This window comes from Noviherbaspirillum aridicola, assembly GCF_019656455.1.
In the GTDB taxonomy this organism is placed as follows: Bacteria; Pseudomonadota; Gammaproteobacteria; order Burkholderiales; family Burkholderiaceae_D; genus Noviherbaspirillum; species Noviherbaspirillum aridicola.
Genome location: NZ_BPMK01000015.1, coordinates 55,851 through 111,756 on the forward strand (window position 1 = coordinate 55,851; position 55,906 = coordinate 111,756).

At 64.8% G+C, this 55,906-nt stretch carries 57 protein-coding genes (2 of these 57 only partly in view); 32 read left to right on the plus strand and 25 right to left on the minus strand.

Going from position 1 to position 55,906, the window contains the following annotated elements; all coding sequences use genetic code 11:
- The 5 genes from fba to NCCP691_RS16320 all read right to left on the minus strand — a co-directional run.
- Nucleotides 1-885: the 5' portion of a class II fructose-bisphosphate aldolase gene (gene fba / locus NCCP691_RS16300; RefSeq protein ID WP_220809620.1), read on the minus strand. The gene continues 180 nt to the left of window position 1, outside the view; only the first 885 of its 1,065 coding nucleotides appear in the window; its start codon is at nt 883-885; the stop codon falls past the left edge of the window.
- Between the two features lie 22 nt (nt 886-907).
- Nucleotides 908-2,341, minus strand: a complete 1,434-nt coding sequence (gene pyk / locus NCCP691_RS16305; protein WP_220809621.1) for a pyruvate kinase — start codon at nt 2,339-2,341, stop codon at nt 908-910.
- A gap of 56 nt (nt 2,342-2,397) precedes the next feature.
- A complete protein-coding gene (locus NCCP691_RS16310) occupies nt 2,398-3,588 on the minus strand; it encodes a phosphoglycerate kinase (RefSeq protein ID WP_220809622.1) in 1,191 nt (396 codons plus the stop codon).
- Between the two features lie 127 nt (nt 3,589-3,715).
- Nucleotides 3,716-4,039, minus strand: coding sequence for an AzlD domain-containing protein (locus NCCP691_RS16315; RefSeq protein WP_220809623.1), 324 nt, complete (start codon nt 4,037-4,039; stop codon nt 3,716-3,718).
- A complete protein-coding gene (locus NCCP691_RS16320) occupies nt 4,040-4,780 on the minus strand; it encodes an AzlC family ABC transporter permease (RefSeq protein WP_220809624.1) in 741 nt (246 codons plus the stop codon).
- Nucleotides 4,781-4,979: 199 nt separating this feature from the next.
- Here NCCP691_RS16320 and NCCP691_RS16325 point away from each other — a divergent pair, with 199 nt between their 5' ends.
- The 5 genes from NCCP691_RS16325 (at nt 4,980) to NCCP691_RS16345 (ending at nt 8,238) form a co-directional block, all read left to right on the plus strand.
- Complete coding sequence (locus NCCP691_RS16325) at nt 4,980-5,900, plus strand: branched-chain amino acid transaminase (RefSeq protein WP_220809625.1); 921 nt, start codon at nt 4,980-4,982, stop codon at nt 5,898-5,900.
- Nucleotides 5,901-5,917: 17 nt separating this feature from the next.
- Nucleotides 5,918-6,118: a zinc-finger domain-containing protein gene (locus NCCP691_RS16330; protein WP_220809626.1), complete on the plus strand. Its 201-nt coding sequence runs from the start codon at nt 5,918-5,920 to the stop codon at nt 6,116-6,118.
- Between the two features lie 143 nt (nt 6,119-6,261).
- Nucleotides 6,262-6,693 (plus strand): YybH family protein, encoded by a 432-nt coding sequence (locus NCCP691_RS16335; protein ID WP_220809627.1) that lies wholly within the window; start codon nt 6,262-6,264, stop codon nt 6,691-6,693.
- A 5-nt stretch (nt 6,694-6,698) separates the two neighbouring features.
- The gene (locus NCCP691_RS16340) at nt 6,699-7,640 is read left to right on the plus strand and encodes a YheT family hydrolase (protein WP_220809628.1); all 942 of its coding nucleotides are present in this window, start codon (nt 6,699-6,701) and stop codon (nt 7,638-7,640) included.
- 1 nt (nt 7,641) lies between these two features.
- A complete protein-coding gene (locus NCCP691_RS16345) occupies nt 7,642-8,238 on the plus strand; it encodes a DUF2946 family protein (protein WP_220809629.1) in 597 nt (198 codons plus the stop codon).
- Between the two features lie 57 nt (nt 8,239-8,295).
- Here the strand turns inward: NCCP691_RS16345 and NCCP691_RS16350 are convergent, their stop codons facing one another.
- The gene (locus NCCP691_RS16350) at nt 8,296-9,744 is read right to left on the minus strand and encodes a M48 family metalloprotease (RefSeq protein WP_220809686.1); all 1,449 of its coding nucleotides are present in this window, start codon (nt 9,742-9,744) and stop codon (nt 8,296-8,298) included.
- A gap of 135 nt (nt 9,745-9,879) precedes the next feature.
- On the opposite strand from NCCP691_RS16350, the gene moaC reads away from it, so the two are divergent.
- Nucleotides 9,880-10,404 (plus strand): cyclic pyranopterin monophosphate synthase MoaC, encoded by a 525-nt coding sequence (gene moaC, locus NCCP691_RS16355; RefSeq protein WP_220809630.1) that lies wholly within the window; start codon nt 9,880-9,882, stop codon nt 10,402-10,404.
- Here moaC and NCCP691_RS16360 read toward each other — a convergent pair.
- The 9 genes from NCCP691_RS16360 to recA all read right to left on the minus strand — a co-directional run bounded on the left by NCCP691_RS16360 (nt 10,401) and on the right by recA (nt 18,891).
- Nucleotides 10,401-11,744, minus strand: a complete 1,344-nt coding sequence (locus NCCP691_RS16360; protein ID WP_220809631.1) for an O-antigen ligase family protein — start codon at nt 11,742-11,744, stop codon at nt 10,401-10,403. The genes moaC and NCCP691_RS16360 overlap by 4 nt on opposite strands.
- 242 nt (nt 11,745-11,986) lie before the next feature.
- A complete protein-coding gene (locus NCCP691_RS16365; RefSeq protein WP_220809632.1) occupies nt 11,987-12,478 on the minus strand; it encodes a pilin in 492 nt (163 codons plus the stop codon).
- A 192-nt stretch (nt 12,479-12,670) separates the two neighbouring features.
- Nucleotides 12,671-13,246 (minus strand): FHA domain-containing protein, encoded by a 576-nt coding sequence (locus NCCP691_RS16370; protein ID WP_220809633.1) that lies wholly within the window; start codon nt 13,244-13,246, stop codon nt 12,671-12,673.
- Nucleotides 13,247-13,257: 11 nt separating this feature from the next.
- Entirely contained in the window at nt 13,258-14,061 is an 804-nt protein-coding gene (locus NCCP691_RS16375) for a Stp1/IreP family PP2C-type Ser/Thr phosphatase (protein WP_220809634.1), read from the minus strand.
- 209 nt (nt 14,062-14,270) lie between these two features.
- Complete coding sequence (gene sucD, locus NCCP691_RS16380; protein ID WP_220809635.1) at nt 14,271-15,152, minus strand: succinate--CoA ligase subunit alpha; 882 nt, start codon at nt 15,150-15,152, stop codon at nt 14,271-14,273.
- 14 nt (nt 15,153-15,166) lie between these two features.
- Nucleotides 15,167-16,333, minus strand: coding sequence for an ADP-forming succinate--CoA ligase subunit beta (sucC, locus tag NCCP691_RS16385; RefSeq protein ID WP_220809636.1), 1,167 nt, complete (start codon nt 16,331-16,333; stop codon nt 15,167-15,169).
- 46 nt (nt 16,334-16,379) lie between these two features.
- On the minus strand, nt 16,380-16,976 hold the full coding sequence (locus tag NCCP691_RS16390; RefSeq protein WP_220809637.1) for a DUF2889 domain-containing protein: 597 nt from the start codon (nt 16,974-16,976) through the stop codon (nt 16,380-16,382).
- A 353-nt stretch (nt 16,977-17,329) separates the two neighbouring features.
- On the minus strand, nt 17,330-17,785 hold the full coding sequence (gene recX / locus NCCP691_RS16395) for a recombination regulator RecX (RefSeq protein ID WP_220809638.1): 456 nt from the start codon (nt 17,783-17,785) through the stop codon (nt 17,330-17,332).
- A gap of 59 nt (nt 17,786-17,844) precedes the next feature.
- Nucleotides 17,845-18,891 carry a recombinase RecA gene (gene recA / locus NCCP691_RS16400; protein ID WP_220809639.1) on the minus strand — a complete coding sequence of 349 codons (1,047 nt, stop codon included), beginning with the start codon at nt 18,889-18,891 and terminating at the stop codon, nt 17,845-17,847.
- Nucleotides 18,892-19,139: 248 nt separating this feature from the next.
- Here recA and NCCP691_RS16405 point away from each other — a divergent pair, with 248 nt between their 5' ends.
- The 8 genes from NCCP691_RS16405 (at nt 19,140) to NCCP691_RS16440 (ending at nt 27,954) form a co-directional block, all read left to right on the plus strand.
- Nucleotides 19,140-19,829, plus strand: coding sequence for a response regulator transcription factor (locus NCCP691_RS16405; RefSeq protein WP_220809640.1), 690 nt, complete (start codon nt 19,140-19,142; stop codon nt 19,827-19,829).
- 30 nt (nt 19,830-19,859) lie between these two features.
- A complete protein-coding gene (locus NCCP691_RS16410) occupies nt 19,860-21,425 on the plus strand; it encodes a sensor histidine kinase (protein WP_373870367.1) in 1,566 nt (521 codons plus the stop codon).
- Complete coding sequence (locus NCCP691_RS16415) at nt 21,425-21,700, plus strand: DUF4212 domain-containing protein (RefSeq protein ID WP_238482470.1); 276 nt, start codon at nt 21,425-21,427, stop codon at nt 21,698-21,700. Before NCCP691_RS16410 ends, NCCP691_RS16415 begins: the two co-directional genes overlap by 1 nt.
- Nucleotides 21,690-23,726: a sodium:solute symporter family protein gene (locus tag NCCP691_RS16420; protein ID WP_220809642.1), complete on the plus strand. Its 2,037-nt coding sequence runs from the start codon at nt 21,690-21,692 to the stop codon at nt 23,724-23,726. The genes NCCP691_RS16415 and NCCP691_RS16420 overlap by 11 nt, the downstream gene beginning before the upstream one ends.
- A gap of 86 nt (nt 23,727-23,812) precedes the next feature.
- Nucleotides 23,813-25,228 carry a circularly permuted type 2 ATP-grasp protein gene (locus NCCP691_RS16425; protein WP_220809643.1) on the plus strand — a complete coding sequence of 472 codons (1,416 nt, stop codon included), beginning with the start codon at nt 23,813-23,815 and terminating at the stop codon, nt 25,226-25,228.
- A gap of 1 nt (nt 25,229) precedes the next feature.
- The gene (locus tag NCCP691_RS16430; protein ID WP_220809644.1) at nt 25,230-26,192 is read left to right on the plus strand and encodes an alpha-E domain-containing protein; all 963 of its coding nucleotides are present in this window, start codon (nt 25,230-25,232) and stop codon (nt 26,190-26,192) included.
- Nucleotides 26,193-26,194: 2 nt separating this feature from the next.
- Nucleotides 26,195-26,992 carry a transglutaminase family protein gene (locus tag NCCP691_RS16435; protein ID WP_220809688.1) on the plus strand — a complete coding sequence of 266 codons (798 nt, stop codon included), beginning with the start codon at nt 26,195-26,197 and terminating at the stop codon, nt 26,990-26,992.
- An 83-nt stretch (nt 26,993-27,075) separates the two neighbouring features.
- Nucleotides 27,076-27,954, plus strand: a complete 879-nt coding sequence (locus tag NCCP691_RS16440; RefSeq protein ID WP_220809645.1) for a proteasome-type protease — start codon at nt 27,076-27,078, stop codon at nt 27,952-27,954.
- A gap of 48 nt (nt 27,955-28,002) precedes the next feature.
- On the opposite strand, the gene purM is transcribed toward NCCP691_RS16440, so the two are convergent.
- Entirely contained in the window at nt 28,003-29,046 is a 1,044-nt protein-coding gene (gene purM, locus NCCP691_RS16445; RefSeq protein WP_220809646.1) for a phosphoribosylformylglycinamidine cyclo-ligase, read from the minus strand.
- 156 nt (nt 29,047-29,202) lie between these two features.
- On the opposite strand from purM, the gene hda reads away from it, so the two are divergent.
- The 7 genes from hda to panB are packed head-to-tail and all read left to right on the plus strand — an operon-like array spanning nt 29,203 to nt 34,237.
- Nucleotides 29,203-29,886 carry a DnaA regulatory inactivator Hda gene (gene hda / locus NCCP691_RS16450; RefSeq protein WP_220809647.1) on the plus strand — a complete coding sequence of 228 codons (684 nt, stop codon included), beginning with the start codon at nt 29,203-29,205 and terminating at the stop codon, nt 29,884-29,886.
- Nucleotides 29,883-30,551: a histidinol-phosphatase gene (locus NCCP691_RS16455; protein ID WP_220809648.1), complete on the plus strand. Its 669-nt coding sequence runs from the start codon at nt 29,883-29,885 to the stop codon at nt 30,549-30,551. Before hda ends, NCCP691_RS16455 begins: the two co-directional genes overlap by 4 nt.
- On the plus strand, nt 30,548-31,933 hold the full coding sequence (gene pcnB, locus NCCP691_RS16460; protein ID WP_220809649.1) for a polynucleotide adenylyltransferase PcnB: 1,386 nt from the start codon (nt 30,548-30,550) through the stop codon (nt 31,931-31,933). The genes NCCP691_RS16455 and pcnB overlap by 4 nt, the downstream gene beginning before the upstream one ends.
- The gene (gene folK / locus NCCP691_RS16465) at nt 31,930-32,415 is read left to right on the plus strand and encodes a 2-amino-4-hydroxy-6-hydroxymethyldihydropteridine diphosphokinase (protein WP_220809650.1); all 486 of its coding nucleotides are present in this window, start codon (nt 31,930-31,932) and stop codon (nt 32,413-32,415) included. The genes pcnB and folK overlap by 4 nt, the downstream gene beginning before the upstream one ends.
- A 3-nt stretch (nt 32,416-32,418) precedes the next feature.
- A complete protein-coding gene (locus NCCP691_RS16470; RefSeq protein WP_220809651.1) occupies nt 32,419-32,766 on the plus strand; it encodes a DMT family protein in 348 nt (115 codons plus the stop codon).
- Nucleotides 32,763-33,404 (plus strand): deoxynucleoside kinase, encoded by a 642-nt coding sequence (locus tag NCCP691_RS16475; RefSeq protein ID WP_220809652.1) that lies wholly within the window; start codon nt 32,763-32,765, stop codon nt 33,402-33,404. The genes NCCP691_RS16470 and NCCP691_RS16475 overlap by 4 nt, the downstream gene beginning before the upstream one ends.
- Before the next feature lie 2 nt (nt 33,405-33,406).
- Nucleotides 33,407-34,237: a 3-methyl-2-oxobutanoate hydroxymethyltransferase gene (panB, locus tag NCCP691_RS16480; RefSeq protein ID WP_220809653.1), complete on the plus strand. Its 831-nt coding sequence runs from the start codon at nt 33,407-33,409 to the stop codon at nt 34,235-34,237.
- A 42-nt stretch (nt 34,238-34,279) separates the two neighbouring features.
- On the opposite strand, the gene can is transcribed toward panB, so the two are convergent.
- From can to NCCP691_RS16520, 8 genes are all read right to left on the minus strand, one after another.
- Complete coding sequence (gene can / locus NCCP691_RS16485; protein ID WP_220809654.1) at nt 34,280-34,945, minus strand: carbonate dehydratase; 666 nt, start codon at nt 34,943-34,945, stop codon at nt 34,280-34,282.
- A 94-nt stretch (nt 34,946-35,039) separates the two neighbouring features.
- Nucleotides 35,040-35,657, minus strand: a complete 618-nt coding sequence (locus tag NCCP691_RS16490; RefSeq protein ID WP_220809655.1) for a chalcone isomerase family protein — start codon at nt 35,655-35,657, stop codon at nt 35,040-35,042.
- A gap of 533 nt (nt 35,658-36,190) precedes the next feature.
- Nucleotides 36,191-37,321, minus strand: a complete 1,131-nt coding sequence (gene dnaJ / locus NCCP691_RS16495; protein WP_220809656.1) for a molecular chaperone DnaJ — start codon at nt 37,319-37,321, stop codon at nt 36,191-36,193.
- A 102-nt stretch (nt 37,322-37,423) separates the two neighbouring features.
- Complete coding sequence (dnaK, locus tag NCCP691_RS16500; protein WP_220809657.1) at nt 37,424-39,358, minus strand: molecular chaperone DnaK; 1,935 nt, start codon at nt 39,356-39,358, stop codon at nt 37,424-37,426.
- Between the two features lie 89 nt (nt 39,359-39,447).
- Nucleotides 39,448-39,990 (minus strand): nucleotide exchange factor GrpE, encoded by a 543-nt coding sequence (gene grpE, locus NCCP691_RS16505; RefSeq protein ID WP_220809689.1) that lies wholly within the window; start codon nt 39,988-39,990, stop codon nt 39,448-39,450.
- A 336-nt stretch (nt 39,991-40,326) separates the two neighbouring features.
- Entirely contained in the window at nt 40,327-41,433 is a 1,107-nt protein-coding gene (gene hemH / locus NCCP691_RS16510; RefSeq protein WP_220809658.1) for a ferrochelatase, read from the minus strand.
- A gap of 21 nt (nt 41,434-41,454) precedes the next feature.
- Nucleotides 41,455-43,104, minus strand: coding sequence for a DNA repair protein RecN (gene recN / locus NCCP691_RS16515; RefSeq protein WP_220809659.1), 1,650 nt, complete (start codon nt 43,102-43,104; stop codon nt 41,455-41,457).
- Between the two features lie 34 nt (nt 43,105-43,138).
- Nucleotides 43,139-44,056: an NAD kinase gene (locus NCCP691_RS16520; RefSeq protein ID WP_220809660.1), complete on the minus strand. Its 918-nt coding sequence runs from the start codon at nt 44,054-44,056 to the stop codon at nt 43,139-43,141.
- A 70-nt stretch (nt 44,057-44,126) separates the two neighbouring features.
- Here NCCP691_RS16520 and NCCP691_RS16525 point away from each other — a divergent pair, with 70 nt between their 5' ends.
- Entirely contained in the window at nt 44,127-44,831 is a 705-nt protein-coding gene (locus NCCP691_RS16525) for an HAD family hydrolase (protein ID WP_220809661.1), read from the plus strand.
- A 76-nt stretch (nt 44,832-44,907) separates the two neighbouring features.
- On the plus strand, nt 44,908-45,927 hold the full coding sequence (gene hrcA / locus NCCP691_RS16530) for a heat-inducible transcriptional repressor HrcA (RefSeq protein ID WP_220809662.1): 1,020 nt from the start codon (nt 44,908-44,910) through the stop codon (nt 45,925-45,927).
- 36 nt (nt 45,928-45,963) lie between these two features.
- Here hrcA and fur read toward each other — a convergent pair whose 3' ends face one another.
- The gene (fur, locus tag NCCP691_RS16535) at nt 45,964-46,395 is read right to left on the minus strand and encodes a ferric iron uptake transcriptional regulator (protein ID WP_220809663.1); all 432 of its coding nucleotides are present in this window, start codon (nt 46,393-46,395) and stop codon (nt 45,964-45,966) included.
- Nucleotides 46,396-46,472: 77 nt separating this feature from the next.
- Between fur and NCCP691_RS16540 the strand changes: the two genes are divergently transcribed.
- The 9 genes from NCCP691_RS16540 to NCCP691_RS16580 all read left to right on the plus strand — a co-directional run.
- A complete protein-coding gene (locus NCCP691_RS16540; RefSeq protein ID WP_309295124.1) occupies nt 46,473-47,048 on the plus strand; it encodes an outer membrane protein assembly factor BamE in 576 nt (191 codons plus the stop codon).
- 11 nt (nt 47,049-47,059) lie between these two features.
- Complete coding sequence (gene dapB, locus NCCP691_RS16545; RefSeq protein ID WP_220809664.1) at nt 47,060-47,866, plus strand: 4-hydroxy-tetrahydrodipicolinate reductase; 807 nt, start codon at nt 47,060-47,062, stop codon at nt 47,864-47,866.
- Nucleotides 47,867-48,043: 177 nt separating this feature from the next.
- Entirely contained in the window at nt 48,044-50,689 is a 2,646-nt protein-coding gene (leuS, locus tag NCCP691_RS16550) for a leucine--tRNA ligase (protein ID WP_220809665.1), read from the plus strand.
- Between the two features lie 11 nt (nt 50,690-50,700).
- The gene (locus NCCP691_RS16555) at nt 50,701-51,195 is read left to right on the plus strand and encodes an LPS-assembly lipoprotein LptE (RefSeq protein ID WP_238482471.1); all 495 of its coding nucleotides are present in this window, start codon (nt 50,701-50,703) and stop codon (nt 51,193-51,195) included.
- A gap of 7 nt (nt 51,196-51,202) precedes the next feature.
- A complete protein-coding gene (gene holA, locus NCCP691_RS16560; protein WP_220809667.1) occupies nt 51,203-52,219 on the plus strand; it encodes a DNA polymerase III subunit delta in 1,017 nt (338 codons plus the stop codon).
- Nucleotides 52,220-52,248: 29 nt separating this feature from the next.
- Nucleotides 52,249-53,514 carry a glutamate-5-semialdehyde dehydrogenase gene (locus tag NCCP691_RS16565; protein WP_220809668.1) on the plus strand — a complete coding sequence of 422 codons (1,266 nt, stop codon included), beginning with the start codon at nt 52,249-52,251 and terminating at the stop codon, nt 53,512-53,514.
- Nucleotides 53,515-53,516: 2 nt separating this feature from the next.
- Nucleotides 53,517-53,945, plus strand: coding sequence for a CopD family protein (locus NCCP691_RS16570; protein ID WP_220809669.1), 429 nt, complete (start codon nt 53,517-53,519; stop codon nt 53,943-53,945).
- 46 nt (nt 53,946-53,991) lie between these two features.
- On the plus strand, nt 53,992-55,197 hold the full coding sequence (locus NCCP691_RS16575; protein WP_220809670.1) for a THUMP domain-containing class I SAM-dependent RNA methyltransferase: 1,206 nt from the start codon (nt 53,992-53,994) through the stop codon (nt 55,195-55,197).
- An 81-nt stretch (nt 55,198-55,278) separates the two neighbouring features.
- Nucleotides 55,279-55,906, plus strand: partial view of an NAD-dependent succinate-semialdehyde dehydrogenase gene (locus NCCP691_RS16580; RefSeq protein ID WP_220809671.1) — the start only. Its footprint extends 842 nt past the window's final position; the window shows 628 of its 1,470 coding nt (coding positions 1-628); it begins with the start codon at nt 55,279-55,281; its stop codon lies beyond the right edge, outside the window.

Sequence of the window (55,906 nt, forward strand, 5' to 3'; positions counted from 1 at the left end):
ATTCTCGACGAAGAAGCGGCGGATCGCGCCGGTCATCGCCAGGCGGATGTCGGTGTCGATGTTGATCTTGCGCACGCCGTGCTTGATGCCTTCCTGGATTTCCTCGACCGGCACGCCATAGGTTTCCTTCATGTCGCCGCCGAACTCGCGGATCTCGGCCAGCAGTTCCTGCGGCACCGAGGAAGAGCCGTGCATCACCAGGTGGGTGTTGGGGATGCGCTGATGGATTTCCTTGATGCGCTCGATCGCGAGGATGTCGCCGGTGGGCTTGCGCGAGAACTTGTAGGCGCCGTGCGAGGTGCCGATCGCGATGGCCAGCGCGTCGCACTGGGTCAGCTTGACGAAGTCGGCGGCCTGGCCGACGTCGGTCAGCAGCTGTTCGCGGGTCATCGTGCCTTCTGCGCCGTGGCCGTCTTCCTTGTCGCCCTTCATGGTCTCGAGCGAGCCGAGCACGCCGAGTTCAGCCTCGACGGTGACGCCGATCGCGTGCGAGAACTCGACCACCTTGCGCGAGACTTCGACGTTGTACTCGTAGCTGGCGACCGACTTGCCGTCTTCCATCAGCGAGCCGTCCATCATGACGGAGGTGAAGCCGGACTTGATCGCGGCCATGCAGACCGCCGGCGACTGGCCGTGGTCCTGGTGCATGACGACCGGGATGTGCGGATAGGCTTCGACCGCGGCTTCGATCAGGTGGCGCAGGAAGGCTTCGCCGGCGTACTTGCGGGCGCCTGCCGAGGCTTGCATGATCACCGGCGCGCCGACTTCATTGGCGGCTTCCATGATCGCAGTGACCTGCTCCAGGTTGTTGACGTTGAATGCGGGCAGACCGTAGCCGTTTTCGGCAGCGTGGTCGAGCAGTTGGCGCATGGATACGAGAGGCATGGTGTTCTCCAGACAATAAAATTCAGTACTCGCCGATCTTCATGATCTTGAGGGCGTTGGTCCCGCCGACCTGGCCCATCGGCTCGCCCCAGGTGACGACAATCATGTCACCCTTGTGAACGACGCCTTTGGCCAGGAGCAAATCCTGGGCGGCTTTCAGCACGGCCTCGCGGTCGGTGCCCTGCGCCAGCTCGAAGCTGGTGACGTTGCGGTAGAGCGCGGCCTTGCGCTGTGTGCCGAGCTTGGGCGTGGCGGCGAAGATCGGGATATCGATGTTGTGACGGCTCATCCACAACGCGGTGGAGCCGGATTCGGTCAGGGCGCAGATCGCCTTGACCCGCAGATGGTAGGCGGTGAACAGCGCGCCGTAGGCGATCGACTGGTCGATGCGGGTGAAGGTGGCATTGAGGAAGTCGGCATCGAGCTTGACCACGTCCGACTTCTCGGCTTCCAGGCACACCGCGGCCATGGTCTCGACGGTCTCCACCGGATACTTGCCGGAGGCGGTTTCGGCCGAGGCCATCACCGCATCGGTGCCGTCGAGGACCGCGTTGGCGACGTCGGACACCTCCGCGCGGGTGGGCACCGCGTTGACGATCATCGACTCCATCATCTGGGTGGCGGTGATGACCAGCTTGTTCGAGGCGCGCGCCATGCGGATCATGCGCTTCTGCAGCGCGGGCACGGCGGCATTGCCGACCTCGACCGCGAGGTCGCCGCGGGCGACCATGATGCCGTCGGAGGCGTCGAGGATTTCCTGCAGCGCCGGAATCGCCTCCGCGCGTTCGATCTTGGCGATCATCTGCGGCTTGTGGCGGGTCGACTCGCCGGCGATGAAGGCGAGCTGGCGGGCCATGATCATGTCGGCCGCGCTCTTGGGAAAGGACACCGCGATATAGTCCGCCTGGAAGCTCATCGCCGTCTTGATGTCCTCCATGTCCTTGCCGGTCAGCGCCGGCGCGGACAGGCCGCCGCCGAGACGGTTGATGCCCTTGTTGTTGGACAGCTCGCCGCCGATGCGCACGGTGGTGTGGATCGCATTGCCGACCACGCGGTCGACCACCAGCACGATCAGGCCGTCATTGAGCAGCAGCACGTCGCCGGCGCGGATGTCGCGCGGCAGTTCCTTGTAGTCGAGGCCGACCTGGGCCTGGTTGCCGATCTGGCAGTCGGCGTCGAGCACGAACTTGCTGCCGTTCTCGAGGAAGATCTTGCCCTGCTCGAACTTGCCGATGCGGATCTTCGGCCCCTGCAGGTCGGCCATGATCGCGATCTCGCGCCCGACCTCGGCAGCCACCTTGCGCACCATCTCGGCACGCTCGATGTGGTCCTGCGCCTTCCCGTGCGAGAAGTTGAAGCGGACCACGTTGACGCCGGCTTCCAGCATGCGCTTGAAGATTTCCGGGCTGCTCGAGGCGGGGCCGATGGTGGCGACGATTTTGGTGGCTCTGATCATGATGGATGCGGATGTCGGCGGCAGGAACGGGCGGCGGCGCGCGCCGCCGCCCCTGTTTATTTCGCGCGCTGCAGCAGGATGTCCACCGCCGGCAGGGTTTTCCCTTCGAGGAATTCGAGGAAGGCGCCGCCGCCGGTCGAGATGTAGCCGACCTTGTCCGCGATGTTGTACTTGGCGATGGCCGCCAGCGTATCACCGCCGCCGGCGATCGAGAATCCCCTGGAATCGGCGATCGCCTTCGCGAGCGTCTTCGTACCCTCGCCGAACTGGTCGAATTCGAACACGCCGACCGGGCCATTCCAGACGATGGTGCCGGCGGCGGCGATCTGCTGCGCCAGCTGGGCCGCGGTCTTCGGGCCGATGTCGAGGATCATGTCGTCGTCCGCCACGTCCTTCACATCCTTGACGGTGGCGGCGGCGCTGGCGGAAAACTCCTTCGCGCAGACGACGTCGACCGGGATCGGCACCGAGGCGCCGCGCTGGCTCATCATGTCGATGATGGCCTTGGCTTCCTCGACCAGGTCGGCTTCGGCCAGCGACTTGCCGATCCTGAGGCCGGCCGCGAGCATGAAGGTATTGGCGATGCCGCCGCCGACGATCAGGTTGTCGACCTTTTCGGCGAGCGTCTTGAGGATGGTGAGCTTGGTCGAGACCTTGGAGCCTGCGACGATCGCGGCCAGCGGACGTGCCGGGCTGCCAAGCGCCTTGCCGAGCGCGTCGAGTTCGGCCGCCAGCAGCGGACCGGCGCAGGCGACGGGGGCATACCTGGCGATGCCGTGGGTGGTGGCTTCGGCACGATGCGCGGTGCCGAAGGCGTCATTGACGTACACGTCGCACAGCTTCGCCATCTTCTGCGCGAGTTCGTCGCTGTTCTTCTTTTCGCCCTTGTTGACGCGGCAGTTCTCCAGCAGCACCACCTGGCCCGGCGCGACCTCGACGCCGTCGACCCAGTTCTGCTTCAGTTCCACCGGCTTGCCGAGCAGTTCGGACAGGCGCGCGGCGATCGGCGCGAGCGTATCCTCGGGCTTGAACTCGCCTTCCGTCGGGCGGCCGAGATGCGAGGTAACCATCACCGCCGCGCCGGCCTGCAGGGCATCCCGGATCGCCGGCACCGAGGCACGGATGCGGGTATCTTCGGTGATATTGCCGGCATCATCCTGCGGAACGTTGAGATCCGCGCGGATGAACACGCGTTTGCCCTGGAGTTGGTTGCTTGCGATGAGGTCGCTCAATCGGTTGAATTGCATGGCTGCCAGACAAGAATTGAAAGATTGGAAAAGCGGCTATTTTAACGCAGCCCCCTCCCCCGGGTGCCGTTTTCAGCCTGATATTTCACAATAGAACCGTTTGCGCAAAACCTGCCGCGGACGCTGACTAAAAGACAAGCCTGAAGATCGTGAAGAGGGCCATGCCGACGATGATCGTATACAGCAGGTGGCGGGTGACGAGGAAGAAGACGGTCGCGCCGATGCCCGCCATCAGCTTGGGATTGAACACGCTCAGGTGCAGTGCGCCGTCGGCCAGCACCAGGTCGGGCACGACGATGGCGGCCAGCGCCGCCGCCGGCGCATAGCGCAGCGCGTGCTGGACGCGCGGCGGCAGCCTGACCGCGTGCCCGAGCAGATAAAAGGTGCCGCGGGTGATGATGGTCGCCAGGGTCAGCAGCAGGATGGTCAGCCAGGTATCGGGGGCGTTCATTCAGCGGTCCTTGTCCATGATGCTGTCGGCCGCCATCGCGCCGATCATGCCGGCGATGACCGCCACCAGCAGGCCGAGCCGGTAAGGCAGGCCGATCGCCGCCACCGCCACCACGCCGGCAATGATCACGCCGACCAGCGCCGGCAGGTTGACCGTGAGCGGAATCGTGATCGCCAGCAGCGCCAGCGTGCCCGCATAGCCGATGCCCCAGCTTTCGGGAATCTGGCTGGCGAGCAGGATGCCCGCCACCGAGCCGGCCTGCCATGCGCACCAGTTGGGATAGCCGATGCCGTTGAAGTAGCCGACCTTGCCGACGGTCTGATGCGCCGTCTCGGCGGGGAAGCGGCGCGGGAAAAGTCCCATCGTGATGTCGGCGGTGAAGTAGCCATGCCAGAGGCGGCGGTACCACGGCAGGTGCGCGAAATGCGGCGCCAGCGCGGCGGAAAAGATCACGAAGCGCAGGTTCACCACCAGCGCGGTCGCAAACACCACCCAGACCGGCGCATTGGCCGCGATCAGCGGCAGCGACGCCAGCTGCGCCGACCCGGCGAACACCAGGAAAGTCATGCCGAGCGCCTGCCATATCGTCAGGCCGCTCTTGACCATCGCCATGCCGGTCACCATGCCCCAGGCGAAGATGCCGGGCATGGTCGGCGCACCCGCCCTGAAGCCTTCACGGAAGGCGCGCTTTTCGAGATCGACGGCGGCGTCCTGCGCATCGCCCGTCCGGGAGTCATTCATAGTATTGGAGACGCGGTCCGCCGGTTGCGGCCGATGTCCGTTTGCTAACGTGGGAGTTCGCAGCGTTGGCTGCGCGCGGCGCGGCCGGAAAAACGCCGGCCGTGCTTGGGAAAATGCAAAGCACACATTCTACCGATGAATTTTTTTCCTCGTTTGAATCGGCTAGAATCCTCGTTTTGCTTGCTACCTGGAGAACGACATGTCCATGGCCGACCGCGACGGAAAAATCTGGAAAGACGGCGAACTGATCGACTGGCGCGACGCCAAGGTCCATGTGCTCACGCACACACTGCATTACGGCATGGGCGTTTTCGAAGGCGTGCGCGCTTACAAGACGGATGAAGGCACCGCGATTTTCCGCCTGCGCGAGCATACGCAGCGCCTGTTCAATTCGGCCAAGATCTTCCAGATGAAGATCCCCTTCGACTTCGAGACCGTGCTGCAGGCGCAGCTGCAGGTGGTACGCGAGAACAGGCTGGAGTCCTGCTACCTGCGTCCGCTGGTCTGGATCGGTTCGGAGAAGCTCGGCGTCTCCGCCAAGGGCAACACGATTCACGTCGCGGTCGCCGCCTGGCCCTGGGGCGCCTATCTCGGCGAGGACGGACTCGCCAAGGGCATCCGCGTCAAGACCTCGTCCTTCAGCCGCCACCATGTGAACGTGTCGCTGGTGCGCGCCAAGGCCTGCGGCTATTACATCAACTCCATCCTCGCCAACCAGGAAGCGCTGGCCGACGGCTATGACGAGGCGCTGCTGCTCGATACCGAAGGCTATGTGTCCGAGGGTTCCGGCGAAAACGTCTTCATCGTCAAGAACGGCAAGATCTACACGCCCGACCTGGCGTCCTGCCTCGACGGCATCACCCGCGACTCGGTGCTGACCATGGCGCGCGACCTCGGCATCGAGGTGATCGAAAAGCGCATCACCCGCGACGAGGTCTACTGCTGCGACGAAGCCTTCTTCACCGGCACCGCCGCCGAGATCACGCCGATCCGCGAGCTCGACAACCGGCAGATCGGCAGCGGCGCGCGCGGCCCGATCACCGAAAAACTGCAGACCCTGTTCTTCGATGTCGTCGCCGGACGCGCACCGCAGTACAAGCACTGGCTCACCCACGTTTAAACCCTGACTGAACCGATATGACCCAAGCACAGCAGCCCATGAGCTTTGTTGAACTGGACGGCAAGGACCTGCCGGCCTACTGCCCGAACCCGGCGATGCCGGTGTGGTCCGCGCATCCGCGCGTGTACCTGCCGATCGAAGCCAACGGCGAAGGAAAGTGCCCGTACTGCGGCACCATCTACAAGGTCAAGCCCGGCACCCACGCCCACGGCCACTGACGCTTCCGGCCGCATCGTCCCGCCCGCCGGGGCGATGCGCCTCCTCCACGGCATTGCTCTATACTGTGGAGCTTCCAACCAATGCCGCTGTTCGCCTTTTCCGCTGAGCCGTGCCGTACAGAAAAAAGGAGAATGCCTAGCCCATGCCTACCCCCGTCCCCAGCTTCGACACTCCGGAGCAGACCGAAGCCGCTTTCTATGACGCCATCAGCCGTGCCGACGTGAACGCGGTCATGGCCTTGTGGGCCGATGAGGAAAACATCGTCTGCATCCACCCCGGCGCGCCGCGCCTGGTCGGCCATTCCTCGATCCGCGCCGCCTGGGAATCGATCTTCGAACAGGGCGGCGTGCAGATCCGGCCGGTGCAGGTGCATGTGACGCAGAACGTGATGACCTCGGTGCACAACATCATCGAGGAAGTCCACCGCACCGTGTCGCGCCAGCAGGACATCCACATCCTCGCCACCAACGTCTACATGAAGACGCCCGCGGGCTGGCGCATGGTTTCGCATCACGCATCGGTGGTGCCCGGCGAAGCGCCGCCCGACACGCCGGTGAACAAGCTGCTGCACTGAGAGACATGCATTACTCCGCGCCTTCCTGGCTGCCGGGCGGCCACCTGCAGACGATCTTCCCGGCCAAGATGATCCGCAAGCCGCGGCTGGATTTCCGGCGCGAGCGCTGGGCCACGCCGGACGGCGATTTCATCGACGTCGACTTTGTCGACGGCAAACCGGGCCAGCCGTTTCTCGTACTCTTCCACGGTCTCGAGGGTTCTTCCGACAGCCACTATGCGCGCGCGATGATTTCGCATATCGCCGGGCTCGGGTGGTCGGGCGCGGTGCCGCATTTCCGCGGCTGCTCGGGCGAGCTCAATCATGCGCCCCGCTTCTACCATTCCGGCGACGCGACCGAGATCGACTGGATCATGCGCAGGCTGGCGCAGCGCCGGCACGAGCGCCTGTATGCGGTCGGCGTGTCGCTCGGCGGCAATGCGCTCTTGCGCTGGCTGGGCGAATTCGGGCAACAGGCCGCCATCGTCGACGCGGCCTGCGCGGTCTCGGCGCCGCTCGACCTTGCCGGCGGCGGCGCGGCGCTCTCGCGCGGCTTCAACATGATCTACACCCGGCTCTTCCTGCAGACGCTCAAGCCGAAATGCGTGCAAAAGCTCAAGCAGTTCCCCGGGCTGTTTGATGTCGAGGCGCTGCGACGGGCGCGCAACCTGTATGAATTCGACAATGTGGTGACCGCGCCGCTGCACGGTTTTCGCGACACCGAGGATTACTGGGACCGCGCCAGCGCGCGCCACGTGCTCGATGACATCCGGGTACGCACCCTGGTCCTCAATGCGAAGAACGATCCCTTCCTGCCGGCGCAGCATCTGCCGCAAAGCGCGGCGCCCGATGTCACGCTCGAGTATCCCGACCACGGCGGCCACGTCGGCTTCGCCTGGGGCTCGCTCCCGGGGCGGATCGACTGGCTGCCGCAGCGCATCGTGCGTTTCCTGACCGAAGGACAATGACATGGACGAGATCGTCAGACAGGCCATGGCCAAATGGCCCAACGTACCCCACTGCTACGGATGGCTGGCGCTGGACGCGCGCGGCAACTGGCGCATGCGCGACGAGCGCGCCCAGGCGCTGAAGCTGCCCGGCGACCGCATCGGCAACGCGGCCCTGCTCGCATTCATCAACCGCAATTACCTGCACGACGAACGCGGCCGCTGGTATTTCCAGAACGGGCCGCAGCGGGTGTACGTGAATCTCGATGCCGCGCCCTATATCGCCCGCACTGAGCCGCAGCAGGGTTTCGTGCTGCACACGGGCGAACCTCTGCCGCCGGTGGACGCAGCCTGGATGACCGAGGGCGGACAGCTGGTGCTCAGGGCCGGTGACAGGATCGCTCTGGTCGACGACCGCGACATGGCGCAATGCCTGCCGCTGCTGAAGCTCGACGGATCGGCGGCGGCCGACGAGGATCTGCTGGGCTGGCTGGAAGCCGGTACGCGCGGGCTGACGCTTGCCGTCGGCGACCGGGTGGTCGCGGTCGAAAGAATCACCACGGCGGAACTGCCGGCGCGTTTCGGCTTCGTGGCCGCGCCGCAGCCCGACGGTCAGTAGGAAGGTGGCGCAGGCGTCCCTGCCTGCCCGGGCGGCGGTAGTCCGGAGAGAAAGCGGCTAGCGTTCCTTCGCTTCCTTCATCTCTTCCTCGAAGCGCTTCTTGAACTCGCGCTCGCGCGCATCGATGACCGCCTGGTCGTAATAGCTCGCGTCGGGCGCGCGGCGCGCGATGTTGAGCTGCTCGATCGCCGCCGGCACGCTGCCATTGATCGCATATGCCTCGGCCAGCGCCAGGTGCTGCAGCGCCTGCTTGCCCTGCGCCGCGTAGGCGCGCGCCAGCTGATTCTGCAGTTTCGGATCGCTGCGGTAGAGCTGGGTCTGGTCGCGCAGGTAGGCGACGGCATCGTCCAGGCGCCCGCTCGCGATCAGCGCATCGGCATACTGCCGCGCGATGCTGCGCGACAGCGGGAATTTGGCCCGCGCCGCGTCCGCCTCCTTCAAAGCTTCCTGCGCCTGATTCGCCGCCAGGCGGATCTCGATGCCGAGGCTGGTCAGCAGCACGCTCTGGCTCGCTGTCGCTCCGCCCTGCGCGGCCGCCTGCGCCTCCTGGAACAGGCTGCGGGCTTTATCCGGGGCACCGCGGTGCATCGCGATGTAGGCGAGCCCGTACTTGGCCGAGGCGATCTGCGTGCGTGTCTTTTGCTGCAACTGGTTCTCGAAAGCCTCCGCCGCGTCGGTCAGTCCCCTCGTCGACAGGTCCTGCAGCACCCGAAGCCGGGCACGCACCAGGTGGAAGTCGAGCGAATCGGCGCGCTGCCGGTAGCGCTGCCCGCGCGTGCGCGCCTCGATATCGGCCATCCGTTCGGTGGTCAGCGGGTGCGACCGCAGGTAGGCCGGCGCCGTGTCGCTGTAGCCGCGGCTGGCGGTCTGCACGCGGTTGAAGAAGGAGATCATGCCCGAGGTGTCATAACCCGCGCCGCGCAGGATTTCCAGGCCCACCCGGTCGGCCTCGCGCTCCGCGTCCCGGCTGAAACCGAGCTGCCGCTGCAGCGCCAGCCCCTGCCCGCCCATCATCAGCGCGCCCGCCGCATCCGGGCTGGAACTGGCCGCCAGTGCGCCAAGCACCATTGCCGCCAGCGGAATCAGCGCATCCTGGCGCTGCCGCCCGAGCATGCGCGCGATGTGGCGCTGCGATACGTGTCCGATCTCATGCGCCACCACCGACGCCAGTTCCGATTCGTTCTGCGCGGCCAGCACCAGGCCGGAGTGAACGCCGATGAAGCCGCCCGGCAGCGCGAACGCGTTCAGCATCGAATCCCGCACCGCGAAGAAAAAGAAATCGTAACCGGCCTCCCCCCGCGCCTCCGGCGCCACCGACAGCAGCGACGCGCCGAAATTGTTCAGATACTCCAGCACCGCCTCGTCGTCGAGGTAGTCGCGGTCGCGCCGGATGTCGCGCATGATCTGTTCGCCGAGCCTGCGTTCCATGGTCGGCGACAGCTCTTCCCGCTCGGTATCGCCGAGGCTGGGAAGATTCTGAGCGTGCGCCGGCAGACCAGCCGGCATCGCCGCCAGTGCCAGGACCAGCAGCGTCGCCGGCAGGCCGATGCCGCGCGTGAGGGTTCGGGTCAGGGAAGTCACGGTGCTATGATAACCGCGATTTGAATCGATCAAAGCCACCCACCATTCTTTACTTTCCCCATGAGCAATGACAAGACCGCCCAAGCCGGGCACCACGGACTCACGCATTTCGACCAGGCCGGACAGGCACATATGGTGGACGTGGGCGCCAAGAACGAGACTCACCGCATCGCCGTCGCGACCGGGGTGATCAGGATGGAACCGGAGACGCTGGAGATCATCCGCTCGGGCTCGGCGAAGAAGGGGGACGTGCTGGGCATCGCGCGGATCGCGGCGATCATGGCGTCGAAGAAGACGAGCGATCTGATTCCGCTTTGTCATCCTCTGGCGCTGACCAGGGTGACCGCGGATTTCGAGATCGAAGAGGATTTGCCTGGCGTGCGGTGCACGGTGCAGGCGGAGACTTACGGGAAGACCGGGGTGGAGATGGAAGCGCTGACGGCAGTGCAGGTTGGCTTGCTCACTATCTATGACATGTGTAAGGCGGTGGACAAGGGCATGGTCTGTGACGGGGTCCGACTGCTTGAGAAGCACGGTGGAAAATCAGGGCCATGGTGCGCCGAGCTAACGAGTCGCTGCGACTAGAAGTGTCCGGCTGACCATATGCGTGGCCGAAGAACACCGTTAGGGTACATGGCAGGTGTGAAGGTCTCCTCTTCGTGTTGTTGAAGGTTCTTCACCTCCGGAAAGACGCCAAGCAAATACAATGCAATGGACAGAAGGATTAGACCGACGAACGCACAGCCGGGCAGCCACCCTTGTGCTGGGGGGGCCGCTTCCCTGTAAGCATTGTGTCGCGTGGCAGTCCAGCCCCATGCGAGACCAAGGTAGAGCGCGATCCACAGCTGGCTAACGGGCATGACAATAAGCCCCGAGACAAGCCCATCAGCCAAAATTCCCACCCCAATACTGATCCATGCGCACAGCATTGAGTGATTGGCGCGGTCGCTCGAATCGATTTTGGCTGCCGACCCGAGCAAGGCACGAAATGCAAGCGCCACGGCGACGCATAGGGCCAGTAATGCAATGAGTCCCCATTCGGCGCCAATCTGCAGCACCCAGTTGTGGGGATGGGCGCCAAAATCAACTTTTGGTGCAGCATGTGCGAAATGAGCTGGGCCAGCGCCGAGCAATGGGCTGTCAGAAATCATTTCAACTGCAAGCCACCAGATACGACCCCGGTCCGACACGGGATGTGTGACGCTTCGGTTTATGACACTTGAAATCTGGTCCCAATGCCCACGTCCAAGTACGGCAGGGACGGCGAGGAAGAACACACAATACAGGACTACGCCTACGAGTCCCGTACGCAGCAATTCCGATACCCAGCGGCGGGAGTCGCCCTTGCGCGTGGCGACGACCGTCATCAGTCCGGCCAGCACACCTAGCACCGTGCCGCGAGCACCGGTAACAAAGATCAGGGCCCACCAGACCGAAGCGACAGCAAACCAAAGCCGATATGCGCCGCTGCTCCGCTCTGCTAGGGCAACAAGCAGGATGAGCGAAGGCAGGCTAACGGTCTGCGCATGATTGAAAAACCTGAAGTTATCAAAACCGGGAATGAAGTGCCCCGGATGCGGCGTAGTGCTCGTTTGGAGCATAACCGAATAGACCAAGGCAACATGAAGCGCATAGAGAAGACAGCCCGCGCCACTAATCAGCAGAAGCCGATCGAGGAGCAGAGTACCTTGGCGCGCCACGCAATTGGCAACGAGTACCGTGGTCAGGAATAGGAAGAGTAGCGATGACCACTCATGGAACGCATGTCGCGGGGAGTAAGCGCCAAGGGATGAGAAGAACCCGACGCCGAAGAAGATCGCGATGCAAAAGCCGACCTTCCCTTGATACCAACTAACCAGCGGCTTCCGAAGTCCGGCACATACCGCGGTGTTCAACGCGGCGAGAGTTAGGAAAACGATCTGCACCAAGCGCTGCGTGTTGTGTTCTGAAATTCCGGGTGCGACTGACGCGGGTATGAGTGGGCTCAGTGCCAGTACTAGGCACAACAGGAGTAGAAGGCAAAGCGAGGAGGCCTCGGTCGGTGTGAATCGGTTCGAATCGGCTCGCATGTTCTCCATGCACGATCATCCTTGAGCGGTTTGAACAGGCGAAAATTAAAAAAAAGCGGGTGCTGACTGCACCCGCTTTCTCACGTGCGTCGGAAGTATTAGCTGCCAACGCCGTTGTTCTTAGTGATTGCAGCGACTGCAGCAGCGTTGGTGAGCGTGTTGCCTGGAGTCGCAGTCCAACGAATTGCGGTACCACCAGCGGCGATCGTCGGCGAGAATTCAATCGTGCCATTGTCGACGTTCGTGCCCATGCCGGTGGCAGACAGACGGATGGTGATAACACCGTTAGTGATGGAGTTGAGTGCAGCAACTTCCTTGGTCGGGGTGAACGCGTTGGTTGCCGGGACGCCGTTGCTTCCTGCATCGCAGCCATCTACGGAACCACCTGCTTCCTGAGCACACAGAGCGACTGCCGTCTTGAGCGTGTCAACCGCGCTCAGCGCATTGGCGATCTTGGCCTTTACCGTGTAGTCCTGGTACTGGGGGATGGCCACGGCCGCCAGAATACCGATGATCGCCACAACGATCATCAGTTCGATCAGGGTAAAGCCGCTTTGGGCGCGCTGCTTCATAACTTGCATGGATTTCATTTGATATCTCCCTAGTGAAAGCTGGCAGCCGATCTGCCATGCTTTCGTATGAGCAAGGGATGTGCCAGCCAGAAATACTGCTTCGCGGCTTGATGTACGATCAAAAAATGTCATTTCCAATTTTGCTTTCGACCAAAAATTGTCAACTCGCCTTGAGAAACTCGCGGGACTGACAAAAAACGTCAGCAAGTGTCAGGAGGCGGGATGCAAGAAATGCAAGTCGGCGCCAGTGAGCTGAATGCGGTCGCCGTGCCCGAGCCGCCAGCCTTCCGGCGGCATGGCCCCGCCGTTGATGATGACGCCGCGGCTGCCGGGCTCGGACACGAGAACATAGTCGCGGCCTCGCCTCAGTATGAGCAATCCCGGCTCCCCGATGCCGCCGATCACGGTGATTGCCTTGTTCAGCAGCGTCCGCCTGCCTGCGTTGTTTCCGCTGGCGACCTCGAGCACCGGGACGGCGGGGGGCAGTGCCGGTTCGAGCGGCGACGCGTGGTAGACGAAACGGTGGCTGGCCACTTCGACCACATCCCCGTCCTGCAGAAAATGCTTCTTCACCGGCTGGCCGTTGACCCGCGTGCCGTTCGTGCTGTCCAGATCCTCCAGCACGGCATCATCGCCCACGCGCAGCAGGATGGCGTGCTCGCCGCTGACTGCCTGGTCGTCGATGCGGATGTCGTTCCGGCTGCGGCGGCCGATGCTGATCCTGGGCTTGTCGAGCGGGATCTCGCGCGGCGGACTTCCCTGGAGCAGCAAGGTGATTTTGCCCATCTCGCGTCGCCTCAGATCGACCGCCGCATCTGGCGGTAGATGCGGCTGAACAGTCCCTCTTCGCCGGGCTCGCCGGGCGGAATGCGGACCAGCAGGACGGAGATGTTGTCGAGGCCGCCGCGCTCGTTCGCGGCTTCCACCAGCCGCTCGCATGCGGGGTCGGGGGTGGCGCCGTGCGCAGCCAGCAGCGCGGCGATCTCGGCATCGGCCAGCATGTCGGTCAGGCCGTCGGAGCAGAGCAGGTAGAGATCGTCAGGCTGCACGCCGTGCTCGTGCACGTCGACTTCCACCTGCGGTTCGACGCCCAGCGCGCGCGTGAGCAGGTGGCGCTCGGGCGATGCGGCGGCCGCCTGCTCGTCCAGCATGCCGGCCTTGATCTGTTCCTGTACCACGGAATGGTCGCTGGTCAGGCGCACCAGGCTCTGGCGCCGCAGCCGGTAGAGCCGGGAGTCGCCGACATGGGCGACGGTCACCCGTCCGGGGCGGAAGACAGCGGCGACCAGCGTGGTGCCCATGCCGCGGTAATCGGGGCGGGACTGGGCGGCGCAGAACACTTCTTCGTTTGCCAGCCGTACCGCGGACGCGAGCGCCTGGCTTGCATCCGCGTCGTCTCTTGCAAGCTGTTCGTCGAGCTCATCGACCATTACCGCAACCGCCATACCGCTGGCGATCTCGCCGGCGTTGTAGCCGCCCATGCCGTCGGCAAGAATCGCATACGCATAGTCCGGGCTGTACGCGAGCGCATCTTCGTTCTGCGCGCGGACCAGCCCGGGATCAGTGCGGGATGCGAATTCGAGATTGGGGGTAAGCTGCATCCGTCGATTATACGTTCAGCTTTTCCGTGTAAACCATGGACGGTAACCGGCCGCGATGGAAGGTTACCGGGGGATGATTTTCGGGCGGACCCGGCTGTCTTTCCCGGGCCACGGGGCGGCAGCTCCAGGAAGGGGGTGAGCGACTGTCTCGCCGGGCGAAAAAAAACGGGGAGCCGTGGCTCCCCGTTCTGCGCGTCGAAGGGCTGTGCTTACAGCATGGCCTTGAGCAGGCGGGCCATTTCGGACGGGTTCTTGGTGACCTTGATGCCGCAGGCTTCCATGATTTCCAGCTTGGCCTGGGCGGTGTCGGCGCCGCCGGAGATCAGCGCGCCCGCGTGGCCCATGCGCTTGCCGGGAGGCGCGGTGACGCCGGCGATGAAGCCGACCACCGGCTTCTTCATGTTGTCCTTGATCCACTCGGCTGCGTTGGCCTCGTCCGGACCGCCGATCTCGCCGATCATGATGACGGCGTCGGTGTCGGGGTCGTCGTTGAACATCTTCATGACGTCGATGTGCTTCAGACCGTTGATCGGGTCGCCGCCGATGCCGACCGCGGAGGACTGGCCGAGGCCGAGTGCGGTGAGCTGGGCAACCGCTTCATAGGTCAGCGTGCCGGAACGCGAGACGACGCCGATGCGGCCCTTGCGGTGGATGTGGCCCGGCATGATGCCGATCTTGATTTCGTCCGGCGTGATCAGGCCCGGGCAGTTCGGTCCGAGCAGCAGGGTCTTGCTGCCGGCCTTCTTCATGCGGTCCTTCACTTCCAGCATGTCGCGGACCGGGATGCCTTCGGTGATGCAGATCGCCAGGTCGAGCTCGGCTTCGACGGCTTCCCAGATCGCGGCGGCGGCGCCCGCGGGCGGCACGTAGATCACGGAGACGGTGGCGCCGGTCGCCTGCTTGGCTTCCTTGACGTTGGCGTAGATGGGGATGCCTTCGAAGTCTTCGCCGGCCTTCTTCGGGTTCACGCCGGCGACGAAGCAGTTCTTGCCGTTGGCATAGTCGCGGCAGGCGCGGGTGTGGAACTGGCCGGTCTTGCCGGTGATGCCCTGGGTGATGACTTTGGTGTCTTTATTGATCAGAATCGACATTGCTTTTCCCTCGATTATTTTCCGTTGGCCGCGGCGACGACCTTCTGCGCGGCTTCTTCCATCGTGTCGGCCGAGATGATCGGCAGGCCGGATTCGGCCAGCATCTTCTTGCCCAGGTCTTCGTTGGTGCCCTTCATGCGCACGACCAGCGGCACGCCCAGCTGGACCGCCTTGGAAGCGGCGATCACGCCTTCAGCGATGACGTCGCAGCGCATGATGCCGCCGAAGATGTTGACCAGGATGGCTTTCAGGTTGGGGTTCTTCAGCATCAGCTTGAAGGCTTCGGTCACTTTCTCGGTCGTGGCGCCGCCACCGACGTCGAGGAAGTTGGCCGGCTCGCCGCCGAACAGCTTGATGGTGTCCATGGTGGCCATCGCCAGGCCGGCGCCGTTGACCAGGCAGCCGATGTTGCCGTCGAGGGAGATGTAGGCGAGATCGAACTTGGAGGCTTCGATTTCAGCCGGATCTTCTTCGTCGAGGTCGCGCATTTCGACGATTTCCGGGTGGCGGAACAGCGCGTTGGAATCGAAGTTGAACTTGGCGTCGAGGGCGATGACCTTGCCGTCGCCGGTGAGGATCAGGGGGTTGATTTCAGCCAGGGAAGCGTCGGTTTCCCAGTATGCCTTGTACAGGCCCTGGAGCTGCTTGCGCGCGTCGGGAATGGATGCGGCGGGCACGCCGATCTTGGCGGCGATGTCGTCAGCGTCTGCGTCGGTCAGGCCGGTGGCCGGGTCGATGATGACCTTGTGGATCAGCTCGGGATGCTTTTCAGCGACTTCCTCGATGTCCATGCCGCCTTCTGAGGAGGCCATCATCACCACGCGCTGGGACAGGCGGTCGGTGACCATGGAGACATAGAGTTCCTTCTTGATGTCGGCGCCTTCTTCGATCAGGAGGCGGTTGACCTTCTGGCCTTCGGGGCCGGTCTGGTGGGTCACCAGCTGCATGCCCATGATGGCGTGCGCGTATTCCTTGACCTGGTCGAGCGACTTGGCAACCTTGACGCCGCCGCCCTTGCCGCGGCCGCCGGCATGGATCTGTGCCTTGACGACCCAGACCGGACCGCCCAGGGTTTCGGCGGCCTTGACCGCCTCTTCAACCGTAAAGCACGGGATACCGCGCGGAACCGTCACTCCGTACTTGCGGAGGATCTCTTTGCCCTGATACTCATGGATTTTCATGCGAGCTTCCCTTCAGACGCTTATTGAAAAAAACAAACTGGATAAGTCAAATGACACCGGATTCGGCGGATTCCGGCGTCTCCGCCGCCGCGACCGACCAACGCGGGTAGTATCTGGCGACCGCCGCGCCATCGGAGCGCAATGCGTGGCAGCGGTCGAGCTGGAATGGTTTCTGTTCCTGGTCGCCCGCGTCGGGACCGTCGCGGGTATCGATCACCTCGCCTGCAAAAGCCTGGATCGCCGCAGTCGGCAGGACCTGGCAAAGCTCGGTCAGGTGGGTGCAGCCCTGGATGCCGCCGAGGCGCTGTCGCACGCCGTCCCTAAAGCCCCTGAGCAGGTTCAGGCCGATCAGACGGCGATAGGCGTCGCCATGATTGTCGCAGTAGCCCGGATAAGGCACGGCATCGGAAACCGCCTCCGCATCGACGACATTGAGCTGGGTATCGATGGTCAGGCGCAGCCGGAGATCATGGATGGGAGAACCTGCGGGACGGGTGCCGGATGCAAGGCGGGCATCGCGAGTCTTGGTGTCGGTGATATGCGCGTCGATATCCCACAATCCGTCGTCGCGCGCGAAGGCTTCGACATGGATTGCGCGCGTGTGCTTTAACGCACGGCGTGATGACGGCGGAGATAGGGGCATAACACCAATGCCAGTGAAGCGGCCAGAACGAATGCCGCATTTGCGTGTCGCTGCCGCAGCTTCTACGGCAACAGCCGCTCATGCGGCGCTGCAAAAACCCCGGCAGTGTAGCACATGTCTCAACAACGAAACCAAGAGCCCCTTGCGGCGGTGGGGCATGCGTGGATGAGGTGCAATCGGGGCGGCGGCATTGGGCTGCGCCCGTCGGTACGCGCGCTTGCCCTGCCGTGCCGGATACGAGTCCGGGGCGCCCGGATTGCCGTGTGAAGATTCAGGAAGTACGAGGTGTCCGGCTGTAGTTGGCTGGCGGCTGGCGACTGCAGGCACATGGCCTGCGCCCGGGGCGCGACACGCTATTCGTCGGGATCAGGGGTGCCGCGCAGGGCGGCGCGGATTGCGGACTGCGAGAAACCGCGCTGTTGCAGAAATCGCATCTGCCTCGCGCGTGCGGCGGCGTCCGCCGGCGGGGCGCCGAACTTGCGGCGCCAGACGTCGATCGCACGTTCGGTTTCACTGGCGGAAAGCTCCGCCTTGATTTCCCCAAGCGCCTCGCCGTCGATGCCATGCGTCTGGAGTTCCGACAGGATGCGCTGGTTGCCGAAACGGGCGGACCGGCGGTGCACGAGAGATTCCGAAAAACGGGATTCGGAGAGGAATTTGGACGCTTCCAGCCAGTCGAGCAGGGCTTCCACGTCATCGCCCTCCTGGGCGTAGCGACCGAGCTTGCGTGCGAGCTCGATTCGGCTGTGTTCGCGGGCGGACAGATACTTCAGAGCCCGCGCCTTCAGACTCATTTGCGGTTTTGCCATGGTGATCCGAAAGCGCGGGCTCCCTCACGTGAAGTAATCGTTGCGGGGAGACCGCCTGCTTATTCCTGCGCTTCGGCAGCGACAGGCGGCAGTTCGGGCACGCCGAGCGAAGCGCGGACCTTGTTTTCGATCTCGCGCGCCAGCTCCGGATGCTCCTTCAGGTAGTTGCGCGCATTGTCCTTGCCCTGGCCGATACGTTCGCCGTTGTAGCTGTACCAGGCCCCGGACTTCTCGACCACCTTGGCTTCTGCCCCGAGGTCGAGGATCTCGCCTTCGCGGGAAGTGCCTTCCCCATACAGGATGTCGAAGTGCGCTTCCTTGAAGGGGGGCGCGACCTTGTTCTTGACGACCTTGACCTTGGTCTCGTTGCCGATGACTTCGTCGCCGGACTTGATCGAGCCGGTACGACGAATGTCGAGGCGCACCGATGCATAGAACTTCAGCGCATTGCCGCCGGTCGTGGTTTCCGGATTGCCGAACATGACACCGATCTTCATGCGGATCTGGTTGATGAAGATGACCAGGGTGTTGGTGCGGTTGATGCTGCCGGTGAGCTTGCGCAGCGCCTGCGACATCAGGCGGGCCTGCAGGCCGGGCAGCGAATCGCCCATGTCGCCTTCGATTTCCGCGCGCGGGGTCAGGGCTGCGACGGAGTCGACCACCACCAGGTCGACGCTGCCGGAACGCACCAGCGCGTCGCAGATTTCGAGCGCCTGCTCGCCGGTGTCGGGCTGGGAAATCAGGAGGTCGGACAGGTTGACGCCGAGCTTCTGGGCGTAGACGACGTCGAGCGCGTGCTCGGCGTCGATGAAGGCGCAGGTGCCGCCGAGCTTTTGCATTTCGGCGATGGCTTGCAGGGTCAGCGTGGTTTTACCCGAGGATTCCGGGCCGTAGATTTCCACGACACGGCCGCGCGGCAGGCCGCCGACGCCGAGCGCGATGTCGAGACCGAGCGAACCGGTGGATACGACCTGCACTTCTTCCGCGACCGCGCCGTCGACCATGCGCATCACGGCGCCCTTGCCGAACTGCTTTTCGATCTGCGCCAGTGCTGCGGCGAGCGCCTTGCTCTTTTCAGGATTCTGCGCGGATTTCTTGTCGTCCATGACTTGATCTTTCGTCGGTTGGAGGATGAATGGAGGGGCCGCGGCACCGGTGATGCCCGGGCGGCCAGGACTGCTTTTCACGTCACAGGCGGTACTGTATAAAAAAACAGTGGCTTGCGCAAGTGGGATTTTTCGGTGGTGTGGAGAATTTTGATTACCATGACGAGAGGCGCATCGCTGCCCGCCTTGCCGCTATGAAAAAAAGCCAATAGACTTAGCCCCCTTCCCTTTCCGACCGACTGCTCGCCATGCGGATCCTGCTCGCCGAAGACGATAGTGTACTAGCCGACGGCCTCACCCGCTCGCTGCGCCAGTCCGGCTACGCCACCGATTGCGTCAAGAACGGGCTGGAGGCCGACACCGCGCTCTCCACCCAGGACTTCGACCTCCTGATTCTCGATCTCGGACTGCCCAAGATGCCGGGCCTGGAAGTGCTGCGCCGGCTGCGCGCCCGCAACTCCCGGCTGCCGGTGCTGATCCTGACCGCCGCGGACTCGGTGGACGAGCGGGTCAAGGGGCTCGATCTCGGGGCCGACGACTACATGGCCAAGCCGTTCGCACTGTCGGAACTCGAAGCGCGGGTGCGCGCGCTCACCCGTCGCGGCGCTGGCGGCGGACCGACGGTGATCCGCCACGGCCCGCTGTCCTACGACCAGGTGGGGCGCATCGCCTACATGAACGACCAGATGCTCGACCTGTCGGCGCGCGAACTCGGCCTGCTGGAAGTGCTGCTGCAGCGCACCGGGCGGCTGGTGTCGAAGGAACAGCTGGTCGACCATCTGTGCGAATGGGGCGAGGAAGTCAGCAACAACGCCATCGAGGTCTATGTGCATCGCCTGCGCAAGAAGATCGAGTCCGGCGGGGTGCGCATCGCGACGGTGCGCGGGCTGGGCTACTGCCTCGAGAAGATCTCCGATGCCGGCCAGGCGGGCGCCTGAGGCAGGCGGCAGCGCCGCGCGCACCGGCCGATGCAGATGAACAGCCCCCGCGACCTCAACGCAGAGACCGGTCCGGCCGACGAGGCCGAGGATTTCGACGACTTCGCCGAGAGCTTCGCCACCAAGCCCGAGGAACGCATACAGCGCTCGCTGTTCGGCGAGATCCTCGACTGGATGCTGGTGCCGCTGCTGCTGCTGTGGCCGATGAGCATCGCCATCACCTATCTGGTCGCCAAGTCGATCGCCAACACCCCGTTCGACCGCGCGCTGGACGACAACGTGATCGTGGTCGCCCAGCAGGTGCGCATGGTCAACGGCAAGGTGGTGTCGCAGCTGTCCGGGGCGGCGCGCGACGTGCTGCGCGCCGACGACATCGACAATGTCTATTTCCAGGTGGTCGGGCCGCAGGGCGAGCATATCGACGGCGACCGCGACCTGCCGCCGCCGCCGCCGGTGGAAGACAAGGTGCTGGCGGGCTCGGTGCAGTTCCGCAACGACGTCATGCGCGGCGCCGACGTGCGCATCGCCTACACCTATCTCGACCTGCGCCGCAACCGCGGGCAGCGCGCCCAGGCCCAGGAGCCGCAGACCGTGCTGGTGCAGGTGGCCGAGACGCTGGACAAGCGCGCCCACCTCGCCAACGACATCATCAAGGGCGTGATCCTGCCGCAGTTCATCATCCTGCCGGTGGCGCTGGCCCTGGTCTGGTTCGCCCTCTCGCGCGGACTGTCGCCGCTGGCCGAACTGCAGGCGCGCATCCGGGCGCGCCGTCCCGACGACCTGAGTCCGATCGACTCCGGCCAGGTGCCGGAGGAAATCTCGCCGCTGGTGCGCTCCCTCAACGAGATGCTGGAGCGGCTGTCGCAGAGCATCGAGATGCAGAAGCGCTTCATCGCCGATGCCGCGCACCAGATGAAAACCCCGCTGGCCGGCATGCGGATGCAGTCGGAACTGGCCCTGCGGCAGACCAACCAGGAAGAGATCCATCGCTCGCTCGAACAGCTGTCGAAGAGTTCGCAGACGGCGACGCGCCTGGTCAACCAGCTGCTGGCGCTGGCGCGCGCGGAAAACCAGACGCCCGAGTCCAAGCCCTTCGTGCCGGTGGAGCTGTCCGAACTGGCGCGCAACGCGGTGCACGACTGGGTCCAGGCGTCTTTCGCGCATCGCATCGACCTCGGCTTCGAGCAGCCCGGCTATCCGATCATGGTCAACGGCAATCCGGTGATGCTGCGCGAGATGCTGAGCAACCTGATCGACAACGCGCTGCGCTACACGCCGGCCGGCGGCACCGTCACCGTGCGGGTGCGCGCAAACGCCGCCGACGAGCAGGCGATACTGGAGGTGGAGGACACCGGGCCGGGCATCCCGATGGCCGAGCGCGCCCATGTCTTCGAACGCTTCTACCGCATCCTCGGCAGTCATGTCGAAGGCAGCGGCCTGGGTCTTTCCATCGTGCGGGAGATCGCGCAGCAGCACGAGGCGACCATCGACATCTTCAGCAATCCGCACAGCCATGACCCGAAACTGCCGGGCTGCCTGATCCGCGTCACCCTGCGCATGGTGCAGCGGCCCGAATTCATCGAGGACATCGGCTGATGGACAAGGGACGCATGCTGACCCGCGCGGAATACTGGCAGCGCGCGCGCAGACTGACGCTGTGGCTGGTAGGCGTCTGGTTCCTGGCGACCTTCCTCACCATGTTCTTCGCGCGCGAACTGGCCGGCGTGACGCTGTTCGGCTGGCCCTTCCCGTTCTACATGGCAGGCCAGGGACTGACGCTGCTCTACCTGCTCATCGTCGCCGTCTACATCAAGCGCATGCAGAGCCTGGACAAAAAACTCAGAAAAGAGACAAAGGCCGATGTCAAATAGGGCATTCCATCGCAAGCTGGTCATCTATTACGGCTGGTACACCGCGGGCTTCGCGGTCTTCCTGGCGGCGCTTTCCATTCTTGAGAAGGAAGGCTTTCCGCGGGCATGGATAGGCTACATGTTCATGTTCTCGACCATCGTGCTGTACGCGGGCATCGGCGTGCTCAGCCGGACCTCGGACGTGCAGGAGTACTACGTCGCGGGCCGGCGCGTGCCCGCGCTGTTCAACGGGGCGGCGACGGCGGCGGACTGGATGTCGGCGGCGAGCTTCATCAGCCTGGCGGGCGGCCTGTATGTGATGGGCTTCGACGGGCTGGCCTACATCATCGGCTGGACCGGCGGCTACTGCCTGGTGGCGCTGCTGATCGCGCCCTATCTCAACAAGTTCGGCCAGTACACCATCCCCGATTTCCTCGCCGCCCGCTATTCGGGCCGCTACGGGGGAACCGTGGTGCGCGTGCTCGGGGTGGCGGCGACGGTGCTGGTGTCGTTTACCTACGTGGTGGCGCAGATCTACGGCGTCGGCCTGATCACCTCGCGCTTCACCGGCGTCGATTTCTCGGTCGGCATCTTCCTCGGACTGGCGAGCATCCTGGTCTGCTCCTTCCTCGGCGGCATGCGGGCCATCACCTGGACCCAGGTGGCGCAGTACATCATCATCATCATCGCCTACATGATCCCGGTGAGCTGGCTGGCGGTGAAGCACACCGGGAACCCGGTGCCGCAACTCGCCTACGGCAGCGCGCTGCACAAGCTGAGCGAGCGCGAACAGGAGATCAACAAGGACCTGATGGAGCAGCAGGTGCGCGCGATCTTCCGCCAGCGCGCGGAGGAATACGAAGCCCGAATCAGGGCGCTGCCGAAATCCTGGGAGGAAGGCCTGACCGAGATGCAGCGGGAGGTCGACGACCTCAAGCGCAGCAATGCCACCCTCATCGAAATCAAGGCCGCCAGCCGCACGCTGGCCGCCTATCCGAAGGACGTGGCCGAGGCCCGGCGCCGATGGGCCGAGGAGCGCGACTACAACCTGTCGCGGGCCGAACCCCTGGTGCCGCACGAAACCCCCTTCCCCGGCAAGACGAAGGAAGCCTCCGACGCCAAGCGCAACAACTTCCTTGCGCTCGTGCTGTGCCTGATGATGGGCACGGCGGCGCTGCCGCACATCCTGGTGCGCTTCTACACCACGCCCACCGTCCGCGAAACCCGAAGATCGGTGTTCTGGACGCTGTTCTTCATCATGCTGCTCTACATCACCGTGCCCTCGCTGGCGGTGCTGGTGAAGTACGACATCTATTCCTCGCTGGTCGGCAGTTCCTTCTCCAAGCTGCCGGCCTGGGTGTCGTACTGGGCCAGCATCGACAAGATCAACCCGCTGGTGGCCATCACCGATCTCAACAAGGACGGCATCGTGCAGCTGGCGGAGATCGTGATGGACGGCGACATCGTAGTGCTGGCCACGCCGGAAATCGCCGGCCTGCCCTATGTGATTTCCGGGCTGGTGGCGGCGGGCGGGCTGGCGGCGGCGCTGTCGACCGCGGACGGACTGCTGCTGACGATTTCCAACGCGCTCTCGCACGACATTTATTACAAGACGGTCGACCCGCATGCCTCCACACAGAAGCGGGTCACGATTTCCAAGCTGCTGCTGCTGGTGGTGGCGCTGGTCGCCGCCTATGCCGCCTCGCTCAAGCCCGGCGACATCCTCTCCATGGTCGGCGCGGCTTTTTCGCTGGCGGCGTCGACGCTGTTCCCCGCCCTGGTTTTGGGCGTTTTCTGGAAACGTGCGAACCAGCAAGGTGCGATCGCCGGCATGCTCGTGGGCTTTTCGATTTGCGTCTACTACATGATCCGCACCTATCCGGCGCTCGGCGGCGCGGCGGAAAACCAGTGGCTCTCGATCGCGCCGATCTCGGCCGGGGTGTTCGGCGTGCCCGCCGGCTTCCTGGCGATCGCCGTCGTCAGCCTCCTGACCGCGCCGCCGGGAAGGCGCGCGGCCGCCCTGGTCGACCACATCCGGATGCCGTAACAGATCAATGCTGACTGGCACGCTTCTTGTTACAACTGCGTGAACGTGGCCAGGCGCCTGCCGGGCACGCAGAATGAAAACACATCATGCCCAAATTTTTTGACGAGATGTATGCCGACGGCGACGGCACGGTTCGCCCGCATTACCGCGAGTTTGAAGCCTGGCTGGCGCAGCAGCCGCCCGAACTGATCGAGCGAAAGCGCGCCGAGGCCGACCTGATCTTCCGGCGCGTAGGAATTACCTTCGCCGTGTATGGGGACGATGCCGGCACCGAGCGGCTGATCCCCTTCGATATCGTGCCCCGCATTCTGCCGGCCCATGAATGGGCGCAGCTGGAGGCCGGGCTGGTGCAGCGCGTGAAGGCGCTGAACATGTTCATCCACGACATCTACCACGAGCAGAACATCGTGAAGGCGGGCGTGATCCCGGCCGAGCAGATTTTCCGCAACGGCCAGTACCGGCCGGAGATGCAGGGCATCTCGGTAGCCTCGGACATCTATGCGCATATCGCCGGCATCGACATCGTGCGCGCCGGCGAGGGCGAATTCTATGTCCTCGAAGACAATCTGCGCGTGCCCTCGGGCGTGTCCTACATGCTGGAAGACCGCAAGATGATGATGCGGCTCTTCCCCGAACTGTTCTCGCGCTACAAGGTGGCGCCGGTCGCGCATTATCCGGACATGTTGCTTGACAACCTGCGGTCGGTGGCACCGGTCGGGGTGGACGATCCGACGGTGGTGGTCATGACTCCCGGTATGTACAACTCCGCCTATTTCGAACATGCATTCCTTGCGCAGCAGATGGGTGTGGAACTGGTGGAAGGGCAGGATCTGTTCGTCAGCGACAACTCGGTCTACATGCGCACCACGCGCGGACCGAAACGGGTGGATGTGATCTACCGCCGCATCGACGACGACTTCCTCGATCCGCTCGCTTTCCGCCCCGATTCCTCGCTCGGCGTGCCGGGCCTGCTGTCCGTCTACCGCTCGGGCCGGGTGACGCTGGCCAATGCCATCGGCACCGGCGTGGCCGACGACAAGTCGATTTATCCCTTCGTGCCCGACATGATCAGGTTCTACCTGTCGGAGCAGCCGATCCTGAACAACGTGCCCACCTACCAGTGCCGGCGCAAGGAAGACCTCGACTACACGCTGGCCAATCTTGCGCAACTCGTGGTGAAGGAAGTCCACGGCGCGGGCGGCTACGGCATGCTGGTCGGCCCGGCATCCACGACGGCAGAGATCGAAGCCTTCCGCCAGCGCGTGCTGGCCAGGCCCGACGGCTACATCGCGCAGCCGACCCTGGCCCTGTCGGCCTGCCCCACCTTCGTGGAGGCCGGCATCGCCCCGCGCCATATCGACCTGAGGCCCTTCGTCCTGTCGGGCGAGACGATCTCGATGGTCAAGGGCGGCCTGACGCGGGTCGCGCTGCGGGAAGGCTCGCTGGTGGTGAACTCGTCGCAGGGCGGCGGCACCAAGGACACCTGGATACTGGAGAAATGAGATGCTGAGCCGCACCGCAGACCACCTGTTCTGGATGGCCCGCTATACCGAGCGTGCCGAGAACACCGCCCGCATGCTCGACGTCAACGTGCAGACCGCGCTGCTGCCGCAATCGGCCCATGCGGCCGAGCAAGGCTGGCGCGCCATGCTCGGAATATCGGAACTGATGGACGCCTTCGACCACAAATACGCGTTGCTCACACCCCGCGACGTGCTCGACTTCATGGTGCGCGATCCCGACAATCCCTCATCCATCGCTTCCTGCCTCACCCAGGCACGGGAAAACGCCCGCGCGGTGCGCGGCGTGCTGACCACCGAGGCCTGGGAAACCCAGAACCTGACCTGGCTGGACATGCAGGGCAAGCTGCGCAGCGGCCTGCTCGAGCGCGACCCGAGCCAGTTCTTCGAGTGGGTCAAGTATCGCTCCCACCTGTCGCGCGGCGTGACCATCGGCACCATGCTCAAGGACGAAGCCTTCCATTTCATCCGTCTGGGCACCTTTCTCGAGCGCGCGGACAACACCGCCCGCATACTCGACGTCAAGTTTCATGGCGCCAACGGGCACGAGGGCGGGGAAATTCATCCTGACGACGACGAACAGCTGGATTTCTACTACTGGGCGGCCATCCTGCGGTCGGTATCCGCCTTCGAGATCTACCGCAAGGCCTACCGCGACGTGATCACGCCCGAGCGGGTCGCGGAACTGCTGATGCTGCGCGCCGACATGCCGCGCTCGCTGCTCGCCTGCATGGAGGAAGTCGTGATCAATCTGCAGCAGGTGCGCAACGACGTGTCGGCCGATACCGAGCGTTTTGCCGGACGGCTGCACGCCGAACTCAAGTTCGCCAATATCGGCGAGATCCTCGAGGGCGGCCTGCACGACTACCTGACGCGCTTCCTGGAGCGGATCTACGAGCTCGGCAATCGCGTCAGCCGGGACTTCCTCGTGCCGCTGGCCGCATGACGATGAGACTCGTCATCGAACACAGCACGGTGTACCGCTACACCGTGCCCCAGACCTACACCATCCAGCAGCTGCGCCTGACGCCGCGCAAGGAGCCGCACCAGCAGGTGCTGTCCTGGCAGATCGCCTCGCCCGGCCAGCGGCATGCGCTGGTCGATGCCTTCGGCAACGAAAGCCACATGCTCACGCTCGCCGGCCCGCACACCGAGGTACGCATCGTGGCGTCAGGCTCGGTCGAGGTGGAACCGCCGCCGGGCGGTCGCCTGGCCGACGCCGGGCCGCTGTCGCCGCTGGTGTTTACCGTGCCGACGCGCTTCACCCAGCCGGACGACGCCATCATCGAATTCGCCTGGCGCCACCTGCCCCGCAACCCCGGCAGCCACCAGCTGCTGGCACTGGCGGACGCGCTGGCGGGCACGGTCAGCTACCAGCCCGGCGCGACCGCGGTCAGCACCACCGCGGCCGACGCCATGCGCCTGCGCCAGGGGGTCTGCCAGGACCAGGCACATCTTTTCCTGGCCTGCTGCCATGCGCTGGGCATACCGGGGCGCTATGTCTCCGGCTACATCTACCCCGGCGACCAGCCGCACGCGGCCAGCCACGCCTGGGTCGACGTGTGGGCAGAGGAACCGGGCTTCGCGGGCTGGGTCAGCATCGATGTCACCCATACCCGCTTCGCCGACGCCAGCCTGTGCCGGCTGGCGATCGGACGCGACTATGAATCGGCGGCCCCGATCCGCGGCGTGCGGCGCGGCGGCGGGGCCGAAACCATGGAAGTGAAGGTGGATGTGACACACTGAACGGCAACGCTATCTCTTTCCTTTTGGAATGGCGGCTGTCCTGTAAAATCCGCCTTTTCAATCTTTCGCCTGTATTCGCGATCATGACTTACTGTGTCGCCATGCGCGTTGAAAGCGGCCTGGTCTTCCTGTCCGACTCGCGCACCAATGCCGGAGTGGACCAGGTCAGCACCTTCCGCAAGATGACGGTCTACGAAAACCCCGGCGACCGCATGCTGGTGCTCATGACCGCGGGGAATTTGTCGATTTCCCAATCGGTGCGGCAGCTCATCGCCGAACGCATCAACGACAGCGGCCGGAACATCTGGAACGCGGCCACCATGCATGAAGCGGCGCAGGTGGTCGGCGACGCGGTGCGCGCGGTGTATGAGCGCGACGCCCGCGCGCTGCGCGAGTTCGGCATCGATTTCAATATCAGCATCATCTTCGGCGGGCAGATCCGCGGCGAGCGCAGCCGGCTGTTCCAGGTCTACGCGGCCGGCAACTTCATCGAATCGCACGACGAGGCGCTCTACTTCCAGATCGGCGAGGCCAAGTACGGCAAGCCGATCATCGACCGGGTGCTCACCCGCGCCACATCGCTCGACGAGGCGGCGAAATGCGCGCTGGTGTCGATGGATTCGACGCTGCGCTCCAACATCTCCTGCGGATTGCCCCTTGACCTGCTGATTTACGAAAACGACAAGCTCGCGGTCAGCCGTTTCGTCAACATCGATGAGAAGAACCAGTATTTCCAGATGATCCGCAGCAGCTGGGGCCAGCAGCTCAAGCGGATTTTCGAGGGTATCGCCGACCCGGTCTGGAATGCGACGTCCGAGTCGGAGGCCAACGCGCTGGCGACCGCCGGCGGCCGCGCGGAGCCGCTGCGGGTGGCGCCGCCGCAGAGCATGCTGCGGCCCGACGCCCATCCCGCGCCGCCGCAGACGCTGGCGCAGCAGACTCCCGACCGCCAGCAAGGCTGAAAAAAAACGGCTGCCAGTTGGCAGCCGATTTCTCTAGCATCGTTGCGATCAGACCACGATGGTCTGTGCCTCGCCTGCCTGGCGCTCGCGGATTTCGCCGATCCGGTAAACCGTCTCGCCCGCCGCCTGCAGCTGCGCCATGGCGGCGTCCGCATTGTCGCGCGACACGATCACCACCATGCCGATGCCGCAGTTGAAGACGCGGTGCATTTCCGCATCGGCCACGTTGCCGTGCTGCTGCAGCCAGGTAAACAGCGGCGGCATGGTCCATGCATCGCGCTGCAGGACTGCGCTCAGGCCGTCGCCCAGCACGCGCGGCACGTTTTCGACGAGGCCGCCGCCCGTGATGTGCGCCATGCCCTTGACCTCGAGGCTGTTCATCAGCGCCAGCAGCGGCTTGACGTAGATGCGGGTCGGCGCCATCAGCACCTCCGACAGTGGCCTGCCGTGGAAATCGGCCTGCAGGTCGGGCCTGGCGACCTCGATGATCTTGCGTACCAGCGAATAGCCGTTCGAGTGGGCGCCGGACGAGGCCAGGCCGAGCACCACATCGCCGGGAACGATCTTGCTGCCGTCGATGATCCTGGATTTTTCCACCGCGCCGACCGCAAAGCCGGCCAGGTCGTATTCGCCGTCCGGATACATGCTCGGCATTTCCGCGGTTTCGCCGCCGATCAGCGCGCAACCGGCCTGTTCGCAACCCTGGGCGATGCCCTTGATCACGTCGGTGGCCGCCGCCACGTTCAGCTTGCCGCAGGCGAAATAGTCGAGGAAGAACAGCGGCTCGGCGCCCTGCACCAGGATGTCGTTGACGCTCATGGCCACCAAGTCGATGCCGACCGTGTCATGCTTGTTCAGATGGAAAGCCAGCTTCAGCTTGGTGCCCACGCCGTCGGTGCCGGAAACCAGCACCGGTTCCTTGTACTTCTTGCCGATCTCGAACAGCGCGCCGAAGCCGCCGATACCGCCGAGCACGCCTTCGCGCATGGTGCGCTTGGCAAAGGGTTTGATGGCTTCGACCAGGGCGTCGCCCGCTTCGATGTCGACACCGGCGTCGCGGTAGGAGAGGGAGGCGTTGGAGTTGGAACTCATGATCAGGAAAATAGGTGCAGAGGCGGTAAAATAGGCGTTTTCGCGCCGAAACCGGCGGCCAAACCGCTATTTTAACAAACCGATCCGTCCAGCTTCCCGGCACATGCCATTTTCTTTTACACGCCAGCATCGGCAGCATTCCCGCCCACGTCAGTCATGAGGCAACTGGTGCTCGACCTGGGCGCGGCCAAGCCGCAGACCCTTGAGAATTTCATCGTCGGACAGAACCGCGAGCTGCTGCAGCTGCTGCAGGACTACCTGCCGGCCGCGCGCCAGCCGCGCGAGCCCTTCGTCTACCTGTGGGGCGAGGCCGGCGCCGGCAAGACCCATCTGCTGCGTGCGCTCGCGACCGCTCCCGGCAGCCGCTACCTGCCGGCCGACGCCGGCGAGGACGCCTGGCGCTATGACAGCGAGATCCGGCTCTACCTGGTGGACGATTGCCAGGCCCTGTCGGCGGACGCCCAGATCGCGGTGTTCGCGCTGTTCAACCAGATCCGCGAAAACGGCGGCGCCATGGTCAGCGCCGGCGATGCCGCGCCGGCCGCGCTGGCGCTGCGGGAAGACTTGCGCACGCGGCTCGGCTGGGGGCTGATCTACCAGGTGCACGGCCTGAGCGACGACGAAAAGATCGCCGCCCTCACCCGCGCCGCCGAGTCGCGGGGCATCAGCCTGTCGGCCGGCGTGTTACCCTACCTGATTACCCATTTCCGCCGCGACATGCCGTCACTGTCGGCCATGCTCGACGCGCTCGACAAATATTCGCTGGAAACGCAGCGGCCGATCACGCTGCCGCTGCTGCGCAGCCTGCTGCAACTGGAAGCCGAAACCAAGACACGATGAACCTCGCCCTGTTCGATCTCGACCATACGCTCATCCCGCTGGACTCCGACTATGAATGGGGCCAGTTCCTGGTGCGCATCGGCGCCGTCGATCCGGAGGATTTCGCCCGCCGCAACGCCGCCTTCTACGCGCAGTACGAAGCCGGCACGCTCGACCCGGTCGAATACCTCGAATTCGCGCTCGGCACGCTGGCCCGCTTCCCGCGCAGCCAGCTCGACGCCTGGCACGGCCGGTTCATGGACGAAGTCATCCGGCCCGCCCTGCGCCAGTCCGCCCTCGACCTCCTCCGGCGTCACCAGGACGAAGGCGACCTGATCGCCATCATCACCGCCACCAACCGCTTCGTGACCGAACCCATCGCCCGCGCGCTCGGCGTCGACAACCTGATCGCCGCCGAGCCCGAGCTCGACGCGCAAGGAGAAATCACCGGCAAGCTGCGCGGCATTCCGACCTCGGGCCCCGGCAAGGTCATCCATGCCAACGACTGGCTCGCGACGCGCGGCAAGACCCTGCGGGATTTCGGCCGCAGCTATTTTTACAGCGATTCCCAGAACGATATTCCGCTGCTGTCGGCAGTCACCCATCCCGTCGCCACCAATCCGAACGCCCTGCTGCGGGCGCACGCGCTGGCGCAGGGCTGGCCCATCCTGAATCTGTTCGAATGATCAAGAAATTCATCAAGCGCATTTTCGGCGCCAAGAACCCCGCGGCCGCGGCTGCAATGCCCGTCATGCCCGTCACCCTGGGCGCCCAGGAACACAAGATCAATCCGCAGCTGGTGTCGTCCAACGCGGTGCGCGTCACGCAGACGCTGCAGGAGGCGGGCTTCAAGGCCTTCGTCGTCGGCGGCGCGGTACGCGACCTGCTGCTCGGCGTCAAGCCCAAGGACTTCGACGTCGCCACCAACGCCACGCCGGAACAGGTCAAGCGCCTGTTCCGCCGGGCCTTCATCATCGGCCGCCGCTTCCAGATCGTGCACGTGGTGTTCGGCCAGGAGATCATCGAGGTCACCACCTTCCGCGGCGCCTCGGCCGACAGCGCGCCCAAGGACGAGCATGGCCGCGTCCTGCGCGACAACACCTTCGGCGAGCAGCACGAGGACGCGGCGCGCCGCGACTTCACCATCAACGCGATGTACTACGACCCGGCCAGCCAGGTCGTGCTCGACTACCACAACGGCATCGCCGACATACGCAGCAAGACGCTGCGCATCATCGGCGTGCCGGAGGCCCGCTACCGGGAAGACCCGGTGCGCCTGCTGCGCGTGGTGCGCTTCGCCGCCAAGCTCGGATTCTCCATCGACCCCGCCACCCGCGAGCCGATACAGGTCATGGCGCCGTTGATCAACAACGTGCCGGCGGCGCGCGTCTTCGATGAAATGCTCAAGCTGCTGCTGAGCGGCCACGCGCTGGCCTGCCTGCGGCAGTTGCGCCAGGAAGGCCTGCACCACGGCCTGCTGCCGCTGCTGGACGTCGTGCTCGAACAGCCGCTGGGCGAGAAATTCGTCACCCTCGCGCTGTCGAGCACGGATGAACGGGTGCGCGAAGGCAAGGGCGTGTCGCCCGGTTTCCTGTTCGCCTCCCTGCTCTGGCACCAGGTGCTGGAAAAATGGAACGCCTACCAGGCCTCGGGCGAATTCCCGATCCCTGCCCTGCACCTGGCGGCGGACGACGTGCTCAACACCCAGACCGAAAAGCTGGCCCTGCAGCGCCGGATCGCCACCGACATGCGCGACATCTGGGCCATGCAGCCGCGTTTCGAGCGCCGCACCGGCAAGTCGCCGTACAAGCTGCTCGAACATCCGCGCATGCGCGCCGGTTACGATTTCCTGATGCTGCGTTGCGCCTCCGGCGAACTCGATGCCGAGCTCGGCGAGTGGTGGACGGAGTTCATCGCCGCCGACGGCGCCGAGCGCGAATCGCTGCTGCAGCGCAAGCCGAAGACGGAGGGCGACGCACCCGCCAAGAAGCGCCGCCGCCGCAAGAAGCGCAAGAGCCCGGATGAATCCGGCGCGGCCGCCGAGCCGACGACGGAAAGCGGGACATGACCGGCGGGACGACTGCCTGCTATATCGGCATCGGTGCCAACCTCGGCGATGCGCAGGAGAGCGTCAGACTCGCCGTCGCCCGCCTGGACAAGCTTCCCGACACCCGCCTCGACGCCTGCTCCAGCCTGTTTCGCACCGCGCCCGTCGATGCCGGCGGCGACGACTATGTGAATGCCGTCGCCCGCATCCGGACCGCGCTGGAACCGCCGGCCCTGCTGCAGGCGCTGCATGACATCGAGCACGAGTTCGGCCGCGAGCGCAGTTTTCGCAACGCGCCGCGTACCCTGGACCTCGACCTGCTGCTGTACGGCGCGCGGGTGCTCGACCTGCCCGACCTGACCGTGCCGCACCCGCGCATGCACGAGCGCGCCTTCGTGCTGATCCCGCTGCTGCAGCTGGATCCCTTCATCGACATTCCGGGGCGCGGCCCCGCCCATGCCTTCGCGCCGGCGGTCGCCGGCCAGGCGATACAAAAACTGTAGCGCATGCAAATACCCGTCATTGTCCAGACCGTTGGCCTGCTGGCCCTGTCCAACGTGTTCATGACCATCGCCTGGTACGGCCACCTGAAAAACCTGTCCTCCAAGCCGTGGTGGATCGCCGCCATCGTGAGCTGGAGCATCGCGCTGTTCGAATACCTGCTGCAGGTGCCGGCCAACCGCATCGGCTATACCGAGTACAGCCTGGCGCAGCTGAAGATCCTGCAGGAGGTGCTCACGCTCGCGGTGTTCGTGCCGTTTGCGATGTTCTACATGAACCAGCCGTTCAAGCTGGACTACGTCTGGGCCGCCCTCTGTCTCGTGGGCGCCGTCTACTTCATCTTCCGCGCATGAATCTGAAAAACTACCAGTACATCGTGGTCGAAGGACCGATCGGCGCGGGCAAGACCACCCTCGCCCGCCGCCTTACCGAAAGCCTGCAGGCGCATCCGCTGCTCGAACTGCCCGAGGAAAATCCCTTCCTCGAAAAGTTCTATCGCGACCCCGCCCGCTACGCGCTGCAGACGCAGATGTTTTTTCTTTTCCAGCGCATGGGACAGCTGCGCGAACTGGCGCAGACCGATCTTTTCAAGACGCGCGTGGTGTCCGACTTCCTGCTGGAGAAGGACCCGATCTTCGCGCGCATCACGCTCAGCGACGACGAATTCAAGCTCTACCAGCAGCTCTACGACCATGTGCGCCCGCAGGCGCCCGTGCCCGACCTGGTGATCTATCTGCAGGCGCAGCCCGAGACCCTGGTCGAGCGCATCCGCAAGCGCGGCGTGGCGATGGAGAGCGGCATTTCGGAGCAGTACCTGTTCCGCCTGTGTGAAAGTTACAGCCGATTCTTTTATCATTACGACGCCGCGCCGCTGCTGACGGTGAACACCGAACACCTGAATCCGGTTGCGCGCGACGAAGACTACCAGCTGCTCTTGAAGCACATCGAGAACATGCGCGGCAAGCGGGAATACTTCAACCTTGGGGAATGATGATGGCGGGATATCTGCAGGATGCCGAGTCGACGGCGCGCAGCAAGGCGGTAACGGTGCCGGCGCTGCTGGCCATGCGCCAGGCCGGCGAAAAGATCGCGATGCTGACCTGTTACGACTCCAGCTTCGCGGCCCTGATGGACCGCTGCGGCGTGGACGTGCTGCTGGTCGGCGATTCGCTCGGCAATGTGTGCCAGGGCCATAGCTCCACCCTGCCCGTCACGCTGGCGGACATCGCCTATCACACTGCCTGCGTGGCACGCGGAAACCAGACCGCGCTGCTGATCGCCGACATGCCCTTCGGCACCTACGCCACGCCGCAGGCCGCGTTCGACAACGCGGTCAGGCTGATGCAGGCCGGCGCGCAAATGGTCAAGATCGAAGGCGGCGAGTGGCTCAGCGAAACCGTGCGCTTCCTCACTGACCGCGCGATTCCCGTCTGCGCCCATCTCGGCCTGACGCCGCAGTCGGTGCATCAGCTCGGCGGCTTCAAGGTGCAGGGCAAGACGACCGAGGCGGCCGACCGCCTCAAGAGCGACGCGTTGTCGCTGCAGGTCGCCGGCGCCTCCATGCTGGTGCTGGAGGCGATTCCCAGCGCGCTCGGCAAGGAAGTCACCGACAAGCTCACGATCCCGACCATCGGCATCGGTGCCGGGCCGGACTGCGCCGGCCAGGTGCTGGTCATGCACGACATGCTCGGCGTTTTCCCCGGCCGCAAGGCGCGCTTCGTGAAGAATTTCATGGAAGGCGAAACCAGCATCGACGCGGCGGTGCGCGCCTACATCCGGGCGGTCAAGGACAAGTCCTTCCCCGGTCCCGAGCACTGCTTCTGAGCGCCGGCCGGCAAAACAAAGGGACGCCGCGGCGTCCCTTTTTCATTCGTATGCGGCCAGGCTCGCAGGCATCCTGCGCGCGAGTTCCTCCGCGCTGCCGACGGTGAGACCGAGATCGCGCAGCCGGCCGTCCTTCAGCCCATAGATCCAGCCGTGGATGGTGAGCGGCTGCCCCCGCTCCCAGGCGTCCTGCACGATCGTGGTCTGGCACACGTTGACCACCTGCTCCAGCACATTGAGTTCGCACAGGCGGTCCTGCCGCGTGCCGTTCGGCAGCGTATCGCCGAGATAGCGTTCATGCTTCTGGTGCACGTCCTGCACGTGCCGCAGCCAGTTGTCCGCCAGGCCGACCCGGCGCCGGGCAAGCGCCGCGTGCACGCCGGAGCAGCCGTAATGGCCGCACACGATCACATGCTTCACGCCGAGGACCTCGATCGCGAACTGCAGCACCGACAGGCAGTTCAGATCGGTGTGCACGACCACGTTGGCGATATTGCGGTGGACGAACAGCTCTCCCGGTTGCAGGCCGACGATTTCATTGGCCGGCACCCGGCTGTCGGCGCAGCCTATCCAGAGATACTCGGGCGACTGCTGGCCTGCGAGGCGCCGGAAAAAGTCCGGGTCGCCGGCCACGCGTGCCTCGGCCCAGTTCCGGTTGTTTTCAAACAGGCTTTCCAGTGCCCGGCTGTCGTTGCTGGCGTCGCTCATCGGTGTCGGAATCGGTGGGTGAAGCCGCGCGGCGGCGGCGCCCCCTGTCAGGGGCAGGCCGCATTATACCGATGCCAACTTCCGCGAAAGCCGCTCAGGAACTGCCGCGCGCGCCGGGCGCGTCCTCCGGCGCGCCGAGCAGCGCAGGCTTGAGGCGGCTGTCGATCGGCTTGTCGCCCAGCCAGATCCGCAGGATGGCGTTATAGAAGGAGGCATCCGGAAGCACCTCCGATATCTTCCGGCCGTTCAGGTGGATCAGGGTACCGGAGCCGGGCACCCAGTCGACGGTGAGCATGTCGCCCTTCTTCAGCTCGGGTATCGCCGCGAATATCTCGCCGAACTTCTGCAGCTGCGCGACCAGCTTGGCGGTCTCGTTACGGTCGCTGTTCTGGGTGATGCCGCTCATGAAGCCGCGTCCGAATTCCTCGTTGCTGACATCGCGCAGCATCACGATGCTCACCCGCTTCGCGCCCGGCGCGGCCAGCACCGCCGGCACCGTGGTCTTCTTTTCCGCGAGATAGAGACCGGCGACATAGACCTTGAAGATCGCCTTGTAGCGGATGCCGGCACCGTTGAGCCGCAGATCCTCGTTGGCCACCCTCACCGCGTCGTCCAGGCGGACACCGGCGATTTCCGCCGCAAAGCCGCTACCCGCGGCAAGCAGCAGGGCAATTGCCATGCCGCGTCGTACCAGACGCATGCGCTTATTCATCTCCCCTCCCCGGCTTTTCCAGCCTGTGTATTAGAGACTGCCATTATCGGGAGAAAAGCTAGAGAAAAAATTCTAAAAGGGAGAATGAAAAAAACTCCCGGCACCGGGGTGCAGGGGTTTCCAGGACTATTGAGCCGGTTATCGGTTGGCCGGTGTATGCCGAGGTGCGCCTGCCCAAGCTGTGGATGTAACCCAAGGCGTCCAGATCAACCCTGCCCGCAGCGTCCACGCGCGTGCTTCGATATGAGCCCGCTTCCGGGAAGGCAGCACGGTTTCACGCCCAAACGGCACGCTCACCACCGGTCGATTTAGGACCAGCGAGCATTTTTGCGTCTTACTCTGCTTGCTTCAAAGTGAGTGCCCACAGCGCGCCACTTTGACTACCGCTTCGCGCGAACCACATGGCTGCAAAGGAGCATATCGTTGCCCACGTTTTCCGTGAGACGGGATTGCCGAAGTTCGGCATTACCGATAAAAAAAGCCGCTGATCTTTCGATCAGCGGCTTCTTGCACGTGACGTCGGTGCCTGGCGGTTACTCGAAAAATTCCTTTACCTTGTCACGCCATGACTTGCTTTGCGGGCTGTGCTTCGACCCGCCGGCGTTGGTGAGCTTCTCGAATTCCTGCAGCAGTTCCTTCTGGCGCTCGGTCAGCTTGACCGGCGTCTCCACCACGACATGGCAGAACAAGTCGCCGGCGTAGCCGGAACGCACGCCCTTGATGCCCTTGCCCCGCAGGCGGAAGGTCTTGCCCGATTGCGTACCCTCGGGCAGCGTGAAGGATGCCTTGCCGTTGAGCGTCGGTACTTCCACCTCTCCGCCCAGCGCCGCCTTGGCGAAAGAAACGGGGATCTCGCAATGCAGGTCGTCGCCGTCGCGCTGGAATACCGGGTGCGGCTTGATGCGGATCTCCACATAGAGGTCGCCCGGCGGGCCGCCGTTCATGCCCGGCTCGCCGTTGCCGGACGAGCGGATGCGCATGCCGTCGTCGATGCCGGCCGGGATCTTCACCTCCAGCGTCTTGGTGCGCTTGATGCGTCCCGCGCCGCTGCAGGTCGAGCAGGGATTGGGGATGATTTTCCCGGTGCCGTGGCACTTGGGGCAGGTCTGCTGGATGCTGAAGAAACCCTGCTGCATGCGCACCTGGCCCTGCCCCGCGCAGGTCGGGCAGGTCGTCGGCTGGGTGCCAGGCTTGGCGCCCGAACCATGGCAGGTGTCGCACTCATCCCAGGAGGGCACGCGGATCGTGGTGTCGTAACCGTGCGCGGCCTGTTCCAGCGAAATCTCGAGGTTGTAGCGCAGGTCCGCACCGCGGTAGACCTGCGGGCCGCTGCGCCCGCCGGTGCGCGCGCCGTGTCCGAAGATGTCGCCGAAGATGTCGCCGAAGGCATCCCCGAAGCCGCCGAAACCTCCCGCGCCCGCGCCGGCGCCCATGTTGGGGTCGACGCCGGCATGGCCGTAACGGTCGTAGGCCTCGCGCTTGGCCGGGTCTGACAGCATTTCATAGGCTTCCTTGGCTTCCTTGAAGCTGTCCTCGGCGGCCTTGCTGTCCGGATTGCGGTCCGGATGGTATTTCATCGCGAGCTTGCGATACGCCTTCTTGATCTCTTCTTCCGAGGCGTTCTTCGCTACGCCCAGCACTTCGTAGTAATCACGCTTTGCCATATTGTCGGCACCTTCTGTATAAGCGAAAACGCCGAGCCGAGGATCGCCAGACGATCGCTACGACTCGGCGGTGTATCGCGGCTGGCGCCGCGACGGTCGGGATTATTTGTCTTTTACTTCCTTGAAGTCGGCGTCGACCACATCCTCGTCCGCCGACTTGCCTTCGGCGCCGCCTGCCGCACCCGCGGCTCCCGCCGCGCCGGCCTGCTGCGCCTGGGCGTCGGCATACATCTTCTCGCCCAGCTTCTGCGCCGCGGTCGACAGTGCAGCGACCTTGGCATCGATCGCGTCCTTGTCGTTGCCCTTGAGGGCTTCTTCCAGGTCCTTGATCGCAGCTTCGATCTTTTCCTTCTCGCCGCCGTCGAGCTTGTCGCCGTACTCGGTCACCGCCTTGCGGGTCGAGTGTACCAGCGCGTCGCCCTGGTTGCGGGCATCGGCCAGCTCCTTGAGCTTGCGGTCTTCATCCGCATACAGCTCGGCGTCCTTCACCATCTTCTGGATTTCCTCTTCCGACAGACCGGAATTGGCCTTGATGGTGATCTTGTTTTCCTTGCCCGAAGCCTTGTCCTTCGCGCTCACATGCAGGATGCCGTTGGCGTCGATGTCGAAGGTGACCTCGATCTGCGGAATGCCGCGCGGCGCGGGCGGAATGCCCTCGAGGTTGAACTCGCCGAGCAGCTTGTTGCCCGATGCCATTTCGCGCTCGCCCTGGAACACCTTGATGGTCACCGCCGGCTGGTTGTCGTCGGCGGTCGAGAACACCTGGCTGAACTTGGTCGGGATCGTGGTGTTCTTCTGGATCATCTTGGTCATCACGCCGCCGAGCGTCTCGATACCGAGCGACAGCGGGGTGACGTCGAGCAGCAGCAGGTCCTTGCGGTCGCCGGACAGCACCGAACCCTGGATGGCGGCGCCGACGGCGACGGCCTCATCGGGGTTGACGTCCTTGCGCGGCTCCTTGCCGAAGAACTCCTTGACCTTTTCCTGCACCTTGGGCATGCGGGTCATGCCGCCGACCAGGATCACGTCGTGGATGTCGGACACCTTGACGCCGGCATCCTTGATCGCGATGCGGCACGGCTCGATGGTGCGCTCGACCAGTTCCTCGACCAGCGATTCCAGCTTGGCGCGGGTGATCTTCATGGTCAGGTGCACCGGGGCGCCGTTGGCCATCGCGATGTACGGCTCGTTGATCTCGGTCTGCTGCGAGGACGACAGCTCGATCTTGGCGCGCTCGGCGGATGCCTTGATACGCTGCAGCGCGATCGCGTCCTTCGACAGGTCGAGGCCGTTGATCTTCTTGAATTCGTCGATGATGTAGTCGATCAGGCGCTGGTCGAAGTCTTCGCCGCCGAGGAAGGTGTCGCCGTTGGTGGACAGCACTTCGAACTGCATTTCGCCGTCGACGTCCGCGATCTCGATGATCGAGATGTCGAACGTGCCGCCGCCGAGGTCATACACGGCGATCTTGCGGTCGCCCTTGCCGCTCTTGTCGAGGCCGAATGCGAGCGCGGCCGCGGTCGGCTCGTTGATGATGCGCTTCACATCCAGGCCGGCGATGCGGCCGGCGTCCTTGGTGGCCTGGCGCTGGGCGTCGTTGAAGTAGGCCGGCACGGTGATCACGGCCTCGGTCACTTCCTCGCCGAGATAATCTTCGGCGGTCTTCTTCATCTTGCGCAGCACTTCGGCGGAAACCTGCGGCGGCGCCAGCTTCTTGTCGCGCACACCCACCCAGGCGTCGCCGTTGTCGGCCTTGACGATCTGGTAGGGCATCAGGTTGATGTCCTTCTGCACTTCCTGCTCGGCGAACTTGCGGCCGATCAGGCGCTTGACGGCGTACAGGGTGTTCTTCGGGTTGGTCACGGCCTGGCGCTTGGCCGGCGCGCCGACGAGGATCTCGCCGTCTTCCTGGTAAGCGATGACGGACGGCGTGGTACGCGCGCCCTCGGAGTTTTCAATGACCTTCGGCTGGCCGCCCTCCATGATTGCGACGCAGGAGTTGGTCGTGCCGAGGTCGATACCAATGATCTTGCCCATGATTTCGTTCCTTTAAAAAAACGGGTGTTTTTTGATGTGTTGTATATGTGGAACAGCGCTCCGGTTTCAAGCGCCGCGGTCGTCATTTTTTACTGCGCCACGGTCACCAATGCGGGACGCAGCAGGCGGTCCGCAATCATGTAGCCCTTCTGCAGCACGGTGACGATGGTGTTGGCGTCCTGCTCGGCCGGGACCATCGAAATCGCCTGGTGCTTCATCGGGTCGAGCTTCTCGCCCGGCACGGGGTTGATCTCGGCGAGGCGGTTGCGCTCGAAGGCGGAGTTGAGCTGCTTGAGCGTCATCTCCACCCCTTCCTTGAGCGAGTCGACCGAGGGGGTTTCCAGCTTGAGCGCCATTTCGAGGCTGTCCTTCACCGGCACCAGCGCTTCGGCGAAGCTCTCGATGGCGAACTTGTGCGCCTTGGCGATATCTTCCTGCGCACGGCGGCGGATGTTTTCGGCGTCGGCCTTGGCCCGCAGGAAGGCGTCCTGCATTTCGGCCGCGCGGGCTTCGGCAGCGGCGAGTTTTTCCTGGAGCCCGTCCTTGCCCTCGCCCGACTGTTCGGCCGCGGCGGCATCCTGGACCTGCGCCGACTGGTCGGCCTGTTCTTGCATTTTCTCTTGATCTTGCATCACAAAAAGTCTCCAGCAATCAATGACTTAGCGGCTACTGCGGCAGTAAATGGGGCTAAGCCTTAGTTTTTCAAGGGGAATTTTTCGCATCCGCCTCGCGGCGGACAAAAAGTGTCTCGTCTTGTTACATTTTCAGCGGCGTTTCTGCTTCTATTCCTCGCCCCGCGTACTACCATGCTTAGTAAATGCGCAACGCGCGCGGAGCTTGTCATGAAACTGCCGTTGATCTCCCTGTCGGTCGTCGCCTACTCCCTGCTGGCGACCGCCGCCATATGCCACGCTGAACTGGTAGCGGTGTATTAAAAAATCAAGCCGGGAAATCCGGGAAAGCGACGACTATTTGTCGGCGCCCAAGGCGGCTGCGCGCTGGCGCGAAGCCTCCGCCAGCTGCGGTGCGGCCTCGCGGTCGCGCGGCGACAGGATGGTGGGCCAGCCGATCATGTGCTGCTCGGCGATCTCCGCCAGCGCGGCGATCCAGTCGGCGCCCTCGTTCAGACAGGGGATGTAGTGGAACTCCCTGCCGCCCGCCGTCAGGAAGTCATGCTTGGCTTCCATTGCTATCTCTTCCAGCGTCTCGAGGCAATCCCCGATGAATCCGGGGCACATCACATCCACGCGCGACACGCCCTCGCGCGCCAGCTGCTGCAGGGTCGGCGCCGTGTAGGGCTGCAGCCATTCCGCCTTGCCGAAGCGCGACTGGAAGGTTACCAGGCACTGCTCCGGCGGCAGCTGAAGCTGCTCGGCCAGCAGGCGTGCGGTTTTACGGCATTCGCAGTGGTAGGGATCGCCCAGCATCAGCGTGCGCTTCGGCACGCCGTGGAAGCTGAGGACCAGGCGGTCGGGCCGGCCGTGGGTGTCCCAGTGGGCAAGCACGTTGCCGGCCAGTGCCCGGATGTAGGCTTCATGGTCGTGGTAGTGCTTGACGAGTCTCAGTTCCGGCACATTGCGCACGCCGGACAGGTGGGCGAACACCGCGTCGAACACCGAGGCCGTGGTCGTGCCCGAATACTGCGGATAGGCGGGGACGATCAGGATGCGGTCGCAGCCCCGGGCGCGCAGCCGCTCCAGGACGTCCGGCACCGAGGGATTCCCGTAGCGCATCGCGTGCGCCACCTCGACCTCGTGGCCGCGGCGCGTCAGCGCTTCCTGCAGCAGGGCGGCCTGCCGCTCGGTATGCACCTTCAGCGGCGAGCCCTCCTTGCTCCAGATGGACGCGTATTTTTTCGCCGACTGGCCGGACCGCAGCGGCAGGATGATCCCGTGCAGGATCGGCCACCAGGCGGCCCTGGGAATCTCGACCACGCGCGGGTCGGACAGGAATTGCCTGAGATAGCGGCGCACCGCCGAAGCCGTCGGCGCGTCGGGCGTGCCCAGGTTGACCAGCACGACCGCGATGCGGGATGGTGTGCCGTGGGTGTACTGCGGTTCCTGTCTGAAGCGCATGGCGTTCTTGGTGTGAGGTGATCAGGACGCGAGCAGTTCGCGCGCGTGCTTGCGGGTGGTTGCCGTGATTTCGATACCGCCCAGCATGCGGGCGATCTCCTCGATGCGCGCCTTGCTGTCGAGGGAATCGATGCTCGACACCGTCCTGCCGCCGCTGCTGCGCTTGCTGACCTGGAAATGCTGGTTGGCCTGGCTGGCGACCTGCGGCAGGTGGGTCACGCACAGCACCTGGCGGGCCTGGCCGAGGCGCTTGAGCAGGCGGCCGACGACTTCGGCGACGCCGCCGCCGATGCCGCTGTCGACCTCGTCGAAAATCAGCGTCGGGGTGGCGGTCGCGGTCGAGGCGATCACGGATATCGCGAGCGAGATGCGCGCCAGTTCACCGCCGGACGCCACCTTGGCCAGCGGCCGGGGCGAGGTGCCGGCGTGGGCGGCGACCAGGAATTCCACCTGTTCGACGCCGTGCACGGTGGGATCGCAGGGATTGAGCGCGACCTCGAATCGACCGCCGGCCATGCTCAGGTCCTGCATCGCCGCGGTGACGGCCTGGCCGAGCGCGGTGGCGGCGTTGGAGCGCGCCGTCGACAATTTCGCGGCCGCCGCAAGATAGGCGTCCCTGAGTTTCTGCTCCTGCGCGCGCAGGGCCTCGAGATCGGTGGCGTCCGCCAGCTGCCTGAGCTGCGCGGACAGGCTCTCGTACTCCTGCGGCAGGTCTTCCGGCGCGACATGGAACTTGCGCGCGGTCGAATGGAGCGCGTCCATGCGCGCCTCGACTTCGTGCAGCCGCTCCGGGTCGAGTTCGACCCGTCCGAGATAATCGTTGAGCGAATACACGGCTTCCTGGATCTGGATGCGCGCCGGCTCGAGCGCCTCGATCACCGGCTTGAGGCCGGCGTCGATGTCGGCCAGCTTGCCGAGCCTGAGCGTGAGTGCCGACAGCTGCGAGAGGATGGGATGGGTCTCCGACTCGGACAGCGCGTCCAGCGCTTCCTGCGCGCCCTCGATCAGGCTCGCCGCATGCGCGAGGCGGCTGTGTTCATTGCTGACTTCGGTCCATTCGCCGGGCTTGGGCGCGAGCTTTTCCAGCTCGCCGACCTGCCATTCGAGACGCTCGCGCTCGAGCAGCACGCTCCTGGCATTGGCCTCGAATTCCTCCAGCTGCCTGGCCAGCGCGCGCCATGACTTGTAGGCGGCGGCGACCGCGCGGGCCTCGTCCTGCAGGCCGGCCTGGCTGTCGAGCATCGCGCGCTGGGCATCGCTCTTGAGCAGCGACTGGTGGGCATGCTGACCATGGATGTCGACCATCATCTCGCCCAGCTCGCGCAGCTGGGCGGCGGTGGCGGTGACGCCGTTGATCCAGGCCTTGGAGCGTCCCGCGTTGTCGATGACCCGCCGCAGCAGGATGCCGCCTTCGTCGCTGCGGAATTCATGCTCTTCCAGCCAGGCGTCGGCCTCGGCGGTGGACGCGAACTCCGCGGTGATGTCGGTGCGGGACGCGCCCTCCCGGACCACGCTGGCGTCTCCCCGTCCGCCGAGCGCGAGCGCCAGGGCATCGATGAGGATGGACTTGCCGGCGCCGGTTTCGCCCGTGAAGACGGTGAAGCCCGGAGCGAATTCGAGCTCGATGGCGTCGACGATCACGAAGTCGCGAATGGAAAGTGTGCGGAGCATTTGGAAAGATAGGTTCTGGGCAACGACAAGCCGCCTATTTTAACTGGCCCGCCTGTGACGGATATTCATGCCAGTGCAACTTCTCGCGCAGCGTATCGTAGTAGCTCCATCCCTGGGGATGAAGGAAGGTGATCGCGTGCGCGGAACGGCGCACGAAAATGCGGTCGTGATGCCGCAGGCTGGCCAGCGACTGCATGTCGAAATTGACGCTGATTTCACGCCCGCCCATGATTTCGATCTCGATCGTGCAGGTATCGGCGACCACGATCGGACGGTTGGACAGCGCATGCGGTGCGATCGGCACCAGCACCATGCCGGACAGGCTGGGATGCAGCAGCGGCCCGCCGGCCGACAGGGCATAGGCGGTGGAACCGGTCGGCGTGGCGACGATCAGTCCGTCGGAGCGCTGGTTGTACATGAAGCGCCCGTCCACCTCGACCTTCAGTTCCGCCATGCCGCTGGTGGCGCCGCGCGCCACCACCACGTCATTGAAGGCGAGCGCGCTGAAGATGACCTGCCCGTCGCGCTCGACCGTGCCTTCCAGCAGGCTGCGCCGTTCCGACTCGACTTTGCCCGACAGCATATCGGTCAGCACGGGAATCATTCCCTCCTGGGAGATGTCGGTCATGAAACCGAGCCGGCCCTGGTTGATGCCGATCAGCGGCACGCCGTACGGCGCGAGCTGGCGGGCGATGCCGAGCATGGTACCGTCGCCGCCGACGACGATGGCGACATCGGCATGGCGTCCGATTTCCTCGGGGGTCATCGGCCGGGTGTTGGGCAGGGCCACGTTGCGCGCGGTCTCGGCTTCCAGCACGACGGCGTAGCCGGCGCCATGCAGGAAAGCGGAGATCTCCGACAGCGATTGCTCTATGCCGGCCGCCATGTACTTGCCGACAATGGCGACGGTCTTGATCTTTGACGGGGAAGGAAGTGGCTGGGCAGGCAACATGCCGGAGATTAGACCATAATTTGGCCGGACGTTACAGAACATACATTGAACCCTCACGGGCTGTCCGCATATGAGCATCAAAGCCGTTTTGTTCGATCTCGACGATACCCTGTGGCCGATCGTGCCCGTCATCCGGCGGGCCGAGGACCTGATGTACGACTGGCTGCAGCGGCATGCGCCGCAAGTCGCGCAGCGGGTATCGATCGAGGGCATGCGCCAGCGGCGGCAGGAGCTGATGCGCACCGACCCGGTGTACCAGCTGGATCTGCGCCGGCTGCGGCATGCGGTGCTGGCCGAAGCCTTCCGCGAGACGGGCGAGGACGAGGCGCTGGCCGAACATGCGATGGCCGTCTTCTCGAAGGCGCGCAACGAGGTCGAGCCGTATGAGGACGTGCTGCCGGTGCTGGGCAGGCTGCGCTCGCGGCACCGGCTGGGCACCATCTCCAATGGCGTGGCCGACCTCGGCACCATAGGGCTGGCCCATCTGTTCGACGCCTCGGTGGCGGCATGGCATTTCGGCAAGGCCAAGCCGGACCCGGCGATCTTCGCGGCCGCCTGCGATGCGCTCGAAGTGGCGCCCGCGGACGCGCTGTACGTGGGCGACGATCTCCTGCTCGATGTGCAGGGAGCGCAGCGGGCGGGGATGCGGGCGGCCTGGCTGCGGCGCCCGGACCTGGGTCCCATCGTCGCCGACGGCGCGGTGCAGCCGGACCTGGTCTGCGCGTCGCTGCATGAACTCGAAGACTGGCTGGCACGACAAACGGTGAAAGACTGATAACGCGCAATTTCGCGCGCAACGCCGTATGAAACAGAAGGTGGCGGGCGTTGAAGGCGCTCGCTAGAATACCGCCATGCAACTCGATCACCGCGCTCAAACCCTGCTCAAGGCACTTGTCGAAAGATACATTGCCGACGGCCAGCCTGTCGGCTCGCGGGCGTTGTCGAAAATTTCCGGACTCGACCTGTCCCCCGCGACCATCCGCAACATCATGGCCGACCTGGAGGAAATGGGGTTCGTCGCCAGCCCGCACACCTCGGCCGGCCGGGTGCCGACGCCGCGCGGTTACCGCCTGTTCGTCGACACCCTGCTGACGGTACAGGCGATCGACGAGAGCGCGCTGGAATCGAAGCTGCAGCTGCAGCTGCAGAACAAGACGCCGCAGAAGATCATCGCCAATGCGGCCCAGGTGCTGTCGTCGCTGTCGCAGTTCGCCGGCGTGGTGCTGACGCCGCGCCATGACTCGACCTTCCAGCAGATCGAGTTTCTGCGGCTGTCCGAAAAGCGGATCCTGCTGGTGATCGTGTCGCCCAACGGCGATGTGCAGAATCGCCTGCTGATCACCGAGTGCGACTATTCCCCGGCCCAGCTGATCCAGGCCGCGAACTATATCAACCAGCACTACGCCGGCCACAGCTTCGACGAAGTGCGCACCCACCTGCAGGGGGAGCTGCGCCAGCTGCGCGACGACATGACCGCGCTGATGCAGGCCGCGGTGGAGGCCGGCAGCGACGCGCTGGCGGAAGACGACGGGGTGGTGATTTCGGGCGAGCGCAATCTGCTCAGCGTCAGCGACCTGGCCTCGAACATGACTTCGCTGCGCAAGCTGTTCGACCTGTTCGAGCAGAAGACCGGCCTGATGCAGCTGCTCGACATGTCGAGCAAGGCGACCGGCGTCCAGATCTTCATCGGCGGCGAGTCGCAGCTGGTGCCGGTGGAAGAGATGAGCCTGGTGACCGCGCCTTATGGCGTCAATGGGAAGGTGGTCGGCACGCTCGGCGTGATCGGCCCCACCCGCATGGCGTATGAACGCGTGATCCCGATCGTCGACATCACCGCCAAGCTGCTGTCGAGCGCGCTCAGCCATTCCTGATCGCGGATTGGCCGGCAATGCCGCCGGCCCTGAATGCTAGCGGTTGCGATGCGGGCAGTCGGTCTTGGTGCAGTGCCCGTAGAGCGCCAGCGCGTGCTCGGATATCGAGAAGCCGCGCTCGGCGGCGATCTGCTGCTGGCGCTTCTCGATCTCGTCGTCGTAGAACTCCTCCACCCTGCCGCAGTCGAGGCAGACCAGGTGGTCATGGTGCGAACCCTGGTTAAGCTCGAACACCGCCTTGCCGGTTTCGAAGTGATTGCGGTGCAGCAGGCCCGCCTGCTCGAACTGGGTGAGCACCCGGTAGACCGTGGCCAGCCCCACATCCATGTTATCGGCGAGCAGAATCTTGTAGACGTCCTCGGCGCTCAGGTGGCGCACCGGACTATTCTGGAAAATTTCGAGGATCTTCAGCCGCGGCAGGGTCGCCTTGAGTCCGCTGGCTTTCAGATCGGATGAGTTGCTTGGCATGTTGATGTTCGGAATGCGGTTATCTGCTTTATCATATAGCGTTTTGCCGTTCCTGCTCAACGAATTGAGACTTCACCATGCAAATGTCGTCCGTCCGCACTGACCGCACTCCCGCCGCCGCCGGCGCGCTGGTGCTCGCGCTGGCCACGCTCATGGCGGGCTGCGCGTCGAAGAACCCGCTGATCGACGAACCCGCTCCCGCGGCAAAGGCCGCTCCGGCCGCCCCGGCCGTTTCCGCCGCGCCCGCCACCGCGAGCGCCGCGCCCGCCGCCGCCGACACTTCCGCCGGCACCGTGGTGCAGAGCGGCCCGACCGGCATCTACCGCTTCCTCGGCTTCCTCGCCCCGTACCGCATCGAGATCCAGCAGGGCAATTTCGTCTCGCGGGAAGCGGTGGCGCAACTGGAAGAAGGCATGAAACGGCCAGAAGGCGTGACGCGCGAACAGGTGCGCTTCGTGCTCGGCACGCCGCTGCTGACCGACCCCTTCCATGCCGATCGCTGGGACTATGTCTTCCGCCTGAAGAAGCGCAGCGGCGAAGTGATCGCGAGCCGGGTGACGGCGTATTTCGAAGGCAACCGTCTGGCGCGCATCGAAGGCGACAAGCTGCCGACCGAGCAGGAATACCTCGGCCTGATCGCCGGCAGCAAGTAAGGAGCGCGACCATGACCACTCTGAACATCGCGGTGGCCGGCGCCTCCGGGCGCATGGGCCGCATGCTGATCGAAACCATCACCGCCGCCGATGATGCGCGCCTGGCCGGCGCGCTCGACGTCGCCGGCGCACCCGGCATCGGCAGCGACGCCGCCGCCTTCCTCGGCAAGCCGGCCGGCGTGACGATCGAAAGCGAACTCGCGAAGGGACTCGCCAATGCGGGCTACCTGATCGATTTCACCCGGCCCGAGGGCACGCTGCACCATCTCGAATACTGCGCCAGCCACGGCATCAAGATGATCATCGGCACCACCGGCTTCGACGAGGCGGGCAAGGCCGCGATCGCCGCGGCCGCGCAAAAGACCGCGATCGTCTTCGCGCCCAACATGAGCGTTGGCGTGAACGTCACGCTCAAGCTGCTGGAGATGGCGGCGAAGAGCTTCTCGCACGGCTACGACATCGAGATCGTCGAAGCGCATCACCGCCACAAGGTCGACGCACCCTCGGGCACCGCGCTGAAGATGGGCGAGGTGATCGCCGACGCGCTCGGCCGCGACCTGAAGCAGTGCGCGGTGTACGCGCGCGAAGGCGTGACCGGCGAGCGCGATCCGTCCTCGATCGGTTTCGCCACCATCCGCGGCGGCGACATCGTGGGCGACCATACCGTGCTGTTCGCCGGCATCGGCGAGCGCATCGAGATCAGCCACAAATCCTCCAGCCGCCTCAGCTACGCCCACGGCAGCCTGCGCGCGGCGCGCTTCCTCGCCGACAGGCAGACCGGCCTGTACGACATGCAGGACGTGCTCGGCCTGCGCTGAGACCTGCTCCGCATCGCCCCGGCCGCGCCGGGGCGATGACTCCCTGACAATCCCTCCCCGGCCCATCCGCGCGCGCAACCCGAGGTTTTTCGGCGGGGAGCGGCGTTGCCGACCGCGCAACTGCCATGCCCGACCAAGTATAATGCCGGGTTCACCCACTTCCAGCATCACCCCGTCATGCAAGAGAAATACATCCCCGGCGAAGTCGAGCAGGCGGCGCAAGGCCACTGGCAGGCGATCGACGCGTACAAGTCCATCGAACACGCAAAGGACAGGAACGGCCGCGACAAGCCCAAGTTCTATGCCTGCTCGATGCTGCCCTACCCGTCGGGCAAGCTGCACATGGGCCACGTGCGCAACTACACGATCAACGACGTGATGTACCGCTACCTGCGGATGAACGGCTACAACGTGCTGATGCCGATGGGCTGGGACGCGTTCGGCATGCCGGCGGAGAACGCGGCGATGGCCAACGGCGTGCCGCCGGCGCAGTGGACGTACTCGAACATCGAGTACATGAAGAAGCAGATGCAGGCGATGGGCCTGGCGATCGACTGGTCGCGCGAAATGACCGCCTGCAAGCCGGACTACTACAAGTGGAACCAGTGGATGTTCCTGAAGATGCTGGAGAAAGGCATCATCTACAAGAAGACCGGCACCGTGAACTGGGACCCGGTCGACCAGACCGTGCTGGCCAACGAGCAGGTGATCGACGGCCGCGGCTGGCGCTCGGGCGCGCTGATCGAAAAGCGCGAGATCCCGATGTACTACGCCCGCATCACCGACTATGCGGAAGAACTGCTCGACTATGTCGACAACAAGCTGCCCGGCTGGCCGGAGCGCGTGCGCATCATGCAGTCCAACTGGATCGGCAAGTCGACCGGCGTGCGCTTCGCCTTCCCGCACGAAATCAGGGATAACAGCGGCGCACTGATCAACGACGGCAAGCTGTGGGTGTTCACCACGCGTGCCGACACCATCATGGGCGTCACTTTCTGCGCCGTGGCGCCAGAGCATGCGCTGGCCGCGCACGCGGCGCAGGACAATCCCGAACTCGCCGCCTTCATCGCCGAATGCAAGAAGGGCAGCGTGATCGAAGCCGACATGGCGACGATGGAAAAGAAGGGCATGCCGACCGGCCTGTTCGTCACCCATCCGCTGACCGGCGACCGGGTCGAGGTCTGGGTCGGCAATTACGTGCTGATCACCTACGGCGACGGCGCGGTGATGGGCGTGCCCGCCCACGACGAGCGCGACTTCGCGTTCGCGCTCAAGTACAAGCTGCCGATCCGTCAGGTCGTGGCCGTCGAGGGCAAGGAATACTCGACCGAGGCCTGGCAGGAATGGTATGCGGACAAGGAAAACGGCCGCTGCATCAACTCGGGCAAGTATGACGGCCTCGGTTACCAGCAGGCGGTGGACGCGGTGGCGGCCGACCTGGAAGCCAGGGGCATCGGCGAGAAGAAGGTCACCTATCGCCTGCGCGACTGGGGCATCTCGCGCCAGCGCTACTGGGGCACGCCGATCCCGATCATCCACTGCGCCAGCTGCGGCGACGTGCCGGTGCCGGAAAAGGACCTGCCCGTGGTGCTGCCGGAGGATTGCGTGCCGGACGGCAGCGGCAATCCGCTCAACAAGCATGAGAAGTTCCTGCACGTGGACTGCCCGAAGTGCGGCCAGGCCGCGCGCCGCGAAACCGACACCATGGACACCTTCGTCGATTCGTCCTGGTATTACATGCGCTATTGCTCGCCGGGCAGCGACGCGGCGATGGTCGACTCCCGCAACGATTACTGGATGCCGATGGACCAGTACATCGGCGGCATCGAGCATGCGGTGCTGCACCTGCTGTATGCACGCTTCTGGACCAAGGTGATGCGCGACTTCGGCCTGGTCAGGTTCGACGAGCCCTTCGTCAACCTGCTGACCCAGGGCATGGTGCTCAACGAGACCTATTACCGCGAAGACGCGGCGGGCAAGAAGACCTGGTTCAATCCCGCCGATGTCGAGCTGAGCCACGACGACAAGGGCCGTCCGGTGTCGGCGGTGCTCCGGTCCGACGGCCAGCCGGTCCGGATCGGCGGCACGGAAAAGATGTCGAAGTCCAAGAACAACGGCATCGACCCGCAGGCGCAGATCGACCAGTACGGCGCCGACACGGCGCGCCTGTTCACCATGTTCGCGTCCCCGCCGGAACAGACGCTGGAGTGGTCCGGCGCCGGCGTGGAAGGCGCGAACCGCTTCCTGCGCCGCGTCTGGGCCTATGGCTACGCGCAATCGCAGCGCATCGGCGCCGCCGGCGAACTGCCGGCCGGGCTGCCGGAGGCGCACAAGACCCTGCGCCGCGAGATCCACAAGATCCTGCAGCAGGCCGATCACGACTTCAAGCGCATCCAGTACAACACGGTGGTGTCGGCCTGCATGAAGATGCTCAACACGCTGGAGGCGGCGAAGCTCGACGACAGCCCGGCATCGGCGGCCGTCATCGGCGAAAGCTTCTCCATCTTCCTGCGCGTGCTGTACCCGGTCGCGCCGCACATCACCCATGTGCTGTGGCAGGCGCTCGGCTATGCCGCACGCTTCGGCGACATACTCGACGCGCCGTGGCCGCAGGTCGACCCGGCCGCGCTCGAGCAGGCGGAGATCGAACTGATGGTGCAGGTCAACGGCAAGCTGCGCGGCAGCGTCAAGGTTGCGAAGGAGGCCGACAAGGCCGCCATCGAAGCCGCCGCGCTGGCCAATGAGAACGTGAAGAAGTTCGTCGAAGGCACGCCGAAGAAAGTCATCATCGTGCCCGGCAAGCTGGTCAACATCGTGGCCTGACGGAGATGCCGATGAAACGCCGCGCCGCCCTGCTCTCGCTTTCCGCGCTCGCCCTCTCCGCCTGCGGCTTCCAGCTGCGCGGCACCGGGGGGCGCGGCGTGATTCCCTTCAAGTCGGTTCATCTCGGCGCCGGTACCGGCGGCCGGCTCGGCACCGAGTTGCGCCGCTACCTGCGCGCCAGCGACATCGAGCTGACGGCGGAACCCAAGAATGCCGAAGCCGTCATCGACATCCTGTCCGAGCGCCAGTCGCGCGCGACGATTTCCCTGAATTCCCAGGGACGGGTGCGGGACTACTCGATCTTCTACAACGTGGTGTTCCGGGTCAATGACGGCAGCGGCCGCGAGCTGATCCCGTCCAGCACGATCACGCTCAAGCGCGACCTCACCTTCAACGAGTCGCAGGTGATCGCCAAGGAAAAGGAAGAAGAAATGCTGTACCGCGACATGCAGTCGGACGTGGTGCAGCAGATCCTGCGCCGCCTGTCGGCGGTCAACCGGAGCTGACGAGGCCATGCAGTTGCGGCTGGATGCGCTCGATGCGCAATTGTCGAAATCCCTGGCGCCGCTGTATGTGATCAGCAGCGACGAGCATCTGCTTGCGCTGGAGGCCGCCGACAAGATCCGCCGCGCCGCCCGGGCGCAGGGCTTCACCGAACGCGAAGTGCTGGTGGTCGAGCGCAGTTTCAAGTGGGGCGAGCTGCTGGCCGCGAACCAGTCGCAGTCGCTGTTCGGCGACCGCAAGCTGATCGAGCTGCGCATCCCGACCGGCAAGCCCGGCAAGGATGGCGGCCAGGCGCTGCAGGATTACGCCGCCTCGCTCAGCCCCGACAACCTGACGCTCATCACCCTGCCGAGGCTCGACTGGCAGACCGGCAAGAGCGCCTGGGTCGCCGCGCTGCAGCGCGCCGCGGTGTATATCGAGATTCCGCTGGTCGAGCGCGCGCAGCTGCCGAACTGGATCGGTGCCCGTCTCGCGGCGCAGAACCAGAGCATGGATCGCCAGAGCCTGGATTTCATCGCCGACCGCGTGGAAGGCAACCTGCTCGCCGCGCACCAGGAAATCCAGAAACTCGCCCTGCTCCACCCGGCCGGCAAGCTCGGCTTCGAGCAGGTGCAGGACGCGGTGCTCAATGTCGCCCGCTATGACGTCTTCAAGCTCAATGAGGCGATGCTTGCCGGCGACAGCGCGCGCCTGGTGCGCATGATCGAGGGCCTCAAGGGCGAAGGCGAGGCGCTGCCGCTGGTGCTGTGGGCGATGGCGGAAGAGATCCGCACCCTGCTGCGCCTGAAGGCCGGCGCCGCCGACGGCAGGCCGCTCGGCGTCCTGATGAAGGAATACCGGATCTGGGGTCCGCGCGAAAAGCTGATGGAGCCGGCGCTGCGCCGCCTGCGTCTGCCGCTGCTGGAGTCCGCGCTGCGGGAGGCGGCGCAAATCGATAAGATGGTCAAGGGCTTGCGCGCCAGGGCTTACGCCGGCGACGCATGGGATGCGCTGCTGCAGCTGGGCCTGAAGCTGGCGCGCGGCTGAAGAGAATACGAAGAGACTGGTCGGAGCATATGGACATCAAGCACTACATGACGGAAGTCGGCCGGCGCGCCCGCGCCGCCTCGCGCGCGATGGCGAAAGCCGATACCCGCGCCAAGAACCAGGCGCTGCTGCTGATCGCCGCCGCCATCCGGCGCGAGGCCGATGCGCTGCGCGCTGCCAACCAGCGCGATCTCGAGGCCGCCCGCGCCAACGGCCTGGCCGAGGCGATGCTCGACCGGCTGACCCTGTCGGACAAGGCGATCGCCACCATGGCGGAAGGCCTGGAGCAGATCGCCGGCCTGCCCGATCCGATCGGCGAGATTTCCAACATGAAGTACCGGCCCACCGGCATCCAGGTCGGACAGATGCGGGTACCGCTGGGCGTCATCGGCATCATCTATGAGGCGCGGCCGAACGTGACCGTGGACGCGGCCGGCCTGTGCATCAAGAGCGGCAACGCGACCATCCTGCGCGGCGGCTCCGAGGCGATCCATTGCAACCAGGCGCTGGCAAAGCTGGTCAAGGAAGGCCTGGCAGGCGCAGGTTTGCCTCAGGACGCGGTGCAGATCGTCGAGACCACCGACCGCGCCGCCGTCGGCGAGCTGATCACCATGCCCGAATATGTGGACGTGATCGTGCCGCGCGGCGGCAAGGGCCTGATCGAGCGGCTGATCCGCGAGTCCCGGGTGCCGATGATCAAGCATCTCGACGGCATCTGCCATGTCTACATCGACGACATGGCCGACATCGACAAGGCGCTGAAGATTGCCTTCAACGCCAAGTGCCACCGCTACGGCACCTGCAACACGATGGAAACCCTGCTGGTCGCGCGCGGCATCGCCGCCGAAGTGCTGCCGGGGCTCGCCGCACTGTATGCGGGCAAGGAAGTCGAGCTGCGCGCCGATGCGCAGGCCAGGGAGATTCTCGCCGGCTATCCCCGCCTGGCCGAGGCCAGCGAGGAGGACTGGGGCACCGAGTATCTGGCCCCCATCCTCGCGGTCAAGATCGTGGACGGCGTGGACGAGGCGATCACCCACATCAACACCTGGTCGTCGCAGCATACCGATGCGATCGTGACCGAGGACTACAGCCGGGCGATGCGCTTCCTGCGCGAAGTCGACTCCGCCTCGGTGATGGTCAATGCCTCGACGCGTTTCGCCGACGGCTTTGAATACGGACTCGGCGCCGAGATCGGCATTTCCAACGACAAGCTGCATGCGCGCGGCCCGGTCGGCCTCGAAGGCCTGACCTCGCTGAAGTACGTGGTGTTCGGCCACGGCGAAGTGCGGGAGTAGCAATGGCTTACCTCTGGGTCAAGGCGCTGCACCTGTTCTTCGTCGCATCCTGGTTCGCCGGCCTGTTCTATCTGCCGCGCATCTTCGTCAACCTGGCGATGGAAAGCGAACCGGCTGCCAATGCGCGGCTGTTGCTGATGGCGCGCAAGCTGTACCGCTTCATGGGCATGCTGGCACTGCCGGCGCTGGCGCTCGGGCTCTGGCTGTGGCTCGGCTACGGCGTCGGCAAGGGCCCGGGCAACGGCTGGCTGCATGCGAAGCTGGCGCTGGTGGTGCTGCTGATCGGCTATCACCATGCCTGCGGCTCGCTGCTGAAGAAATTCGAGCGCGGCGCCAACACGCGCAGCCACAAGTGGTTCCGCTGGTTCAACGAAGTGCCGGCGCTGGTGCTGCTGGCGGTCGTGATTCTGGTGATCGTCAAGCCATTCTGAATGTCTAACGCCGGATTTCCGGCACAACGGATAAAAGGTACTCCGCATGTCTTATTCCTATTTCTGCCCCTGCCCGCGCGGCATGGAGGCGGCGCTCGCCGAAGAAATCGGCGAAGTCGCGCAAGCCAGCAGCACGCTGAAGGTCCACAAGCAGGTGCCGGGCGGCGTGCACTGCTCCGGCTCGCTGTCGGACAGTTACCGGCTGAACCTGCATTCCCGCATCGCCTCGCGCATCCTGCTGCGCATCGCCCAGGGCAGCTATGTCAATGAAAACGACATCTACGATCTGACGCTGGCGCAGGCCTGGGAAGAATGGTTTCCGGTCGAACGCACGATCCGCGTCGATCTCAATGCGATCAAGTCGCCGCTCAAGAGCCTGGAATTCACCACGCTCAAGATCAAGGACGCCGTCTGCGACCGCTTCCGCGACCTGTACGGCAAGCGGCCCTCGGTCAATACCCGCACGCCCGACGTGCGGATCGCCGGCTTTCTGGACGCGAACAACTACACCGTCTACCTCGACACTTCCGGCGAGGCGCTGTTCAAGCGCGGCTGGCGGCAGGAAACCGGCGACGCGCCGCTGCGCGAAAATCTGGCGGCCGGCCTGCTGCGGGTCTCGGGCTGGAAACCGGGAACGGTATTGCTCGATCCCATGTGCGGCTCGGGCACCATCCTGATCGAGGCGGCGCAGATTCTGGCCGGCATCCCGTCCGGCATGAACCGCGGCTTCGCGTTCGAGAAATTCCAGGATTTCAACGCCGCCGAATGGCAGGCCATCAAGGGCGAGGTGAAACTCAACCCGCTGCCGACCGAGCCCACGCTGTTCGGCAGCGACATCTCCGGCGACATGATCGTCATGACCCGCAACAATCTGCGCAATGCCGGCATCCGCTTCGAGGTGCCGCTCAAGCAGATCGAGGCGCAGGAAATCCGCCCGCCGTCCTCGGTGCCCGGCATCATCCTCGCCAATCCGCCGTATGGCGAGCGGATCGGCGTGCGCGGCGACCGCTCGCAGGCGCCGGATGAACTCGCGACCGCTTTCTACAGCGCCTTCAGCGCCACCCTCAAGCAGCGTTTCGCCGGCTGGCAGGTCTTCCTGTTCACCGCCGATCTCGGCCTGCCGAAGATGCTGCGCCTGAAGGAATCGCGCAAGACGCCCTTCTTCAACGGCGCGCTGGAATGCCGGCTGTTCCGCTTCGACATGGTGGCCGGCTTCAACCGCCGCGAGGAAGCGAAGCCCAGGGCAGGCTGAGACCGCGCCGCGCCCGGCAGTCGTGCCGGGCTTGCGCTATCCTCTTTGTTTTCCATCGGCCCATAAACTCAGGAGACAAACATGGCCAGCAGCATTCCCGCACTCAAGGACGCATCCCTGCTCCGCGACCAGGCATATCTGAACGGCGCCTGGGTCAATGCGGAAACCCGTTTCGACGTCACCAATCCCGCCGATGGCGCGACGCTCTGCTCGGTGCCGAACATGGGCGCCGCCGAGGCCGAGCGCGCGATCGCCGCCGCGCAGGCGGCGTTCCCCGCCTGGGCCGCCAAGACCGGCAAGGAGCGTGCGGCGGTGATGCGCAAGTGGTTCGACCTGATGCTCGCCAATGCCGACGATCTGGCCGCGCTGATGACCGCAGAACAGGGCAAGCCGCTGCCGGAAGCCAAGGGCGAAGTCGCCTACGGCGCCAGCTTCGTCGAATGGTTCGCGGAAGAGGCCAAGCGGGTGTCGGGCGACGTGATGTCGACGACCTGGAGCGACAAGCGCATGGTGGTGCTGCGCCAGCCGATCGGTGTGTGCGCGGCGATCACGCCCTGGAACTTCCCGATCGCGATGATCACCCGCAAGGTCGCGCCGGCCATGGCCGCCGGCTGCACCATCGTCATCAAGCCGGCCGAGCAGACCCCGCTGTCGGCGCTGGCGCTGGCCGAACTCGCGCAGCGCGCCGGCGTGCCGGCGGGTGTCATCA

Coding starts and splice junctions, on each gene's coding strand:
- pyk (WP_220809621.1), bottom strand. CDS start 2,341: ATGATCAGAGCCACCAAAATCGTCGCCACCATCGGCCCCGCCTCGAGC.
- NCCP691_RS16310 (WP_220809622.1), bottom strand. CDS start 3,588: ATGCAATTCAACCGATTGAGCGACCTCATCGCAAGCAACCAACTCCAG.
- NCCP691_RS16315 (WP_220809623.1), bottom strand. CDS start 4,039: ATGAACGCCCCCGATACCTGGCTGACCATCCTGCTGCTGACCCTGGCG.
- NCCP691_RS16320 (WP_220809624.1), bottom strand. CDS start 4,780: ATGAATGACTCCCGGACGGGCGATGCGCAGGACGCCGCCGTCGATCTC.
- NCCP691_RS16325 (WP_220809625.1), top strand. CDS start 4,980: ATGTCCATGGCCGACCGCGACGGAAAAATCTGGAAAGACGGCGAACTG.
- NCCP691_RS16330 (WP_220809626.1), top strand. CDS start 5,918: ATGACCCAAGCACAGCAGCCCATGAGCTTTGTTGAACTGGACGGCAAG.
- NCCP691_RS16335 (WP_220809627.1), top strand. CDS start 6,262: ATGCCTACCCCCGTCCCCAGCTTCGACACTCCGGAGCAGACCGAAGCC.
- NCCP691_RS16340 (WP_220809628.1), top strand. CDS start 6,699: ATGCATTACTCCGCGCCTTCCTGGCTGCCGGGCGGCCACCTGCAGACG.
- NCCP691_RS16345 (WP_220809629.1), top strand. CDS start 7,642: ATGGACGAGATCGTCAGACAGGCCATGGCCAAATGGCCCAACGTACCC.
- NCCP691_RS16350 (WP_220809686.1), bottom strand. CDS start 9,744: ATGCCGGCTGGTCTGCCGGCGCACGCTCAGAATCTTCCCAGCCTCGGC.
- moaC (WP_220809630.1), top strand. CDS start 9,880: ATGAGCAATGACAAGACCGCCCAAGCCGGGCACCACGGACTCACGCAT.
- NCCP691_RS16365 (WP_220809632.1), bottom strand. CDS start 12,478: ATGAAATCCATGCAAGTTATGAAGCAGCGCGCCCAAAGCGGCTTTACC.
- NCCP691_RS16370 (WP_220809633.1), bottom strand. CDS start 13,246: ATGGGCAAAATCACCTTGCTGCTCCAGGGAAGTCCGCCGCGCGAGATC.
- NCCP691_RS16375 (WP_220809634.1), bottom strand. CDS start 14,061: ATGCAGCTTACCCCCAATCTCGAATTCGCATCCCGCACTGATCCCGGG.
- sucD (WP_220809635.1), bottom strand. CDS start 15,152: ATGTCGATTCTGATCAATAAAGACACCAAAGTCATCACCCAGGGCATC.
- sucC (WP_220809636.1), bottom strand. CDS start 16,333: ATGAAAATCCATGAGTATCAGGGCAAAGAGATCCTCCGCAAGTACGGA.
- NCCP691_RS16390 (WP_220809637.1), bottom strand. CDS start 16,976: ATGCCCCTATCTCCGCCGTCATCACGCCGTGCGTTAAAGCACACGCGC.
- recX (WP_220809638.1), bottom strand. CDS start 17,785: ATGGCAAAACCGCAAATGAGTCTGAAGGCGCGGGCTCTGAAGTATCTG.
- recA (WP_220809639.1), bottom strand. CDS start 18,891: ATGGACGACAAGAAATCCGCGCAGAATCCTGAAAAGAGCAAGGCGCTC.
- NCCP691_RS16405 (WP_220809640.1), top strand. CDS start 19,140: ATGCGGATCCTGCTCGCCGAAGACGATAGTGTACTAGCCGACGGCCTC.
- NCCP691_RS16410 (WP_373870367.1), top strand. CDS start 19,860: ATGCAGATGAACAGCCCCCGCGACCTCAACGCAGAGACCGGTCCGGCC.
- NCCP691_RS16415 (WP_238482470.1), top strand. CDS start 21,425: ATGGACAAGGGACGCATGCTGACCCGCGCGGAATACTGGCAGCGCGCG.
- NCCP691_RS16420 (WP_220809642.1), top strand. CDS start 21,690: ATGTCAAATAGGGCATTCCATCGCAAGCTGGTCATCTATTACGGCTGG.
- NCCP691_RS16425 (WP_220809643.1), top strand. CDS start 23,813: ATGCCCAAATTTTTTGACGAGATGTATGCCGACGGCGACGGCACGGTT.
- NCCP691_RS16430 (WP_220809644.1), top strand. CDS start 25,230: ATGCTGAGCCGCACCGCAGACCACCTGTTCTGGATGGCCCGCTATACC.
- NCCP691_RS16435 (WP_220809688.1), top strand. CDS start 26,195: ATGAGACTCGTCATCGAACACAGCACGGTGTACCGCTACACCGTGCCC.
- NCCP691_RS16440 (WP_220809645.1), top strand. CDS start 27,076: ATGACTTACTGTGTCGCCATGCGCGTTGAAAGCGGCCTGGTCTTCCTG.
- purM (WP_220809646.1), bottom strand. CDS start 29,046: ATGAGTTCCAACTCCAACGCCTCCCTCTCCTACCGCGACGCCGGTGTC.
- hda (WP_220809647.1), top strand. CDS start 29,203: ATGAGGCAACTGGTGCTCGACCTGGGCGCGGCCAAGCCGCAGACCCTT.
- NCCP691_RS16455 (WP_220809648.1), top strand. CDS start 29,883: ATGAACCTCGCCCTGTTCGATCTCGACCATACGCTCATCCCGCTGGAC.
- pcnB (WP_220809649.1), top strand. CDS start 30,548: ATGATCAAGAAATTCATCAAGCGCATTTTCGGCGCCAAGAACCCCGCG.
- folK (WP_220809650.1), top strand. CDS start 31,930: ATGACCGGCGGGACGACTGCCTGCTATATCGGCATCGGTGCCAACCTC.
- NCCP691_RS16470 (WP_220809651.1), top strand. CDS start 32,419: ATGCAAATACCCGTCATTGTCCAGACCGTTGGCCTGCTGGCCCTGTCC.
- NCCP691_RS16475 (WP_220809652.1), top strand. CDS start 32,763: ATGAATCTGAAAAACTACCAGTACATCGTGGTCGAAGGACCGATCGGC.
- panB (WP_220809653.1), top strand. CDS start 33,407: ATGGCGGGATATCTGCAGGATGCCGAGTCGACGGCGCGCAGCAAGGCG.
- can (WP_220809654.1), bottom strand. CDS start 34,945: ATGAGCGACGCCAGCAACGACAGCCGGGCACTGGAAAGCCTGTTTGAA.
- NCCP691_RS16490 (WP_220809655.1), bottom strand. CDS start 35,657: ATGAATAAGCGCATGCGTCTGGTACGACGCGGCATGGCAATTGCCCTG.
- dnaJ (WP_220809656.1), bottom strand. CDS start 37,321: ATGGCAAAGCGTGATTACTACGAAGTGCTGGGCGTAGCGAAGAACGCC.
- dnaK (WP_220809657.1), bottom strand. CDS start 39,358: ATGGGCAAGATCATTGGTATCGACCTCGGCACGACCAACTCCTGCGTC.
- grpE (WP_220809689.1), bottom strand. CDS start 39,990: ATGCAAGATCAAGAGAAAATGCAAGAACAGGCCGACCAGTCGGCGCAG.
- hemH (WP_220809658.1), bottom strand. CDS start 41,433: ATGCGCTTCAGACAGGAACCGCAGTACACCCACGGCACACCATCCCGC.
- recN (WP_220809659.1), bottom strand. CDS start 43,104: ATGCTCCGCACACTTTCCATTCGCGACTTCGTGATCGTCGACGCCATC.
- NCCP691_RS16520 (WP_220809660.1), bottom strand. CDS start 44,056: ATGTTGCCTGCCCAGCCACTTCCTTCCCCGTCAAAGATCAAGACCGTC.
- NCCP691_RS16525 (WP_220809661.1), top strand. CDS start 44,127: ATGAGCATCAAAGCCGTTTTGTTCGATCTCGACGATACCCTGTGGCCG.
- hrcA (WP_220809662.1), top strand. CDS start 44,908: ATGCAACTCGATCACCGCGCTCAAACCCTGCTCAAGGCACTTGTCGAA.
- fur (WP_220809663.1), bottom strand. CDS start 46,395: ATGCCAAGCAACTCATCCGATCTGAAAGCCAGCGGACTCAAGGCGACC.
- NCCP691_RS16540 (WP_309295124.1), top strand. CDS start 46,473: ATGCAAATGTCGTCCGTCCGCACTGACCGCACTCCCGCCGCCGCCGGC.
- dapB (WP_220809664.1), top strand. CDS start 47,060: ATGACCACTCTGAACATCGCGGTGGCCGGCGCCTCCGGGCGCATGGGC.
- leuS (WP_220809665.1), top strand. CDS start 48,044: ATGCAAGAGAAATACATCCCCGGCGAAGTCGAGCAGGCGGCGCAAGGC.
- NCCP691_RS16555 (WP_238482471.1), top strand. CDS start 50,701: ATGAAACGCCGCGCCGCCCTGCTCTCGCTTTCCGCGCTCGCCCTCTCC.
- holA (WP_220809667.1), top strand. CDS start 51,203: ATGCAGTTGCGGCTGGATGCGCTCGATGCGCAATTGTCGAAATCCCTG.
- NCCP691_RS16565 (WP_220809668.1), top strand. CDS start 52,249: ATGGACATCAAGCACTACATGACGGAAGTCGGCCGGCGCGCCCGCGCC.
- NCCP691_RS16570 (WP_220809669.1), top strand. CDS start 53,517: ATGGCTTACCTCTGGGTCAAGGCGCTGCACCTGTTCTTCGTCGCATCC.
- NCCP691_RS16575 (WP_220809670.1), top strand. CDS start 53,992: ATGTCTTATTCCTATTTCTGCCCCTGCCCGCGCGGCATGGAGGCGGCG.